We start from the raw sequence: 57,671 nt of genomic DNA, 5'->3' as shown, positions 1-57,671 counted from the left end.
ATAGCAGCTGTATTTTGAAGGTGTGTACCACCACAAAGCTCTACTGAGTAATCACCCATATTAACAACGCGTACTGTTTGGCCGTACTTTTCACCAAAGAGAGCCATTGCGCCTAACTTTCTAGCTTCATCAATAGGCATTTCTTTAATAGTAATGATTAAACCTTCAAGAATTTTTTCATTTACCAAAGCTTCTACTTTTTCAAGTTGTTCATGAGTTAAAGCTTCAAAGTGAGTGAAGTCAAAACGTAGACGATCTTTATTCACATTTGAACCTGCTTGCTCGATATGCCCACCTACCACTTCACGTAATGCTTTTTGTAAAAGGTGAGTTGCACTATGGTTACGAGAAGTATCCATACGTGATGCATTTTCTACTATAAAAGTAGCAGATTGACCTTTTTCAATAGAACCTTCTACTACTTGAGCATGATGAGCAAACTTACCACCGATAACTTTAGTTGTATCGCTAACAACAGCTTTACCTGTAGCTGTTGTAATAAGACCAGTATCACCTGCCTGACCACCACTTTCAGCATAAAATGGTGTTTCAGAAATAACAACATAAATAGAGTCACCACAGCCTGCTGCTTCTAAAAGTTCTTCATCATTTGCAAGTACCTCTAATGTACCTGTTGTTTCAAGCTTATCATAACCCACAAAAGTTGTCTTCATAGTTGAATCCATTTGATTAAATATGGTTTCATCTGCACCCATATATTTAGAACCACCACGCGCATCCCTTGCTTTTTGACGTTGAGCATCCATTTCTACTTTGAAACCTTCTTCATCAGCTTTTAATCCCTGTTCCTCAAGAATTTCATGTGTTAAATCAATAGGGAAACCATAAGTATCAGAAAGTGTAAAGCAAGCTTTACCGTCTAATACCGTTTTACCTTCTGCTTTCATTTCATCGATGTGTGCTTTTAAAATATTAAGTCCACGGTCAATCGTTTCATTAAAGTTCTTTTCTTCTACAGTAAGAAGTTTCGTAATATATTCATATTTATCTTCAAGCTCTGTATACTCATGTTTGGAATTATCAACTACTGTTTTAACAAGATCTTTTAAGAATAAACCTTCAATACCTAATAATTTAGCATGTCTAACGGCACGTCTAAGAAGTCTTCGCATAACATAGCCGCGCCCTTCATTAGAAGGAAGAACACCATCCGCAGCCATAAAAGTTACTGAACGAATATGGTCTGTGATAACACGAATTGATACATCGTTTTTGTAATTTTCACCATAAGTAACACCTGCAAGCTGGCAGACGTGATCACGGATAGCTTTGATTGTATCGACATCAAAGATAGAACTTACACCTTGCATCATAGCTGCAAGTCTTTCAAGTCCCATACCTGTGTCAATATTCTTTTGAGCAAGTGGTGTGTAAGTCCCGTCTTCATGGCGCTCAAATTGGGTAAATACTAAGTTCCAGAATTCCATATAACGGTCACAGTCACAACCCACACCACAATCAGGGCTATCACAGCCAAATTCAGGACCTCTATCAAAATAGATCTCTGAACAAGGGCCACAAGGTCCATCAATACCAGCTTCCCAGAAGTTATCTTCTTTACCCATATAAATAACTTTTTCATTAGGTAAGCCAATTTTATTTCTCCAGATTTCAGCTGCTTCTTCATCATCTTGGTAAACAGTTACAAATAAACGTTCTACTGGAATCTCAAGGTGTTTTGTAACAAACTCCCAAGCCCATTCAATCGCTTCTTCTTTAAAATAGTCACCAAATGAGAAGTTCCCCAGCATTTCAAAGAAAGTACCGTGACGTGCTGTTTTACCAACATTTTCAATATCACCTGTACGAATACATTTTTGACAAGTTGTCATTCTTCTTCTAGGTGGTTCTTCTTGACCAGTAAAGTATGGTTTAAGTGGTGCCATACCTGCATTAATGAGTAATAAACTATTATCATTGTGTGGTACTAATGGAAAGCTTTTTGCACGAAGATGCATTTTACTTTCAAAAAATTTAAGATACATTTCTCTTAGTTCATTTAAACTATAGTTTTTCATTTGCTCCTCCTAATAAATATCATTTATATTAACCTTGATTTAGCGCTATATACTCTTCTAAACAAAGCCCCTTTTGTTTCATCACGGTAGCTACTTCTATACCTACATAACGGTAATGCCAAGGTTCATACGTAATGTGTGTGATGTGTGTTTTATCTTTAGGATAACGTAGTACAAATCCTTCTAAATAACTATTTTTCAAGAGCCATTTACCAGTGGGCGTTTCACCAAAACTTATAATAAGAGGATCTTCCAGAACTCTCATACTCCAAGTTGTCACATCAATGGCTAAGCCTAACTGATGTTCACTATGTCCAGGAACTGCTACTATTTTAGCAGCTTCTATTTTGGCTGTTGTTTCATCCATCCCTTGTTTTTGATAGAAAGCTATTTTTTTATCAAAAAGCTTTTGCTGATAAATAAAAGAACGATAGCCACTTACTAAGCTTAAAGGCTCTAACCATTCATTAAACAACCTATTATTAAGCCTTATAAAAGCATGAAGTACAACTTCACATACCCAGATTCCTGAAGTAGGATCCTGAATTAAATCTTCTGGAATAAAAGTCTCACTTAAGCCATGAGAAGGATTAACTAAACAGACGTCATTCATATATAGCCTCCTTTAAAAAGTTACTGGAAATACAAAAAAACCTCAATCCCAATAGGGACGAGGTTTCTCGCGGTACCACCCTAGTTATAGGCATAAAAAACCTATCACCTTAAGGATTGTTAACGAAATCACCCGAATACCTCTACTTTTGTATGTTCAAGATATTTACTCCAAGACTGCTTCTATAAACAGGTATTAAAAAGCTTTCACCAATTGCTTCTCTCTCTGCAAACCCTTATTTATATACTCCTTCTTTTCACAGTAGTTCATATATATTATACGTTTAGTTTAGTTTGTCATATGCTATTCTTATACGATTATATGTAATCTTTTAGTTTTTGTCAATATATGACTTTTAAGGCTTTAGTACGTCTCAATCATTAATTTCATGAATAAAAATACCACTACGTAGTTTAGGCTCAAACCAAGTTGATTTTGGTGGCATTAATTGATGTGCATCTGCTACTCGAATAAGTTCATCCATAGAAGTTGGGAACATGCTAAAGGCTATATCCATATCTGTATCTGTTCTTCTATTGAGTTCTTCTATACCACGAATACCTCCTACAAAATCAATGCGTTTATCACCTTTTGGATCATGAATTTTAAAGATAGGCTCAAGAACATAGGTTTGTAGTAAAGAAGCATCTAACGAAGCGACAGGATCTGTTTCATCAATCCATTCTGGTTTCATAGTTAACTTATACCATTTCTTTTCGTAACGTATTCCGAAAGTATGTCTCTCCTTAGGTTTATAAATTGTTTCATTGATAGCTTCTATTTCAAATTTCTCTTGTAATTGGTTAAATAATTGCTCAGCATTTAAATTGCTTTCATCTTTAAGAACACGATTGTAATCCATAATACAAAGTTGTTCTTTAGGAAAGATAGTTGCTAAAAAATACTGTGCATCTTCTGAGGTTTTTCCTTCTTCACGGTACTTTCTTGCTACAGCCGCAGCAGCTGCTGCACGATGATGCCCATCTGCAATATAAAGTGCATCAGCTTCTTCAAAAGCAGAGGTAATGTTATGAATCGTATGAGGGTCAGATACTTTGAACACCTCATGTTTAACACCATCTTCTCCTATAAAGTAATAAACAGGTTCATGTTTAGCGGTGTATTCTAATAACCAAGCTGTTATAAGTTCTAATCCTTTATAAGCCAGAAAAATAGGGCCTGTATGGGCCTTGCAGTAAGAAACATGCTTGATACGATCTAACTCTTTGTCAGTTCTTGTATTTTCATGCTTTTTGATAATTCCTTCATCATATTCTTCAGCGGATACTAAACAAACAAGTCCATATTGTGTGGTCATACTATTACTTAAACCATAGATATATAAACTAGGCTCATCTTTAATAAAAACACCTTCCTTAATCATACGTCTTAGCGTATCACCTGCGAAAGCATATAATTCATCCCCTTTTGGATTTGTAATATGCATTTCAGGTTTGTCTACATGAAGAAAAGAATAAGGGTTTCCTTCTACCATCTTTTTTGCTTCTTCTGTATTCATTACATCATAAGGTAAAGCAGCTACTTTAGTCACTAATGAATTGGTTGGTCTGAGTGCACCAAATGCACGTATGGTTGCCATTTTATCACTCCTTTCAATTAATGTTTATATCATAACATATTTTCTGACAAGAATGAATATTTTATGTTGAATCTTTAGTAATGATGTTTTCATTTTACCTTCATTGGTTTTGTATTATAATAAAAAGAGTATCAGATAATTTGGAGGCGAAAAAATGAGGACAATAATGTGGTTTGTAAGCTTTGTTTTTACTTTGATTGGAACTCTTCCTAAATTAAGAAAAGCCCATAGTTTACAAAAAAGTGGTGATGTAGAAGCATTAGAAGCTTATGTTCACGAAGCATCTACAAAATGGATGTTAGGTAATATTAAGCGTAGTGGTGCAACAGTAGAAGTTAATGGATTAGATAATCTTCCAACTGACCAAACTGTTGTTTATGTTAGTAATCATCAAGGAAACTTTGATATTCCTCTTTTGATGAGTTATATCAATAGACCTAAAGGCTTTATTTCTAAAATAGAAGCTAAGAAAATTCCTATCATTGTGAAATGGATGGAATTATTACACTGTGTCTTTATGGACCGTTCTACTTTAAAAGGTTCCGCAGGAGCTATTATTGAGGGAATTAAGGTTTTAAAGCAAGGACACTCATTAGTTATTTTTCCTGAAGGTACAAGAAGTAAAGGTGATCAAATGGGTGAATTTAAAAGTGCAAGTTTTAAGCTTGCTACAAAAGCAGGTGTACCTATTGTTCCTGTTACTATTGATGGGTCTTATAAGCTCATGGAACTTAATCATAATAAAATTAAACCTGCACATGTTAAATTAACGATTCATCCAGCTGTTCCTACTAAGGGCTTAAGTAAGGAAGCTTTAGAGCTCTTACCAGATCAGGTCCATGCAATAATCGAAAGTAGTTTACCTTATAGAAAAGCAGACTAATATTCTTATAAATTATGCAAAACAAAAAATAGAAAATATTTCCAAGGAAATATTTTCTATTTTTTGTTTTGCATAATACTATCTGCACATAAAGCTGCCGTAGAAAACGCCGCTTGAATATTATAGCCACCAGTATCTCCATCTATATCTAAAACTTCACCTACAAAATACAGTCCTTTTTGCTTACGACTTTCCATCGTTGTTGGATTCACTTCTTTAAGATGAACTCCACCTGCTGTTACCATTGCTATATGAAAACCGCCTAAACTCGCAATAGTAAAAGGACATCTTGTAAGTTGATCAACTAATGCTTCTCTCTGTTTCTTTGAAAGTTCTGCGCAGGTTGTATGTTCATCTAGAGAAATACGTTGGCATAAAGCTTGATAAAGTGTTCGTGGTAATTCAAATTGCTTTAAAAAAGTAATGATTTCTTCTTTTCCTCTTTTAGCAACCTCTGAAGCAAAATAGGCTTTAATGTTTTCATAGCTTTTAGGATATAGAAAATTTACTTGCAGCGCATCACCACTTTTCATCCACCTTGAACTATTAATAATGGCCGGTCCTGACAAACCTTTATGTGTAAATAATAAATCACCTACATAATTTTGAATTTTCTTCTGTTCTCTCCAAATCGTTACTTCTGTTTGTTTAACTGAAACACCTGAAAGCACTTTAAAAGTATTTTCATCAAGTCTTACATCTGTCAAAGCTGGTCTAGGTTCAATAATGCGATGTCCCAAATGCTTGGCTAATAAATAACCTGTTCCATCTGAACCCATATGTGCATAGGATTTTCCACCTGTAGCAATGACAACTTGATTACTAAAATAGCGTTTACCAGTGGCAGTTTCTACTGTAAAAACTTTATCATATACAGAAATCTGATTTACAAGCTCACTATAAATCATTTCTACATTAGACTTTTGACACTGAACAAGTAAAGCATTTAAGATATCCATACTTTTCATGCTCTTAGGGAAAACTTTATTATTAGGAAATATCGTATAAGCTACACCTGCTTCTTCAAAAAAACGCATGGTTTTTTTATTGTCAAAAGCTAATAAAGCTTTTTTTAAAAATTTTGCTTTATCATCATAGCAGCTAAAAAAATCCTCTATATCACCGGCATGTGTAAAATTACATTGGCCAGCACCTGATATAAGAAGTTTTTTACCTGCTCCCTTGTTACGTTCTAATAATAACACTCTCTTTTGCTTTTTAGCTAAAGCTTGAGCAGTAAAAAGACCAGCCGGCCCACCACCCACAATAATGGTATTATAATGCATACCTTATATCCTCCACTTATTTGACCTTCTTTCCTATTATACAACAATTTCTCACTTTATTTAAAGCTTTAGGTATATTATTTCCATATTCTACACAAATTAAAATGAAGTTAGATAGGTGAGGCGAAAAATGAAACGTTTTATTATTTTACTTATCATTATATTAATTACATTTTTTTGTTTTTGCTACCAAGGTTATACCCTATCACACAAGGTCATTGTACTAGGAAGTGAACCTGAATATATATCTTATTAGCACCTTCTGAGCTACTTTATATTCAGTATGATGCTACAGATACTATTTCAGATTAAAAATACGGTATCTCATGAACCAATCATGAAATACCGTATTTTTAATGCGCTTCTGTTTTAAAGACATCTTTATTTTTCCATAAGTATTCAAAACCAGATACTAAAGTAAGAACTAAAGCTAAATAAGCTAAACAAGTAGCTAAAACAGGAAGTATAGGCCAATTAACTGGTAATAAATACACAATAATCATAGCCATTTGTATAACTGTTTTCAGTTTACCTAGGTAACTTGCTGCAATAACATGATTTTGATTAGCTGCAATAAGTCTTACGCCTGATACCATGAATTCTCTCAGAAGAATAAAAACAACAATCCACGTAGGCAATATGCCAGCAGGTAACATGCCTTTAATTCCAAATTCAACAACAGCTAACATCGCAGCTGTAACAAGCATTTTATCTGCTAAAGGATCCATAAATTTACCTAAATTAGTCACTAAATTCAGCTTACGTGCTAAATAACCATCTAAAAAGTCAGTTAAACTAGCAATAATAAAAATAGCTAGTGCAATCCATAATACTGTACCTATGGATAAAGACAAAGGTAACCATATGATCCCCATAAAAGCAAATACTAAAACGACACGTAGTAACGTGAGTTTATTCGCTATATTCATCTACTATCTCCCCAATCAAATCATAGTCGTTTGATGCTGTAATACGTACATCTACAAAATCACCTGAAATGAGTTCTCCTTCATATTCTACAAATACTTCACCATCTATATCAGGTGCATCTTGATAGGTACGACCAATATAAACATCCTCATCAGTAATCTTACCTTCAATAAGGACCTTCATGGTTTTACCCACTTTTTCAGCTGTTAAGGCGCTAGAAATACCATGTTGAAGTGCCATAATAGCATCACGACGTTTAATTTTTGTTTTTTCATCAATTTGATCTTCAAATAAAGCTGCTGGTGTTCCTTCTTCTTTTGAATAAGTAAAGACGCCTAGACGATCAAATCGCATTTCTTTTACAAAATCATATAAAATTTGAAAATCTTCTTCTGTTTCACCTGGAAAACCTACAATAAGCGTTGTACGAAGTGCAATACCAGGTATTTCTTGTCTCAACTTACCAAGGCGTTCTTTAAGCTGTTCCAGAGAACTTTTTCTTGCCATACGCTTAAGAATGGCTGTTGAAGCATGCTGAATAGGTATGTCTAAATACTTACATACTTTAGGATTCGTTTTAATTTCTTCAATTAATTCATCAGTAATACTTTCTGGATAACAATATAAAACGCGAATCCATTCAATTCCCTCTATTTTCCCAAGCTCATGTAGTAATTTTGCAAGAGAAGCATTTTCTAGGTCACGCCCATATTCTGTTGTATCTTGTGCTACTAAAATAATTTCCGAAACACCATCTGCTGCTAATTTTTCAACTTCAGCTTTAATTTTATCCATCTGACGACTTCTATATTTTCCTCTTAATTTAGGAATAATACAGTAAGTACAATGCTTATCGCAGCCTTCGGAAATCTTTACATAAGCAAAGTAACCCGCAGTTGTTAAAATACGAGGCATTTCATCTAACATTTCACGATCAATCAAGTCAAAATGCTGAGTACGAAGTCCTTTTTGTTCTAAAATACCATTGGCAATGTCCACAATCTTATCATATGAAGTGGTTCCTACAACAGCATCTACTTCAGGAATTTCATCTAAAATTTCTTGCTTATAACGCTGAGCCATACAACCTGTTACGATAAGGGCTTTACAATTCCCTGTTTCTTTGTAGCCAGCCACTTCTAATATATTTTCAATACTTTCTTTTTTGGCATCTTCAATAAAACAACAGGTGTTAACAACAATGACATCTGCTTTTTCTTCATCACCTGTTAAAGAAAAGCCTCCTTGATTGAGTAGCCCTAGCATATGTTCGCTATCGACTAAGTTTTTATCACATCCAAGTGATACAAAAGATACTAAATAATTCAAAATGCTGCTCCTTTCATGTTAAGCTAACCTTATGTTAGCAGTGATTACTTTTAGCAGCAAGCACACAGTTCTTCATAAGCATAGCAATTGTCATAGGGCCTACACCGCCTGGAACAGGTGTAATAGCTGCTACATGGTCCTTGGCTGAATCAAAGTCTACATCACCACAGAGCTTACCGTTTTCATCACGATTCATGCCTACATCAATTACAACTGCATCTGCTTTTAATTGTTCACCTTTAATAAACTTTGGAATGCCTACAGCGGCAACCACAATATCTGCTTGCTGAAGTATATCAGTTAAATTGTTAGTTCTAGAATGACAGATAGTAACTGTACCATGTTCTCTTAATAAAAGCAAGCTTACAGGTTTACCTACAATATTACTTCTGCCAACAACCACGCAGTTTTTACCTACTATATCTACATGACTACGTTTAAGTAGTTCAATAATACCTGCTGGTGTACAAGATACAAAGCCAGGAAGTCCTATACTTAAGGCACCTACACTTTGCGGATGAAAGCCATCTACATCTTTTGCTGGAGAAATACGCATAATGACTTTTTGTTCATCCATATGTTTTGGTAATGGTAATTGAACTAAAACACCATGTACCTGGTCATCTCGATTAAGCGTATCAATAAGCTCAAGTAAATCTGCTTCAGGTGTTTCTATAGGCAATTCATAGCTAAAAGATTTAATACCTACATATTCACAAGCTTTCTTTTTATTCCCAACATACACCTGTGAAGCACTATTATCCCCAACTAAAATAACAGCAAGACCAGGATGAATACCTTGTGTTTTAAGTAATGCCACTTCTTCTTTTAATTCATCTTTAATCATAGTAGAAATAAGTTTACCATCTATAATCTTTGACATCTTCTCTCCCCCTTATTATCTTTAGAATAAGCCTGTAACAACGCCTTTACTATTAATATCAATTTGTTCAGCTGCAGGCTTTTTAGGAAGTCCTGGCATTGTCATTACATTACCTGTAAGAGCAACAATAAATCCAGCACCTGCTGATATTCTAATCTCTCTAATAGTTGTTGTAAAGGCTTTAGGTCTACCAAGTAATGCCGCATCATCAGATAAAGAATATTGATTTTTTGCCATACATACTGGTAAATACTCAAGACCTAAACTGTTAATTTTAGCAAGTTCTTTTTTTGCTTTAGGTTCAAACACAACTTGATCTGCTCCATAAATAGAAGTAGCAATACATTTTATTTTATCTTCTATACTCATATTGTCATCATAAAGTGTTTTAAACTTACTAGGTTCTGTATCAAGAACTTTTAGAAGTTCTTCTGCTAAGGCAATACCACCTTCTCCACCTTTTTCCCAAACATTAGCTAAGGCAAAGTGACATCCTTTAGCTTTGCAAGCAGCTTCAACAGCAGCAATTTCGGCTTCTGTATCTGTTACAAATGCATTTAAGGTCACTACAACTGGTACACCATAAAGTTGAAGATTTTCAATATGCTTTTCCAGATTACTCATACCTTCTTTAAGAGCTTCCACATTTTCATTTTGTAAATCAGCTTTTTGAATGCCACCATTATATTTAAGCGCGCGAATAGTGGTTACTAATACTACTGCGTCTGGTTTTAGATCGGCTTTACGACATTTAATATCGAAGAACTTCTCAGCACCTAAATCTGCACCAAAGCCTGCTTCAGTAACGACAATATCACCCAATTTTAAAGCAAGTTTTGTAGCAATAATACTATTACAACCATGAGCAATATTGGCAAAAGGGCCACCATGCATAATAACAGGGGTATTTTCTAAAGTTTGAACTAAGTTAGGTTTAATGGCATCTTTAAGTAAAGTAGTCATTGCGCCTTCTGCTTTTAAATCACCTGCTGTTACAGGTTCACCTTTCATATTATATCCAATAATAATTTGGCTGATTTTTTGCTTTAGATCATCTAGGTCTGTTGCAAGACATAAGATAGCCATAATTTCAGAAGCTACTGTAATCATAAAACCATCTTGGCGAGGTACACCATTCATTGGCCCACCAAGACCTACTACGATTTCTCTTAAAGCACGGTCATTCATATCAACGCATCTTTTCCAAGTAATGGTACGCACATCGATATTTAAGCTATTACCTTGGTGAATGTGGTTATCAATCATAGCAGCAAGTAAATTATTAGCAGCACTCATGGCATGAATGTCACCTGTAAAATGAAGATTAATATCCTCCATTGGAACAACTTGTGAATGACCACCACCTGCTGCACCTCCTTTGATTCCCATACAGGGGCCTAAAGATGGTTCACGTAAAGCAATGATCGCATTTTGTCCAAGCTTGCATAAGGCTTGTCCAAGACCTACGGTTACTGTTGTTTTTCCTTCACCAGCTGGTGTTGGGTTCGTAGCAGTTACTAATACCAACTTACCATTCGAATGGCTTTTTACGCGGTTCATTAATTCATAGGAGAGTTTAGCTTTATAATTCCCGTATAATTCTAGCTCTTCTGGCTCAATACCAGCTTTTTTAGCAACTTCTTTAATAGGTTTCATAATGGCTTCTTGTGCAATTTGAATATCTGTTTTCATCTTTTGCTCCTTTAACTTTGTAAATTGGTATGATTTTATAAAACTTTTCTAGGTTTACTTCCTTCATCAGGGCCAACAATACCTCTGACTTCTAAAGCTTCCATTAGTCTAGCTGCTCGATTAAAACCTATTCTAAAATAGCGTTGTAACATAGAAATAGAGAGTTTTTCCTTCTCTGCAGCAAATGCAATGGCTTTTTCTAAGAGTTCATCTTCCTCTTCATCATCTGCAGCTATAGGCATAGCTGCATTTTCCAAAGTTTGAATGACTTCTTCCTCGTAAACTACATGATCTGTTTTAATAGCGTTTACAATGCTTTCAACTTCTTGGTCAGAAATAAATGCACCTTGAATACGAATAGGTTTAGATTGCCCTACAGGATAAAAAAGCATATCTCCTTTACCTAAAAGCTTTTCAGCCCCTACCATATCTAATATCGTTCGTGAGTCTGTACCAGAGGAAACAGCAAATGCAAGTCTTGATGGAATATTAGCTTTAATAACTCCCGTAATAACATCAACTGACGGTCTTTGAGTTGCTATAACAAGATGAATTCCAGCTGCACGAGCCATTTGAGCAAGGCGACAAATAGCATCTTCTACTTCCTTTGCACCTGTCATCATAAGGTCGGCTAACTCATCAATTATGATAACAATCTGTGGTAATTTAGCACTTTCTTCTATTTGTTTCTCATTATAACCCTTCATATCCCTGACATTATTCTCTGCAAATAAGTTATAGCGTTTCGTCATTTCGTTAACAGCCCAGAATAATGCCCCAGCTGCTTTTTTAGGATCGGTTACAACCGGAATTAATAAGTGCGGAATGCCATTATATACACTTAATTCAACTACCTTAGGGTCAATCATAATGAGTTTGACCTCATGAGGTTTAGCTTTATAAATAATGCTTGTAATTAAGGTGTTGATACATACACTTTTTCCAGAACCAGTTGCACCAGCTATTAAAATGTGAGGCATTTTTCCTATATCGGCAATAATAGGTTTACCTGCAATATCTTTGCCTAAAGCAAAAGCAAGCTTAGAGGGAAAAGCTAAGAAGCGATCAGAATCAATAACTTCTCTTAAGTATACCATTTCACTTGTTGTATTGGCTACCTCTATTCCCACTGCAGCTTTACCAGGTATCGGTGCTTCTATACGAATATTAGGGGCTGCTAAGTTTAAAGCAATATCATCTGCAAGATTAACAATTTTACTTACTTTAACGCCTTGTTTAGGTTGTAATTCATAACGTGTGACAGAAGGTCCTTTATGTATTTGTGTAACCTTAGCTTCTACTCCAAAACTACCTAGTGTTTCTTCAAGTTTACGTGCATTACTTAAAGATTTTTTTGAAGCTTCTTTATTTTGAATAGCTTGTCCTTTTTGAAGCAAAGTGATTGGAGGAAATTGATACGGCGGAATAGGTACAGTATTTTCTTTAGTAAGTTCAGCCATAGTTTCTTCTATAACAGTTCCTTCATTAATTGCAACTTTTGATGCTGCCTTTATCGGTTCATCTTCTTTAGTTTCTTTAGTTTCTTTAGTTTCTTCAGTGTCTTCTATTCTTGTAGTGTTTTCACTATAAACTGATGAATCGTATATAGGAATTTCATCAAGTCTATGCGGTTCAGAAGCTATCAATGTTACCTCTTCATCTTGCATTGATGGTGTTTCAGACATAGGTTTTGATAACTTTTTAGAGGCTTTTGATTTCTTTTTGTTGGTTTCTTTGGTTGCTTTCATTTTTTCTTTGTGTGCATTGATATAGGCTACAAAACGTTCATTAATCCATGAAAAAACAGGAAATTGTGTTAAAACTAAAATCCACACTCCTAATAAAACGGTTAAAATAACATAGGTACCATATAAACCTATTAGACTTAAAAACAAGTAACTTAACACGGCACCTATATAGCCCCCATTTTGCCAACTTGCTTTTTCCAAGTAACTGATACTTAATAAGGATAAACTCTTATCTTCTCCATAATAAAGCAAATGAAAAAATATAATGAGCATAAATAATAAGGACCCTAAATAAACTGCTAGTTTAACCACTCTATCAAATCGACCTTGAATATAAAAAATTCCTATAATCATAGTAGCTACGGGAATAATATAGCCACCGACTCCAAATAAGCCTATAAAGACTTGTTTTAGAAAACTACCAAATAATCCGGATTTATCTGAAAAAATACCGATTAAAATCAAAACACCTATACCCATTAAAGAAATACCTAAGATTTCTTTAGAAATAGCTGGGGTAGTATCCTTAAGGACTGTACGTTTTCTTTCACCTGTTGTTCTTTTCTTAGTAGAATATCTCCCTTTTCCTTCTTTTTTACTCATTTGTAATACCCCTTTATTCTTATCTACCCTATCTCCTTTATTAAATGAAAATAGATGTATACATTATTGCATACATCTATTATTATAGCATTCAAAATTCTATTTGATAAGAGCATTTTCAAGTATTTTGCCAGGACGTAAGTCCTCTCTTAAAAAATCTTGAGGATTAGTAGAATAAACACGTTCTAAGATATAACCTTCTGGCGTCTTACACGCTAAAACATGATAACCATTATACTCTATTTCTTGGTATTCTATTATTTCATCTAATCCATAGATAGGTGCTACTGAATACATCATAACTCATTAGCCTCACTTTCTGCTATAAGCTGATGAAGTTTGCTCATAGCTTCTGTTAAACCGCCTAATTCGTCTATGATTTTTTCATCTACAGCTTCTTGGCCTACTAAAATAGTTCCTACATCTCTCGCTAATTTACCCACACTTAACATGAGTTCCTTAAAACGTGCTTCTTCAATGTGAGAGTTTCTCGCTACAAAAGCAACAATACGCTCTTGCATTTGATCGAAGAATTCAAAAGTTTGTTGTACACCTATAACTGTTCCATTCATACGTACAGGATGAATCGTCATAGTAGCTGTAGGTGTAATAAACGAATAGTCACTTGCCACTGCAATAGGAACACCTATAGAGTGAGCACCTCCTAGTACTAAAGAAACAGTTGGTTTATTAACAGAGGCTATGAGTTCCGCTAAAGCTAGTCCTGCTTCTACATCTCCACCTACTGTATTTAAAATAATTAAGATACCTTTAATTTTGGGATCATCACAAAGTCCTACCATTTGTGGAATGATATGCTCATATTTGGTAGTCTTATTTTGTGGTGGTAAACTCATATGTCCTTCTACTTGGCCAATAATAGTAATGCAGTGAATAGGACTTTCACCTTCTTTACCAGGAGGAAGTTGTCCAAATTCCTTAATATTATCAGCTACTTCACCAGCAGGTGGCATATCATTTTCTTCTTGATTTTTAGCGTTATCGGAAGATTGCCCCCCATTCTTACTATTCACGGGTACATCATTTTTTATGAGTACATTCATAGGAACATCATTTTTCATGGGGACATCGTTTTTCATAGGTACATCATCTACAAGATTTCTTTCATTTTTCATGGGCTTGTTCCTTTCCATACATATTATGTTTAGTATGCAAAGAACAAGCCCACTTCATACATTAAAGATTAAATTCATCATGTAAAACATCAATTGCTTTAGAAACCATGCTTTCTCTGATAAGGCAAGAAATAGTCGTTAATGAATCAGCTGTTTGTAAGACTTCAATTTGTGCTTTCGTTAAAGCCTTAATAATACGAGACATAACACCTGGTACCCCGGTCATACGTTCTCCAATAGCTGTTACTTTGGCACAGTCCTCTAAAAGGTCATACTTATACCCCTGTTGCATTAAAAGATTTTCTAATTTATTTTGCTCAGAACAATCAATTGTAAACACTTTATAATTCGGGAAAATATTAATTAAGTCAATACTAATATCCGCAGTTGCCATTCTAGACAAAATATCTTCCTCTGCCAATATATTTTCATGAATTGTAAACTGAACACGTCCATTACGATGAGCAACACTTGTAATTACTTTATGATTAGCTTCTGATTGATAAGGTATGATATTCTGTACAATATAGGTTCCTACTTCATCAGAGAAAGTGTTTTTAATAAGTAATGGAATATTGGCACGCTTAGCATATTCTACTGCACGTGGATGAATCACCTTTGCACCACTATCAGCCATCTGAAAAACTTCATTGTAACTAATGGCTGGAATAATCTTAGCTTTGTCACAAACATTAGGATCTGCAGTCATAATTCCATCGACATCTGTATAAATTTCAATGCGTTCAGCTTTTAAAGCCATTCCTAGAATAGAGGCGCTGGTATCACTCCCCCCTCTTCCTATCGTTGTCATCTCACCATCCATAGTAACGCCTTGAAATCCCGCTACTACAGGTGTAACACCGGCTTCTAAAGCTGCCAAAAGCTGATCTGGTTTTGTACATAATAAATCTGCTTTTTTATGATAACTATCGGTTATAATTCCTGCCTGGCCGCCTGTAAAAGCCCGTGCTTTTATACCAGCTTCGTTTAATAGCGTGGCCATGGTTACAGCTGAGATAATCTCTCCGCAGGATAAAAGTAAGTCATATGCATGATCGCTCATTTCTCCTGCCGTTTCTGTAACAAAATCAATAAGTGTATCAGTTGCATAGGGAGAACCTTTTCTACCAATAGCAGATACAACAACTACTGGCTCTTCTCCTTCCAATTTAGCTGCTTTAATTTTCTCTACAACCTTATTTCTGCTTTCAGGTGTGGCTACAGAAGTACCACCAAATTTTTGAACAATGATGTGCATATTATTAGGTCCTTTCCCTTGTTATCATTCTAGATTTATATATATTATTGAGGTGGTTAAATTAGAAGTGTCCTATGCTTTGATATATGCTTCTAAGGCTCTTGCTAATTGGTCTGGACAAGAAGTCCCTCGATTGCGGCAATCAATTCCTTTTAACTTGTTAATAACCTCTTCTATTGGCAAACCTTTTACTAAAGCGACTACCCCTAAAGCATTTCCTGGACAACCTCGTATAAATTCAACATTTTCAATATAGCCGTCCTTCACTTCAAAATGAATTTCTGATGAACAAACGCCTGATGTTTTATAAATTTCCATTTTTGTTCACTCCTTATTTTATGTCAATATAATCTTTTGTATTATAGCATAGAGTGCTTTACAAAAAAACCTTACTTGATAACTAAACCAATTTCATCTATACTATTCATGTTTTAATAAGTACTTTGAACACTATTTTATTCAATATATACTGTATAGATTGGGAGATTATCAAAATGAGTATTACCTTCAAACATACAATCATTCATGTATTAGACTTAACCATGAATATGCCACTATTTTCAACTGATTTGTTACTATTAAATGATGAAACGGAAAGCTTTATTACAAGGCATCTTATGAAAATTTTTGAAAGTAGTTCCAGTAGTGATGCTATTTTTAAAGAAGAGGCCTCTTTACCTAAAGTTTTAGAAATGCCTTTAGACACAGAAGCTTTTACAAGACTTTCTCATGAAATGGCGGAAGTTTTTTATCGCTATATGATGGAATATGGCACCATTCCTAGTGGTGATTTAATTTTGACAAGTTTTATGATGGATGGCGGCAACTATCTCGGTATTTTTAAATTAAATTACAAAGAAGAGTTCACACATTTTGTAGAGCATAATGAAGCAGGGGTTGTAGCGCGCATCATAAAACACAAAGGAATTTTTCCTTCTGCTAGTAAGCAAGTAGACGAAGGTGTGATTATTAATACGGATAATTTAAAAGTGATTTTATTAGATGGAACAAAAAGTAAATATCTTTCACTTCTCTTTGATTTAGAGCCTGCACTTTCTGTTAAAGACACGATTAAAGCCATTGAAAAAGTAGCAACTAAAGTCATCGAAGAACATTATGATAACCCAGTAAGTGCACTTACAGAACTCAAGAATAATATTAGCGAAAGCATTGCTCGAACACAAACCATACCTGTTCAAGAAATTATGGAACAAACTTTTGGTAGTGATGAAGAAGTATTTGAAAGCTGCACGATGCAAATGGAGGAATACGGGATTAAAGAAGCTAAGATAGAAATTGCTGATCCCAAGATTTCTAATAAATTTGCTTCTCAAAAACTTAAAACAGACACCGGCATTGAACTTAAATTTCCTACCCATTTATTTAAAGATCCAGACTTTATAGAAGTTGTGAATAATCCTAATGGCACACTTTCTATTGTTTTGAAAAATATTTCTCAAATTACTAATAAATAATGACAATAATTAAAGGACGCTTTTGCTATTTATCAGCAAAAGCGTCCTTTAATTATACAAAATAGCTATTGACTAGAGTCACGATAAAATCTACTAGGCACGCCAATGTTTTATTGAATGTCATTATTATCCAAGCACCAACCTCCTTTTTTCTACATATGTTATAGTGCAGACATTTTATATAGGCTGGAGGATTGAAAGATGGCTGGAATTTCTGTTGCAATTGTAGGTGGTGACCTAAGATTTGTTAGGCTAGCCCAAATTTTGTATGAAAAAGGTTTTATTGTATCTGTATATGGCTTATGCCATCCAGATTTACCTGAAGCTATTCATCATTGTGCTTCAATAGGTGAAATAAAAGACTGTCCTTATATTATAGGTCCTATCCCCTTTTCAAAAGATAATAAATGCGTTTTTACGCCTATGTGTAACACCTATATTTCACTTGAACAATTTTTCTTAGCTGCTACTAACAGCTTCGTTTTAGGTAGTGTACTCAATCCTACCCTTAGAAACCTTTTTAATACACATCATATTAAATGGTGCGATATTATGGAGTTAGATGAAATTGCTATTTTAAATGCTATTCCTACTGCAGAAGGCGCTATTCAATATGCAATGCAAAACAGTGAAATCACATTGCATAATAGCAAATGTCTTGTACTAGGATTTGGACGTTGTGGCAAAATATTAGCGCATAAATTACAAGCTTTAGGAGCTAAAGTTTCCGTAGAAGCTCGTTCAACTAAAGATTTGGCTTATATTAGCACCTATGGCTATAGACCTATTCCATTAGATGATCTTGCGCATTATTTGAATGAGTTTGATTTCATTTTTAATACAATTCCTGTTCGTTTATTAACATCATCTCTTATTGATTTATTTTCTCCAGAAGTTGTTTATATTGAACTAGCTTCTACTCCTGGAGGTATAGATGTTGATTATGCTGAACAAAAGGGCATTAGCTATGTTCCAGCACCAAGTTTGCCAGGTATTGTCGCTCCCAAAAGCGCCGCTGATATTCTCTACCAATGTCTCTTACTCATTTTACGTAATCAGGGGGCTCATATATGAAAAACTTAAATGAATTAAATTTAGGCGTAGCACTTTGTGGCTCGTTTTGTACTTTTGCTAAAACCATTGCCCTTATAGAAGAGCTTGTTAATAAAGGAATAAATGTTTTTCCTATCATGTCTTTTAATGCTTATAACACTTCCACTCGCTTTGGTGATCAAGCTGATGTTGTCTATAAAATTGAAGCATTAACCAATAAATCTATTATTCACACCATTGTTGATGCAGAACCAATGGGACCAAAGGGAATTCTAGATGCACTTCTTATTGCACCTTGTACTGGTAACACCTTGGCAAAGATGACTTATGGTATTACAGATACACCCGTTTTATTAGCTGCAAAGTCACTTATGAGAAATGGGAAACCCATTATCATTGCCCTAGCAACAAATGATGGTGTAGGAGCAAACCTTAAAAATATTGGTCATATGATTAATAAAAAAGATGTTTATTTTGTTCCATTAGGTCAAGATGACACCATTAAAAAGCCGTATTCTCTTGTAGCTGATTTTTCTAAGACGCTTTTTACAATCGAATTAGCGCTTGACCATACGCAAATACAACCTTTCTTTATTCAGTATTAATGAAAAGCAGCACATAAAAGCACAGAGCTCTATGTGCTGTTTTTATATCCTATCCTTATTTGTTGTGTTATACTATTATTAATGCATAGATCACTTGAAAATCAATTAAGGGGTTGATTAAAGTGAACTTTAAAGGTACTGTTATTACACATTGCAATAGGCATTTTGGCATTGCTCTAGTAAGCTATAGTGATTTTCGTCACATAAAGGCTTTAAAGGAAATAAGGAGATACTGCATAAGCTATTTTAAAGACGTACCATTTTTAATTGCTTGTGAAGATGCAGTTGGTAACCCTCTATACCATGGCGATCAAGATTTAATTCAATTATTAGATGAGATTAAACCTTCTAGCATAACATGGGAAGCCTATACAGCTTAAAATCAGCAAGTTATCTATGCATAACCGCCAAAAGAGACTCTAGCTTCGGCTAGAGTCTTGAATTGTATAGTAAAAATAGTTATAATTTTTTAAAAGACGTATTCTAAGGAGACTATTATGGCAAAAAAACGTGGGATTTCACGGATTTTAATAAGTACAGTTTTAAGCTTTACCATTTTAATAATTGGCATTGTCTTTTGTTATAAAGCAATTGTTTCTTCTTACAACTATACTTTTAATATTATAGAAAGTGAAGCTATTAGAGAATCAAGCAAAGATGTTTCTAAGATGACACTAACTATTACTGAATCTACAAATCTTGATGAAATTGCAAAAATGCTTTATGATCAGGGCTTTATTTCTGATATGAAGTATTTTAAATTAGAAGCGAAACTTTATCATGCAACTTCTGGTTACATCCCTGGCAAATATGATATTAGTAGCAATATGTCTAGTACAGAAATTCTCAAGCGTCTTACAACTAGTATTAAAAATGAAGAGGAAACAATTAAGTTTACAATTCCAGAAGGTTATACCATTAATCAGATTGCACAGACATTAGAAGACAAGAATATTGTAACCAAGGAAGCCTTTTTAGATGCTGTTACTAACAAAAGTTACGATGCAGAATATAGCTTTTTAAGAGATATTCCTACTAATGGCAACTATCAGTACAAATTAGAAGGTTATTTATTCCCTGATACATATATTGTTCGTAAAAGTGTTACAGCAGAAGAAATTATTATCATGATGCTTAATCGTTTTGAAGATATTACATCTAAATATGCTGCATATCTTAATAATTCTTCTTATAGTCTTCATGAAATTATAACCATTGCATCTATTATTGAACAAGAAGCTAAATTAAGTGAAGAACGCCCTATCATTTCAGGTGTTATTTATAACCGATTACGTGACCATATGCGTCTTCAAATGTGTTCTTCTGTTCAATATAGTTTAAATAAACGTAAAGCTAATCTTACAACAGATGATTTAGCTAAAGATACACCTTACAATACTTATTTATATGAAGGGTTACCTGTTGGACCTATTTGTATGCCAGGAGAAGATTGTATACGTGCTGCCTTTTCACCGGAAGAACATGATTACTATTATTTTGTTGTAGATGATGAAGAAAAAGGAACACACTTCTTTAGCAGTACCCTTGACGAACATGCTGCAGCTAAAAGTCGTTATAAACAAAATAATGATATTAATTTTACAGAATAATAGATTATTTTTATTTATAAAAGGAAGGGACTAGTGTCCCTTCCTTTTATAAATTTCAAAGATTTATAGAATTACTTTTCCAAGAGAGTTTGTATTTACCTCTTGAATTCATAGCGTTTTTCCTTTATAGTGGCATAAGAGAATAAATTAGAAAGGGTCTTATTATGAGTGAAATTAATTATAGCTACATTGTTGAATATATCAGGGCGCTTCATGAAGTACCCCGCTCTTCTCTTTTAGCCAATATTGAGCATCAAATTGCTATAGAGGCTGAAACCTGGCCCATAATTAAACCTGAGGTTGCAGATTTTATCAAAGTACAACTTTCATTAGTACAGCCAAGTACAATACTGGAAATTGGAACCGCTGTTGGGTATTCTTCTATTTTTATGAGCAGTTATTTAAAAGAAGGTGGCAAAATCACCACGCTTGAACGCTTTGATTATATGCTACGTCAAGCACGTAAAAATATTAAAGCCGCTGGTCTTGAAGATACCATTGAAATTATTGAGGGTGATGCAGCTATCACTTTAACACAATTACCTAGTGAAAGCTTTGATGTTATTTTCATGGACTGCGCTAAAGGACAGTACATTAACTTTTTACCTGAATGTATCCGTTTATTAAAACCAAATGGACTACTTATTACAGATAATGTACTACACAAAGGAACGGTAGCACGTTCACGCTACTTAATCGATCGTAGACAACGTACGACACACTCAAGATTAAGAGAATTTTTATGGACTATTACTCATAGTGATACACTCAGATCAAGTGTTATTCCTATTGGTGATGGTGTTGCGCTTAGTTACAAAATAGGAGGAACAGAAAAATGAGTCATCAGAAAAAAGTTGAATTATTAGCACCTGCAGGTAGTTTAGAAAATTTAAAGATTGCTGTTTTATATGGTGCAGATGCTATTTATATTGGAGGAAATAAATATGGTCTTCGTGCTAAAGCGAAGAATTTTACTCCTGAGGAAATGAAAGAAGGTATTGAGTTCGCCCATGCTCATGGTGTACAAGTTTACGTTACTTGCAATATCTTTGCTCACCATCAAGACTTTGAGGGGATGAAAGAATACTTCCTTTACCTAGAGTCTATTGGTGTAGATGCACTAATTGTAGCAGATCCTGGTGTATTTAGCATTGTACGTGAAACAGTAGCTCATATGGAGGTTCATATTTCAACACAGGCGAATAATACTAATTACCACACTGCTCTCTTCTGGGCTAATCAAGGCGCTAAACGTATTGTTACAGCTCGTGAACTTTCTTTCCCTGAGATTAAAGAAATGCATGATCATTTACCAGAAGATATTGATTTAGAGTCTTTCGTTCATGGTGCTATGTGTATGGCATACTCTGGACGTTGCTTACTTAGCAATTATATGACCCATCGTGATGCTAATCATGGAGAATGTGCCCAACCTTGTCGCTGGAAATATAGTGTGGTTGAAGAAACAAGACCAGGTGAATATATGCCAATTGAAGAAGATGAAAGAGGCACTTATATTTATAACTCTCGCGACCTTTGTATGATTGAATATATTCCAGAACTTATAGAAGCAGGTATTTATAGCTTTAAAATTGAAGGACGTATGAAAACACCTTTGTATGTAGCAACAGTTGTTAAAGCTTATCGTGAAGCTATTGATACTTTCCTCAATAGTCCTGAAGAGTTTAAGGCTAAGAAAGATTACTTCTTAACAGAGGTAGGTAAGGCAAGCCACCGTGAATTTACAACAGGTTTCTATCAACATAAACCAACTGAAAAAGATCAAACTTATAGTCATAATTCTTATGTTCGTAATTATGACTTCTCTGGTATGATTAGGGACTATGATCCAACTACTCAAATGGTAACAGTTGAACAACGTAGGAAGTTCTCTGTAGGCGATGAAGTTGAAATTCTTGTTCCAGAAGGACCTTTTATTCCTGTCAAAATTGAGGCGCTTTACGATGAAGAAGGTAATGCTATTGAAGCCGCACCACATCCAAAACAAATCATTCGTTTTAAATGTGAGCAACCTGTTCCTGTACCATCTATCCTACGTAAATTTGAACAAACAAGATTTGAAGAATAAGAATTATTAATAATGGTTCTATAAAAAGCAGTATACGGATTATATACTGGTTTGGAACAATCATAAATAGACGTAAGTGTATACTTACGTCTATTTATGATGTATTTAAAATTTTTTAAGTACGGGCACCATTTCTACTTTTAGTTCATACACTAATTATGAACCCTTTCTCCTGGAGGTGTGCCTTATTATGCTACCACTCTTCTGTTTTTCCTATTTCAGTAGCATTTCCTCTTTTCCTCAGCCTCTATCAGCTGAAGAAGAAAAGCACTATTTAGAATGTTATCAAGCTGGCGACGAAGCTGCAAAGAACATATTAATTGAAAGAAATTTAAGACTCGTGGCACACATTGTCAAGAAATATAATAATATCAATAATGATGTAGATGATTTAATTTCAATAGGCACCATTGGACTCATTAAAGGTATTAGCTCCTTTGATCCAAATAAATGTACGAGATTAGCTACTTATGCTGCACGTTGCATTGAAAATGAAATTCTTATGAGTATTCGTGCAGGACGTAAACAACGTTATGAAACCTCTCTTCATGCACCTATTGGCATGGATCAAGAAGGTAATGAAATTAGCTTACTTGATATTTTATGTACAGAAAATGATACTATTTTTGATCAAGTAGATTTAGACATTGAGGTACGAAAGCTTTATCAACATATTCGTATTTTACTTAAGCCTAGAGAAAAAGAAATACTATTACTTCGTTATGGACTTAATAATCAAGAAGAGAAAACACAACGAGAAATCGCTGAGCAAATGGGGATTTCTAGATCTTATGTGTCACGTATTGAAAAAAAAGCTTTAAAAAAACTTTGTAAGGAACTACAAAAGAAATAATAACTATATAAAATAAAAAAACTCACTATTCTATCATTAAATAGTGAGTTTTTTATTTAAACTTCCATAATAATTGGAAGTATCATCGGACTACGTTTAGTTCTTTGCCATACAAATTCACGTAAGTCATCTTTAACAATTGTCTTAATCTGTGACCATTCTACGATATGCTTATCTTCACAGCGATCTAAAGCTTTTCTTACTACTGCTTTAGCTTCATCCATAAGATTTTCAGCTTCTCTTACATAAACAAACCCTCGTGAAATAATATCTGGACCTGCTACAACCATACCTGATTCCTTTTCTAAAGTCATGACTACAATGAGCAGACCATCTTGTGAAAGATGTTTACGATCACGTAAAACGATATTTCCTACATCTCCTACACCTAAACCATCAACTAAAACTTGACCAGATGGTACATTACCAACAACTTTAATATTATCAGGTCCTAGTTCAATGACTTCTCCAATAGATGGAATAATAATATTATTACGTTTCATACCTAATTCCATAGCAAGTTCAGTATGCTTTTGTAAATGTCTGTATTCACCATGTACTGGGATAAAATATTTAGGTTTAATTAAAGTATGAATCAGTTTTAATTCTTCTTGAGCCGCATGACCAGATACATGAGTATCTTCACGAATAACTTTGGCACCTTTTTTGCAAAGTTCATTAACGACTTTAGAAACTGTTTTTTCATTACCTGGAATTGGTGTTGAACTTAGGATAATAACATCTCCTGGTTTAATATCAATTTGCTTATGATCAGAAGTAGCCATTCTGGAAAGAGCAGCCATAGGTTCTCCTTGACTTCCGGTCATAATAAGTACCACTTGATCATCTTTATAACGTTTTACATCATTAATTTCAATCAGTGTGTTTTCAGGAATAGTGATATATCCTAATTCACTAGCTGTTTTTACTACATTGACCATACTTCTACCAATAACTGCTACTTTACGCTTATATTTATAAGCAGCATTTACAATTTGTTGGACACGGTCGATATTAGAAGCAAAAGTTGCTACCATAATACGTTTGTCTATATTATTAGCAAAAATATCTTCAAATTTAGCCCCTACCATTTTTTCTGATTGTGTATAACCTGGTCTTTCAACATTTGTACTATCTGCCATAAGTGCTAATACTTTTTTTCTACCTATTTCTGCTAGACGGTGTAAATCTAATGTTGCTCCACTAATAGGTGTAAAGTCAACTTTAAAGTCTCCAGTATGCACTACGATACCAGCAGGTGTCCAAATAGAAAGCATAACTGCATCTGCAATACTATGATTTGAACGAATAAATTCTATTTTAAAGTTAGAACCTAATTTAATCGTTTCTCCTTGCATAACGCTAATACGCTCAGTTGTACGCAATAAATTATGTTCTTTTAGTTTATTTTCTACTAGCCCTATTGTTAATTTTGTGCCATAAATAGGTACATTTAATTCTTGAAGCACATAAGGTAGTGCCCCAATATGGTCTTCATGACCATGAGTCAGTACGATTCCTCGTACTTTTTGAATATTTTTCATGACATAAGTAATATCAGGAATAACTAAATCTATTCCAAGCATTTCATCTTCAGGAAATGCTAATCCGCAATCTACTATGAACATGTCATCTTCATATTCAAATAGTGTCATATTCTTTCCAATTTCGCCTAATCCTCCAAGAGGAATAATGCGCAATTTACTTTTAGCTTTTTTGGGTATCAAAGCTACACCTCCATTATATATCGATTATTCTTTTTGTTCACAATCCTTACATACGCCATAAAACATAACGTTGTGATCATGAATTTTAAATTTGTATTTCCGTTCAATTTCTTTTTCTATCTCTTCTAATAAATCATTTTCTACTTCAAACACCTTATTGCAAGATTCGCAAATAAGATGATGATGGTGATGCACTGTATCTTCTGAAGAAAGTTCAAAACGACTACATCCATCATCAAAATTTAAGCGATCTACAATACCCATCTCCTCAAAAAGCTGAACTGTACGGTAAACTGTAGCTAGTCCAATTTCAGGATAATTTTCTTTAACAAAATCATAGATTTCTTCTGTAGATAAATGCTCATTACAATGTTTAATTAAGACGTCTAATACACTTCTACGTTGCAAGGTCAGTTTACAACCTTTTTGTTTTAATTTTTCTTTAAATTGTGCAGCGTTCATTGCTATCAGCCCCTCATTCTCTCAATTTTATACCATCATAAAAAGGCTATAACTCAATATCATACTCTTCATTTGTCATAAATTCTACAGCTGCCTTTTTGAATTCATCTTCGTCTTCTACAAGGGCATATTCTAATTCTTCATTTTTTTCATTTATTTGTTTTAAAATGGTGGAGATGTCCTCTTCATCAACGACTAATATATATTTAATGTTGTCAATAATCACTTCATCTATCACTTCAAATAAAATCTCCTCGCCTGTTTCTTCATCTACAAAAGAGATTTTTTCAACTACTTCTTCCATATTATTTTCATTCATCGGTGTATTTTCACCTATTTTTTGATCCATAATAGTTCCCTTCTTGTTTTCTTAAGCAATAGTCATTATTGCTTAGCATCTAAATAATTTTGTAAAATAATAGTTGCTGCTAGTTTATCAATAACGTTTTTTCTTTTTTTGCGACTCATATCCGCTTCAAGTAACACTTGTTCCGCAGCTACTGTACTTAAACGTTCATCCCATGTTTCTACAGGAATCTTAAGCTTATTTTCTAATTTTTCCTTGAATAAAAGTGTCTTTTCACCTCTTTCCCCTAAAGTATTATTCATATTTTTAGGAAGTCCGAGAACAATCTTTTCTACCTTATAAGCCGTACAGATTTCTTCAATTCGCTTCATTGTTGCTTTAAGGTGCTCATCCTCTTGTCTTCTTATAATCTCTAAGCCTTGTGCAGTCCATCCCATTGGATCACTAATGGCTACACCAGTTGTTTTTGTTCCGAAATCTAAACCTAATATACGCACATTGTGCCTCCTATAAAAAAGCTGTAGAGTTCCCCCTACAGCCACTTTTAGCGTTTAAGATAATAAGTTACTAGTTCTTCTAATATCTCATCTCTTTCTAACTTACGAATCTTGTTTCTTGCCCCATTATGGCTCGTAATATAAGTTGGGTCTCCGGACATAATATATCCTACTATTTGATTAATGGGATGATAACCTTTTTCTTCTAAAGCAACATAAACATCCATTAATATTTCTCTAGTTGAGGCTTTTTCTAAACCCTCTAAATGAAATTGCATTGTTTCATTCATATTTTCCATCTTGCTCACCTTCCAATAGCTAAACCTTGTATAACTAAAGTATACCATAATTTGTAACAAAACTATAGATAAAAATAAAAAATATTATTTTTATCTAGTTATGACATGTCCTACCAATAAATGTTCATCCTTAATAGCATCAATTCTTACCTTTTGGATAGTGTTTTCAATGGTTTCATTTCCTAATACTTGAACTTTTAAATAATTACTTGTATAACCCGTTACTTCATTTTCATGATGTTTTTCAAATAACACCTCTAGTTCTTTGTCAATAAACTGTTCCATATATGCTAGGCGTAATGATTTTTCTACTTCTGATAAAACCTTAGCTCTATGCTCTTTTATTTCGGGTGCCACTTGTGCTCTCATTTTAGCAGCTGGCGTTCCTTCTCTAGGTGAAAATGGGAAAATATGAATTTGTGCAAGATGAACATCTTTTACAAATTCAACTGTTTCTAAAAATTCCTCTTCAGTTTCTCCCGGAAAGCCAACAATAACATCTGTTGTAATAGCTACATCTGGCCAAAGAGTACGTAATCTCTCTACACTAGCTTTATATTCTACTGCTGTGTATTTGCGATTCATACGTTTTAAAATCGTTTCGCTACCGCTTTGAAGAGATAAATGGAAATGATGGCAAACCTTTGGCATTTCCTTTAATGCATAGATAAACTCATCTGTAATAGCTACAGGTTCAATAGAACTCATTCGGATACGTTCAACACCTTCTATTTCATGTACACGCTTTAGTAGTTGAATTAAATCAGTATTACCTAAATCTTTCCCATAAGCAAGTACATGTATTCCTGTTAAAATAATTTCTTTAAAGCCAAGTCCGACTAACTTGGTTACTTCTTCAACAACCTGCTCTTCTTTTCTACTTCTTATTTTACCACGTGTATAAGGAATAATACAATAACTACAATAATTATTACAGCCTTCTTGAACTTTAACATAAACACGCGTACGTTCTCCCATATCTGAAATGTGAAGTTCTTCAAATTCACCTACATCCATAATATTTGAAACCGTATTAATGGTTTGTCTTTTTTCCTTTTCAAAGTTGTCTACCAAATCTACGATTTCATTTCGTTTATTGGTTCCAACAATAATATCTATTTCTTCTACCTGGTCTTTTATTTTATCCGCAGCAATCTGAGCATAGCATCCCATAGCTACTAAAATACTGTCTGAGTTAATTTTCTTTGTCTTCCTTAACATTTGTCTACATTTTCTATCACTTAAATGAGTAACTGTACAAGTGTTGACCACATAGACATCTGCATATTCGTTAAAATCTACAACTTCATAGCCTTGCTCTTTGAATTTTTCTAGCACGGCTTCTGTGTCATATTGATTTACTTTACAACCTAATGTATAGAACGCTACTTTTCTCAAATTCTCACCTCTTTTTATTGACATTCTTTGTTCCAAAATATATGATACAAGTAGCTTAAGAAATAGAAATCAAGCTACTTATTCTACAACTTATGGGGGTAATTATGAAATCTGTGTATATTTCTCTTAATTCAATTGAAAAAGTTAAACAATTTGTCAATCTCATTAATGCTTATGATAGCGATTTCGATCTCTCTTCTGGTCGTTATATTATTGATGCTAAATCTATTATGGGTATTTTTAGTTTAGATCTCAGTAAAGCATTAAGACTTGACATATATAATGATAGTTGTGCAGATGATTTAATCACAGCACTTAAACCTTTTATAACTGAACCAAACTAAATATGATAAAAAGTCCATTTTAATAAAATGGACTTTTTATTTTATCTAACAATGAATAATTTCCATTTCCTCTATGGCTTTAGCCATCATTTCTTCAATAATATCATCTAATAAAGCTTCTGAACGCTCAATATACTCTAATTTTGGCTTTGTTTCAGGATGCTTTGCCACAAAAATTGTACAACAATCTTCATAAGGTAAAATAGACGTTTCAAATGTATCTATTTTTTTTGCAATTTGAACGATTTCTTCCTTATCAAAACCTATAAGTGGACGAAAAACAGGCATAGTTGCTGCATCATCTGTTACAACTAAACTCTGCATCGTTTGGCTTGCTACTTGTCCAATACTTTCACCTGTAATAAGTCCCATACTTCCATTTTTCTTAGCAATAGCTTCTGTAATATACATCATGATACGTCTCATAATAAGTGTTAATTGTTCATGTGGACATCTTTCATATATTTTAAGTTGAATATCTGTAAAATTAATAATATGAAGTTTCATATTTCCTGTATAAATAGCCACCTTTTTAGCTAGGTCCACTACTTTTTCTTTAGCACGATCACTTGTATAAGGTGGTGCATGGAAGTAAACAGCATCTACTTCTACCCCACGTTTAGCAATCATCCAACCAGCTACTGGGCTATCAATACCACCCGAAAGTAATAAGGTTGCTTTACCATTGGTACCATATGGCATTCCACCGGCACCTTTGTGTGTCTTAGCATAAACATAAGTGTGATTTCTAAGCTCAACCATTAAAGTTACGTCTGGATGACGTACATCTACTTTCGCTTTGTCACCTAGCTTATCTAATAAATAACCACCTATCTCAGCGCTTATTTCCATAGAATTCATAGGAAAACGCTTATCAGCACGTTTTGTTTCTACTTTAAAAGTAATTGGACCGTCTGCACATTCTTGTTGCATTTGCATTAAAGCAAGACGTTTAATAGCTTCAAAAGAAACCTCCTCTTCCTTTAGACCATACGCAATACCGATAATACCAAATATACGGCTTAAACGATCAAGTACTTGTTCTACTTCTATTTGTGCATCATCAACAGGTTCTACCATGATACGTCCTTGCTCTTTAGAAACAACAAATTCTCCGATTGTTTTGAGATTTTTTTTGATGTTAGCAACAAGCTTGTTTTCAAATAAGTGTCTATTTTTACCTTTTATAGCGAGTTCGCCGTATTTAATTAAAAATACATTTTTCACTTTTTTCTTCCTCCTGGTGTATATCTTCTTAATAGCGTAACTTGTGATTGAATAATCTCTATTACTTCATTTATATCTTCTAGAGATGTATCATGTGCAAAAGAAAAACGAATAGCATTATCTAAGCAGTCATTAGGAAGACCAATAGCTACTAAGACACCATCTTTAACTTTTTTATGACTACTACATGCAGAACCTGATGAAACAAAAATCCCTTCTTGTTCTAATGCATGTAAAAGCACTTCAGCACGCACATCCTTAAAACCAATATTTAAAATATAAGGTGCTCCTTCAGCTAACCCTGGACCATTAACCCATATGTCTGGTAAATGATCTAGTAAACCATTTGCCAATGTTGCTTTACAATTAGCCATATGGCTTAAAATAGCTTCTTGTTCTTTAAATACATACTTAGCTGCACTTAAGGTACCAGCTACACCTGGAACATTTTCTGTCCCTGATCTGAAATTCTTCTGTTGGCCACCACCCCAAAAGAGCTGCTTCATTTTTGCTTGCTTGCTTTTATACAATAAACCAATACCACGTGGCCCATAAAATTTGTGAGCACTCATAGATAAAAAATCTATTTTTGATTTCTTGACATGTATTGGTAGTTTACCAAAAGATTGCACCGCATCTACATGAAAAAGTGTGTCAGGATTTTTGGATTTAACTACTTTTCCTATTTCAGTAATGGGTTGAATCGTTCCTATTTCATTATTCACATGCATGATACTCACTAAAATAGTTTCCTCATCAACGGCATTTTCTAAAGCTTTTAAATCCACATAACCTTCTGCATTAACACCAATAATTACTATTTCAAAACCTTGGGTTTCTAGATATTTAAATACTTCACCTACAGATGGATGTTCTATAGTAGTTGTAATAATTTTTTTGCCTTGTCTTCTGTAAGCTAGACTAGCACCTATAATGGCCATATTATTACTTTCTGTTCCACCTGAAGTATATAGAATTTCCTCTGGTACACAGCCCAGTACCTTTGCAAAAAATTGACTTGCTTCTTTAAGTATATTTTCTGCTTCCATCCCCTTTTTATGCAAAGAAGATGGATTACCATAATACGCTAACATGGTTTCTTTAACAACTTCTGCTACACATTCTAGAGGTTTTGTAGTAGCAGCATTATCTAGATAAATCTCTCGTTTCATTTTTAATCTCCCGTTTCGCCACATAAAAAATGAGGGTATCCCCCCATTTTATCTGTTCATTACATTATAAATTGCTTGTAATACACGTGTTTTTTCAAAGGGTTTGACAATAAAGTCTTTTGCACCTTTTTTTATTGCTTCCACTACTTTTGAATGCTGTCCCATAGCTGAACACATAATAATCTTGGTGTTTGGACTTACTTCTAAAATTCTATCTATTGCTTGTATACCATCCATCTCAGGCATAGTGATATCTAAGGTTACAATGTCTGGTTGAAGCTGCTGTGCCATTTCAATAGCTTGAAGTCCATTCCCTGCCTCTCCAACAACAGTAAAGTTAGCATCTGTTAACATTTTTTTAAGGACAGTTCTCATAAATATTGCATCATCAACAACTAAAAACCTTACATCTTCCATTGCTAAATCTCTCCCATCTCATACATGATGTTGGCTAAAGTTACAAGTCCAGCTGTCTCACTTCTTAAAATACGCTTACCTAATGTGATCGGACTTATTTGAAAAGTACTTGCTAAAAGTACTTCTTCATCTGTAAAGCCTCCTTCTGGTCCAATGAATATACCTATTGATTTGGCTTTACAGTTTTTTAAATAAGTCTTAATATGAAAGGCATGTTCATTCTCAAAAGGAATACAAGACACCTCTAATTGTTGTTTAGCATAGGTAAGTGCTTCTTTAAATGTCATCGGCCACAAAACTTCTGGCACAATACCTCTTTTACTTTGTTTTGCTGCACTTTCTGCTATTTTTTGCCAACGTTCACACTTACTTTTTGTTTTTTTATCCGATTCAAGTTTTACAATACAACGTTCTGTTATGATAGGAATAATGACTGTCACACCAATTTCAATTGCTTTTTGAATCACAAACTCCATCTTTTCCCCTTTTATGAGAGATTGAAATAAAACGGTTTGTACAGCAGGTTCTGTTGTCTCTTCTAATTCACCTATAATATCAGCCGTTACTAAATCTGTATCAATTAACTTTATTATACACTTATAGTCCTTGCCTTGTCTATTGTTAATTAAAATTTCTTTGCCTACAGGTAGACGTAAGACGTTTTTAATATGATTAACATCCGTTCCTTTTATGTGGATTTCATTTTCAAACACATCTTCTGCATTTACAAAAAATTTCGTCATAGTTCACCCTTCTCGTTTAAAAATCAGCCATAATGGCTACCCAATCATTTTTCTCTGTCATATGTTTTACCGTAAATCCGACACTCTCCAAATGTTCTTTCACTTCCTCACTGCGATCACTAATAATACCTGAAGCAATGAGTGTTCCTCCTGGTTTGAGGAAGTCCTTTAAAAGTTCCTTCATGCCAATAATGACGTCTGCCACAATATTGGCTACTACTACGTCATAACAACCTTGTCCAATGGTCTTAACTAATGCTTCATCTGCTATAACATTGCCACAATGAAGTGCAAATTGGCCTTGTTTCATACCATTTTGTATAAAATTATCTTTTGCAATATCGACTGAATTTTGATCAATATCTACTGCTGTTACATGTTGTGCACCTAATAAAAGTGTTGCAATCGATAAAATACCACTGCCGCATCCCATATCAAGTACTTCGGCATCTGGCTTAATGATTTGTTCTAATTGTTCAATACAAAGTTGAGTCGTATAATGTTGACCGGTTCCAAAAGATGAATTAGGATCTATTTCTAAAATCATTCGGTTTGTATTTTCATTATAACTTTCCCAAGTAGGTTTAATAACAAATTTCTCACCTACTTCAAAAGGTTTAAAATACTTTTTCCAGTTATTTGCCCAGTCTTCTTCGTTAACGTTACCTAGACTCATTTCTAATGAGCCGTAATCTGCTCCTTCAGGTGAATCTTTCATACGTTCTAACGTCTTTTTAATTTCCTTAAAAGTTTCTTGTCCTTGCATATTCTCTGCTAAATAGAATTTGATATTAGTCGGACAATCTTTAAGTTTTTCTACATCTTCATCCATGTAATCCCAAGTTTTACCTTGATAAGTTAAAAATTCATCAAAATCATCAGGATCTTGAATCACAAATCCCGTAACGCCCAGTTGTAATAATATACCTGTTATTGTTTCTAATCCTTGTTTGGATGTATCTATAGTTACTTCTAACCAATTCATTATTTCATCTCCATCTATCTGTAATAGTTCATATTATAAGTGAAAGTATTTTATAATTCAAGCTATGTCCATTTTCACCCTCCTTCATACCATTTTCCACATAAATTGGATGTATGATTCGCCTTGTTATTTGTAACATTAACATAAAGGAGGTGTTTTTATGACTAATGGTAACTTCATTAATTATGTTTTTATTTATGGACAAGTTATTTTGCAACTTATCATGTATATTGCTATTATTTATTTGATTTGCTGGCCATTACGAGATGTCCTTTATGCTATAAGAGACTATCTCAAATCACATGAATCTTTTTCAAAACAGGAAATAGAACACACTTCTAAAGAAGCTTAGCCGTCCTTTCCTTATGCATAAGAATAAAAGGCTATACCTTTGAAGATTATCCAAGTGTATAGCCTTTTGCTTTTACTTCTTATCTTTACATTATTTATTTTTTTTAAAAATGTGTTGCCAACCTTTTTTAGATTCTTCTGCCTGCTCGCCTGCTTCCGGTTCAAATTCTCTTAGGATGCTTTTTTGCTTTTCAGTCAGATTCTTTGGTACTACAATATAAACTTCTACATATTGGTCACCACGCTGTTTGCTATTACGTAAGCTTGGTATACCTTTGCCTTGTAGTCTAAATTTAGAAGAAGTTTGTGTACCTGGTTGAATGGTAAATTTCACATTACCATCTAAAGTTGGAATAGAAAGCTCTGCTCCTAAAGCTGCTTGAGTAAAGCTAATTGGCATACGCATATAAACATCTTGGCCATGACGTTCAAATACTTGATGTGATTTGACTGAAACTGTTACAAGTAAGTCACCTGCTGGTGCTCCTGGATCTCCCACTTCACCCTTGCCAGATACACGTAACGTCTGACCATGGTCAATACCTGCTGGAATAGATACAGTTACTTTTTTAACGGTTCTTACTTTACCATGCCCATGACAAGTCGTACATTTTTCTTTAATGACTTTACCTTCGCCTTGGCAAACATCACAAACCTGTTCTGTTTGCATCATACCCATAATCGTACGTTGTGTCACTACAACACGTCCCGTACCACCACATTTTGTACATGTAGATGTAGATGTTCCAGGTTTAGCTTTGGTACCATTACATGTGCCGCAGATTTCAGAAGTATTAATAGAAAGTTCTTTTTCGCAGCCAAAAGCGGCTTCTTCAAAGCTAATTTGAATGGTCTGTCTAATATCAGCCCCTGGTCTTGGGCCTCTTGAACGTCTACGATTACTACTTCCACCAAAGCCACCACCAAACATACCATTTAAAATATCTCCAAGGTCGATGTCCCCATCGAAGCCACCAAAACCGCCAAAACCACCAAAGCCGCCAGCACCAGCACCGCCAGCACCTTGTTCAAAAGCGGCATGGCCATAGCGATCATAAGCTGCTTTTTTATCAGGATCACTTAAAATCTCATAAGCTTCTGTTACTTCTTTAAACTTAGCTTCTGCTTCTTTATTATCCGGATTAGCATCTGGATGATATTTTTTTGCTAATTTACGATAAGCTTTTTTTATTTCTGCGTCCTGAGCCGATTTATTTATGCCGAGGACTTCATAATAATCTCTTTTATCCACGCTTTTCACCACCACTACTCAAATTTATTATCTCATTTATTTGTCCTTATAAGTGAACACAGAAACAGTCAAAGAGACGTACTCTTTGACCGTTTCATACTCTATCTTATTCTTCTTTGAAATCAGCGTCAATGACATCGTCATCTTTTGCACTGCCACCAGCTGCTGCATTTGGATCTTGAGCGCCCATATCTGGTGCTGCTTGACTATATAATTTTTCAGAGATTCCATAGAATACTGTTGTTAACTCTTCTTTAGCTGCTTTAAGTTCAGCAACTTGTTCATCAGTCATAGCACCGATAACAGCTTTTTCATTAAGTTCTTTTAATTTTGTAAGTGCTGCATCCACTTTAGCTTTATCATCAGCTTCTAATTTATCTTCCATGTCTTTAAGCATTTTTTCTGTTTGGAATACCATACTGTCTGCTTCATTTTTAACATCGATAGCTTCTTTACGTTTTTTATCTTCAGCTGCAAATTGTTCTGCTTCTTTAACAGCTTTTTCAATTTCATCATCACTAAGATTTGTGCTAGCTGTGATTGTAATGTGTTGTTCTTTACCTGTTCCAAGGTCTTTGGCAGATACTTTAACAATACCATTAGCATCAATATCAAATGTTACTTCAATTTGTGGTACCCCACGTGGAGCTGGCATAATACCATCTAATTTAAAGTTACCAAGCGTTTTATTGTCATTAGCCATTGGTCTTTCACCTTGAACTACATGAATATCAACGGCTGGTTGATTATCTGCTGCTGTTGAGAATACTTGTGATTTCTTAGTTGGGATAGTTGTATTTCTAGGAATAACTGTTGTAGCTACACCACCCATTGTTTCAATACCAAGTGAAAGAGGTGTTACGTCAAGAAGAAGAATATCTCCTGAACCAGCTTCACCAGAAAGTTTACCACCTTGAATAGCTGCTCCTACAGCAACACATTCATCTGGGTTAATACCTTTGAATGGGTCTTTTCCTGTAATACGTTTTACAGCATCTTGAACAGCTGGAATACGTGTAGAACCACCAACTAATAATACTTTATCAAGTTCTGAAGCGTTAAGACCTGCATCGCTAAGTGCTGTTCTAACTGGTCCCATTGTTCTTTCTACTAAATCTTGTGTTAATTCGTCGAATTTAGCACGTGTAATGGTTACATCTAGACTCTTTCCTTCACTGCAGATAAATGGAATAAGTACATTGGCACTTGTTTTTTGTGAAAGTTCTTTTTTAGCTGTTTCAGCAGCTTCTTTTAAACGTTGCATTGCTACTTTATCAGCTGAAAGGTCAATGCCTTCTTGTTTTTTGAATTCTGATACTAAATAATCAATTACTTTTTGGTCAAAATCATCTCCACCAAGGTGATTATCACCGCTTGTTGCAAGTACTTCAATGACACCATCACCGATATCAATAACAGATACGTCGAATGTACCACCACCAAGGTCATATACCATAATTTTTTGTTCATGTTCATTATCAAGACCATAAGCTAAAGCAGCAGCTGTTGGTTCATTAATAATACGTTTTACATCAAGACCTGCGATACGTCCAGCATCTTTAGTTGCTTGTCTTTGGCTATCTGTGAAGTACGCTGGTACAGTAATGACTGCTTCTGTTACACTTTCACCAAGGTGAGCTTCTGCATCAGCTTTTAATTTTTGAAGAATGATTGCTGAGATTTCTTGTGGAGAGAATTTCTTATCATCAATATTTACTTTGTAGTCTGTTCCCATGTGACGTTTAATGGAGATTACTGTTCTTTCATGATTTGTAACAGCTTGACGTTTTGCCACATCCCCTACAAGTCTTTCACCAGTTTTACTAAAACCAACAACAGATGGTGTTGTTCTATTACCATCAGCATTAACGATAACAACTGGTTTTCCACCTTCCATAACAGATACACAAGAGTTTGTTGTTCCTAAGTCAATTCCTATAATTTTACCCATGATTATTTTCCTCCTACTAAACTAATATTAATTTGCTACTTGGACTAAACTATGTCTAATCACTTTTTCTTTATATAAATAACCTTTTTGAAGTTCTTTAGCAATGATATTTTCTCCATAAGCTTCATCATCTATGTGCATAATCGCATTGTGAAGATTTGGGTCAAATTCTTTGCCTTCTGCTTCAATTGATGTTACATGCAACTTTTCAAGCATACTCATTAACTGTTTATAAATCATTTCCACCCCTGTATAGAAGTTTTTATCTTCACTTTCCACTTGAAGGGCACGTTCAAAGTTGTCAATAACAGGTAATAACTCAGCTACTGTATTACTTACTGCAAAATCATAGCTATCAGATTTTTCTTTTTCACTACGTTTTCTGTAGTTATCAAACTCCGCCATTAAACGTTGTAAGCGTTCAAGATATTCTGCTGATTTATCTGATTCTTCCTTTGTTTCTTCAGGTATTTCTTCTACAACTTCAGCTTCTACAGCTTCAGTCTCTTTAGGATCTTCTACTTCAGCAGATGCACTTTCTTCTACTTCTGACACTTGATCAGCCTCTAGTACTTCATCAACTTTTTTATTTTCCTCCATGATTTCACCCTTTCACGTTAAGAGTCATTCATTTCTCTTAACATATTCGTTATATGATGAGAGACGTATTCAAGTACTGAAACGACTTGACCATAATCCATACGTGTTGGACCAATAATACCTATGTTACCAATGGTATGTTCCCCTATGCTGTAACTTGTTGTTACTACACTACAATCTTTCATTGGAGTTAGTATATTTTCTTCTCCAATACGGATTGTAATGGTGTTAGGTGGTGTATGATCTAACACTTGTAATAAATATGGCTTTTCTTCCAATACTTTAAATAATTCTCTTGCTTTTTCTTTGTTATTGAATTCCTCAAAGTCAAGAATATTATTGGCACCACGTATATAAATATCTGGCATATCTTCTTGATGCAAGGTTTTATCAATAGCCTCTAATACACTTCCTGCAATGGTACTGTATTCTTTCATTTTTTCTTCAATAGATACTCGTATTTTATCCAAGCTAATTTGACTTAGTGTGCTTCCTTTTATGCTTTCATTTAAAATGTGTGTTAAAGCGTTACACATATTAAAATCAATAGCTTTAGGTGTAGGGATAATGTGATTTTTCACGCTATTCGTATCTGTCACAATCACACATGCTACAGAATGCTCATCTATTGGAACAAGTTGAAGGTGCTTAATACGTACTTGAGTAATAGAAGGTGTACTAGCAATGGTTGCACAATTAGTGAGCATTGCAATAAGTTTAGCAGTTTCTTCCACTAGTGTATCAATACGATTCACTCTTTCTTTGATCATCTTTAAAATGATCTCTTCTATTTCTGGTTCAATGTGTGTACGTTGCATCATACCATCTACATAAAGGCGATATCCTTTATCAGAAGGAATTCTTCCTGCAGAAGTGTGTGGCTGCACAATGAGACCGAGTTCTTCTAGGTCTGCCATTTCATTACGAATGGTAGCAGAACTAACGCCTAAATCGTACTTCTTAGAAATAGTTCTAGAACCAACAGGATCTCCTGTTTCTATATAATCACGAATGATTGCTTCAAGTATTTTCAGCTTACGTCCGTCTATATCCATCCTATCACTTCCTTCTTGTTGTTAGCACTCACCATTAACGAGTGCTAACTATAAAATAAAGATATCACTAAAATTTTCAGTTGTCAATATCCTATCTAAAGAATTTTGTATTTATAAAAAAGAAGCAAAAACCTCATTACAAACATCTAAACCATAAGGTGATAAATAGATTCTTTCTTTATCTTTTACAAGTACATTATATTTTATCCATTTGGTTAATTGTTCGTTATAAACTTGCCACACACTTTCTCCGAAACGTCTCTCAAATGCTAATGTATCAATACCTTGAAGTAAACGAAGCCCCAAAAACATGTATTCTTGCATTGCCATTTCTTTAGTAAGTTGCTCTTCTTCTTTCCTTAGTAAGGAAAGATTACCTGCTGCTGATAAATACGCTTCCATATTTGTTTCATTATAATATCTAGCATGATTCATCAACGAATGTGCTCCTAGGCCTATTCCTATATACGGTTCTAATTGCCAATAAATTGCATTATGCTTACAACTCTTACCTGGCTTTGACCAATTTGAAATTTCATATTGAATATAGCCCTTATCATTTAAATAACGTTGCGCTGTATGATACATTCGGCGATCCAACTCATCCGATGCTACTTCTAATTTGCCTTCTTCATAAAGCTTATAAAAAGTTGTACCTTCTTCTATAATCAGCGCGTAAACAGATAAGTGATCTATATCATAAGCCGTAACTGTATTTAAAGTCTCAAGAAAGGCCTCTTCTGTTTGTCCTGGAAGTGCAAACATTAAGTCTGTATTAATTTCCCATGAAGTATGTTGCTTAATAAGCCGTATACTTTCTTCCCAATCCTCAAAGGTATGAATTCTTCCGATTTTTCTTAGTAAGTCATCATGAGTAGACTGTAAACCTAAGCTTATTCTAGTAATAGGATACTTTCTTAGAACCTGAAGCTTCTCTATATCTATTGTCCCTGGATTAGCTTCAATGGTCCATTCAGCATCAGGCTCTATATTAAAACATGACACAACAGCTTTTAATAATTTGTCCAATAAAAGGGGTGGTAGTACTGTTGGAGTACCACCACCTATGAAAATAGACTTTATAGTTGTGCCACTTACTAGATCTTTTTTAGTTTGTTCCATTTCCTGAATCAGTGCATCCACGTAGGCTTCTTGTTTTTCATGTCTTTTAAAAGATAGGAAATCACAATAATAGCACTTAGATGCACAAAAAGGAATATGGATATAAAGTCCAATTGGCATAATCTATTCCTCTATTCATCTAATTTAAGTACGCTCATGAAGGCCTCTTGTGGTACTTCTACGTTACCTACTTGACGCATACGTTTTTTACCTTCTTTTTGTTTTTCTAATAATTTACGCTTACGTGAAATATCACCACCATAGCATTTTGCAAGAACGTCCTTACGCATAGCACTGATTGTTTCTCTAGCAATGACTTTATTACCAATAGCTGCTTGAATTGGAATTTCAAATAAATGTTTTGGAATTTCTTTCTTGAGCTTCTCAACGATTTTTCTTCCTTTATGAACTGCATTTGTTTCGTGAACAATTAAAGAAAGAGCATCTACAATTTCTTTGTTAACTAAGATATCTAATTTAACTAATTTAGATTCTTGGTAACCTTTCATTTCATAGTCAAAAGAAGCATAACCTCTTGTTCTTGATTTAAGCGCATCAAAGAAATCATAAATAATCTCATTAAGAGGCAAATCGTAATTGAGCACGGCACGTGTGGCCTCTAAATATTCCATTCCGAAGTAGATTCCCCTTCGCTCTTGGCAAAGTTCCATAACAGCTCCCACATATTCTGTTGGTACAATAATTTTAGCATTAACCATTGGTTCTTCCATATATTTAATGTAAGATGGATCTGGTAGATTAGCTGGATTAGAGAGTTCAATGACCTCTCCATTAGTCTGATGTACTTTATAAATAACATTTGGTGCTGTTGTTACAAGGTCTAAATTGTATTCACGTTCTAAACGTTCTTGGATAATTTCCATATGAAGTAGTCCCAAGAAACCACATCTAAATCCAAAGCCTAAAGCAATAGAGGTCTCAGGTTCAAATACAAGGGCTGCGTCATTAAGCTGAAGCTTTTCTAAGCTATCACGAAGGTCGCCATATTTTGCACCATCTGCTGGGTAAAGACCACAGTACACCATTGGATTAGCTTTTTTATAACCAGGTAAAGGAGCATCAGCTGGATTAGTGGCATCTGTTACTGTATCTCCTACATGCGTATCTTTTACATTTTTAATACTTGCTGTAAAGTAACCTACTTCTCCTGGAATTAAGCCTTCTTCACTTGGCCTAAATTGTCCGGCACCAAAAGTTCCTACTTCTACCACATCAAATTCAGTCTTGGAAGCCATCATACGTACACGCATACCTTGCTTAAGTGTTCCTTCTTTAATTCTGCAAAATACAATAACTCCTTTATAAGGATCATATAATGAGTCAAAAATTAACGCTTTAAGTGGTGCATCCATATCACCTGTTGGTGCTGGGATATGAGTCACTATTTGTTCTAATACATCTTCCACATTAAGTCCTGTCTTAGCTGAAATGAGTGGTGCATGACTAGCATCTAACCCAATAATGTCTTCTATTTCTTCTTTGACACGTTCTGGGTCAGCACTTGGTAAATCGATTTTATTAATAACCGGCATAATTTCTAAATCATGCTCTAAGGCTAAATAAACATTAGCAAGTGTTTGTGCTTCAATACCCTGTGCTGCATCTACAACTAACACAGCACCTTCACAAGCTGCCAGGCTTCTAGATACCTCATAGTTAAAATCAACGTGGCCTGGAGTATCAATTAAATTAAATACATACTCTTCCCCATCTTTTGCTTTATATACCAACCTTACCGCTTGTGATTTAATGGTAATCCCTCGTTCTCTTTCTAAATCCATATTGTCTAGAACTTGTTCTTGCATTTCGCGTGCTGTAAGTGTACCCGTCATTTGAATAATACGGTCCGCAAGTGTACTCTTACCATGATCAATATGGGCAATGATAGAGAAATTTCTTATTTTCGATTGTTTTGAAAGAGACATTTTGCCCCTCCTTATTTCTTTTGTCTATTCTTTTCGTTTCATTATAGCATAGCCCTTCTTTTTGTATCAATCTTTTTGTTTCATTAGCTTTTTCCTAGAACTTTAGCTAAAATTTGTGCCATAGGTTCCACAGCATTAAGAGCTTCTTCTCCTGTATTAGTTTGTGCCCCCCATTCCATTAAAAGAGACTGAGGTTTCATATGAGTACTATAACGCCATTCATCACAGAAAATTTTTCTCGAAAAACCTGGATAATATTCATTGGCAGTTAAAAGTGTTTGAAGGGCAAAAGCTAAATTATCACCTAGATATGGATTGGGTAAATCCACTTTATTTACAACTTGGCCTGCCACATTACGATTGCGACATAAAGGGGCTACCAACATCACCTTAGCTGTTTGTTTACCATTAATATCTGTCACTAAATGGACTTTGTCATCTACCCCATCACGGTGTAAATCAATGGCTACAGATATAGAAGGGTTTTCTTCGATTACTTGCTTAATCTTTGCCTCCATTCGTTCATATTCTCCACCTGTAGGAAACTTTCCTTTATTACTTTCCTCATAAAAAGAGTCCTCTATATGTAATACAGCAATATCATATTCATCTTCTAATTCTTTTTTTAATGCCTCTGCCACCTCTATAACAGTTAGTCCACCCATATAATCTTCTCTAGAATGTGTATGGAAAATAAGAACTTGAGGTCCTTTTATAGATTCATTTAAACGTATAGGTTGCTGAGCAAGCTTAGAAAAATCCCATTCCTTTATCATATCTACTCCAAATTCCATTTCTGCTGAAGCAGTCATATAACGATTAAATACATATTGTGGATCTTTAAGAGCTTCAATTGAAACCTTCTCCTGTACTTGAGAAGTTCTATCATTTTGTGTTTCTTTTACTTGCTCATTAGTTTGTGATATTTTTTGATTTTTTAAATCATTAGGTGTAAAATAACCCACTATTTCATTGTAAGAGGCTTTAAATCCTTCATTTTCTTCTATATAAGGAATAGCATTAGCAAGCAAACTTAAAGGTTCTCCAATTATAACACCAGAAAATAAATAGCCATATTGTTTAAAGAATATGGTTTTATATGTTGAAGAAGATTTAGGTAATGCCTCAGAAAAAAAAAGCTCTCCGACTGGGTATCCTTTAAGCTGCAAGCTATATATATTAATCATCAATGAACTAATAATACCTATATAAAGAATCATTTTTTTATAGCCGTTTAGTCGAAAATTAATCTCATAGTGCTTTATAATCTTTTCAAGTTTTAACACATATATCCCCCCCTACACCATTCTTTATTATTGTATAGGCTTGTATATTATTTTATGACTAATAAGTATATTTATTAATATCTTTTAATGTCATGCCAGGATGAACTGCTAGATTAATACCATTAGCTACAATGCTTGATAAATATTCCATCACCTCATCTATTTCTTTTGGTGTTACAAATAAATCACTTATTTCAGGATAAATACTTTCTTTTATTAATTGATAATGTTCCTCTTCTGTTAAGTCTTTTAATACATCATAAAAAGGTGAATGTTCAGCTTGCTTTAGCATATGCGAAATAAGATCATTTAAAGCATCGGAAACTAAAGTCACTGTATCTACTACAGTAGGTACACCTACAGCAATTACTTTGCATCCAATAGTAGCTTCATTAAGTTCCTTACGCTTATTACCTACTCCTGCACCAGGAGAAATACCTGTGTTTGTAATCTGAATCGTCGTATTAATGCGTGTTGCACTTCTAGCAGCTAAAGCATCAATGGCAATAATACAATCCGGTTTAACATTGTCTGCTACACCACGTATAACTTCTGCTGTTTCTATACCAGTTAGTCCCATAACACTAGGTGCAAAACTACTTAAATAACATACACCTTCATCTAGAAGCTCTGGTGCTTTAAGTGCCATGTGTCTGGTTACAAATACTTGATTAGCTACTTTGGGACCTAATGTATCAGGCGTAGCAAAACGATTACCTAATCCAATAACTAATATATTTAATGGGTCTTGCTTTTTTTCTGGCAAAAGGGATTTAATAGCTTCTGCCAGCACACTAATTATTTTTTCATGAAGCTCTGGATTATTTTGCTTTAAGCCATTTGATTCAATAGTAATATAATCCCCTATAGGTTTCCCCATATTTTTTTCGCCTTCTGTATTTAATATACATACCTTTGTTACAGCTAAGGCTCCTTCTTCCAAGGCTTTTTGTTTAACTTCTACCCCAGGTATTTCATAAGAATCATCCCTATCTAACTTAAGGGCATTACTAATTTCAATTGCCAAATCTGTTCTTGGCGAGAAATTTCCTACTTTTTCATATCCATCCATAAATTCACTTCCTTTTTTTCGGCTTTGCCTTTACTCTGTTTAAAAGATTGATTATAATGTTTAATGGCAAATATCTTACGTACATTAGGTAGTTTGACCATTATTTTTATGGGTATACATTGACTTTGTCCGGTATTTATACTATAATGAGTCCTGTTAAAACCGTTCATAGTTCCCCAAACCGTGTCCAAGAATATGAATGGAGGTGCCATCAAATGGCAAATATTAAATCAGCAAAAAAACGTATCTTAGTTATCGCAACAAAAACTGCACGTAACCGTGCAATTAAATCAGCAGTTAAAACTCAAATCAAAAAAGTTAGATTTGCAGTAGAAGCTAATGATCAAGCTGCAGCAAAAGTAGCTTTAGTAAATGCAGTTAAAGCAATTGATAAAGCAACAGCAAAAGGAATCTTCCACAAAAACGCTGCTGCTCGTAAAAAATCTTCTTTAACACGTTTAGTAAATACACTTGCTTAATAAGATGCAAAAATAAAAAGACCTCTTTCGAGGTCTTTTTATTTTATCCGTTTAAACAATTCATAATAAGCATCTCTACACATTTACTACTTTCCATCTTACCTGTTTTAATGGCTTCATCAGTATTTAAACATGCTTCTAAAATATCTTCTAGCTGTTTAAACTGGTAGTGTTGTACCTGCTCACTCATTTCTTTCACCACAAAAAAGGGAAGTTTTGTTTCAGCAGAGATTTCTTTGAGTGGACTTCTATTAGCCAATAAATATTTAACTTGGTACATCATGCGAAACTGCCTTGCAATAAGCACTAAGATACCAATAGGGGATTCCTTACTTTGTATCATGCGGCTATAAATCTCGAGTGCCTCATTGCCCTCATGGTTTACTATTTTTTTTACCATTTCAAATACACGTGTTTCTAATGAGAAAATACATATTTCATTAATAGCTTCTTTCGTTATAACCCCATCTTGAACATAACTGATAAGTTTTTCCCATTCTCCCAATAGATAAGCCATATCTTCTGGCATTTTTTGTATAAAATAACGAAGAGTCATTTCATCGCTACTAAGTCGTTTTTCTTTACAAGCATTTTTTAAAAATTGATAAACAGCCTCCTCACCAGAAAAATGAAATTCTACAATTTGTGCTTTTGCTTTCATGGTTTTATAAAGCTTATTTCTTTTATCTACTTCTTTTTCATCTATTAATAAAACCACATAATCTGGTATATGAGCCACTAAAGTCTCAAACTTTTCCGTTTCTTCTTTTTTTCCCGTTTTAAATAGTCCAGTTTCTTTAAGCAAAATAAGCTTTTGCTCAGCAAAAAAAGGTAGGGTATCTACAGCATCTTGAACTTGACTTACTATGACTTCTTTATCTTGTGCTTCATAAAAATTCATCATTTCATTGCCACTTGCAAGAACTTCCTTTTTGACCTTTTCAATATATTGTCCTTTTGACCAACTATCTTCCCCTAGCAGTAAATAACATCCCTGCATCATGCTCTAAATCCTCTCTTTGTTTGTTTATTTTCATCTTATAGCCATTTGTCTCAATCCAAACAGCTCCTGTTTCATTTGTTTGGCTATACGTAATATGATTCTCAGTTAGTAAATCAGTAACCTCTTTATGAGGATGTCCATAACGATTCTGCCTGCCACAACTTATCATAGCATATACAGGATTAACTTTCAAAAGAAGTTCTTTTGAGGTACCTGTTCTTGAACCGTGATGACTTATTTTCAAGATACTAATAGGATTTAACTGACTATAAATCCATGACTCAGAATCTTTAGATTTGTCGCCTGTAAATAAAGCTGAAAAAGCCTTATATTGTAGCATGCACACAAGAGAATTATCATTAGCTATTTCTTTCGGAGTTGTAAAGTTAGGTGCTAATGCTGTTAGTTTTAAATCTCCTAAAACAAGTTGATCTCCTCTCCCTATAGCTAGTATAGGAATCTCTTTTCTCCTACATTGTTCTTTAAATCGCACTAAGTTTTCAGATTCATCTGCTTTAGATATACAAACCTGCTTAACACGAATAGTTCCTGATATAAGTTCTATTAACCCACCTATATGATCCTCATCTGAATGAGATAAAATCATCATATCAATTTGGGTCTTACCTTTATATTTTAAATAACGTTCTATAACACCTCCTTTTCCAGTCTTACCGCCATCAATAACAATCACTTGTCCTTTTGGTGTAATAATAACAGCGCCATCTCCTTGCCCTACATACAAAAAAGCAACATTCAATTCTTTTGGAATTACTTTAATACCTACTATTAGAGAAAGGGTTAATAAACAACTACAGGCATATAATTTTATTTTATTGCCAATCCCCCATACTCCATAAAGAAATAAACCTATAACTATTATATAAAGCAAGAGTTCTATACCACTAGGTCTACCTACACAAATGGTACTTAAAGGAACTGATAACACCAAACGAACCACAAAACTTATAACTTGTAATAATAAACTGATTACAGATGCTAACAAATATCCTAAGGGCCAACCCAACAATCCCATCAATAAACATCCCCAACCACCAATCATTATCAATGAAAATAGAGGAATAACTATAAAATTAAGCAAGCTACTTAAAAAGGGAACTTGATAAAAGTGATAGGCTAATGGAAGTGACAAGATAAGCTGAATAGGTAACCATGGCAATAACCATTTGTGCCATGGTTTCATTTTTTTCTCCTCTTCCAAATGCTCAATGATTATTTGACTTATTATGATGGCTACCATTGCAAGAAAGGATAATTGAAATCCCACAGCAAACAACTGATAAGGTTGTACAATTAAAATACATAAACTAGCCAGGGCTAGATTGATCCATCCATCCTCTTCTTCCCAAATAAGACGACCCATTACTAGAAAGCTCATCATCCAAGTTGCTCTTAACGTAGATACTCCCCAGCCTGTCAAATAAGCATATAACCATATGCCTAAAAGAACTATTAAATAACGTAGGGTATAGCTCATCCCTAATTGCCCCATAACAAGCAATAAAAAGCCTGCAATCACGCCTACATGAAATCCTGATATACATAAGACATGGCTAATTCCTGAATCTGTGTAGATTTCATCAGTACTTGCTTCTAGCGCCGTATCATCTCCTAAAAGTAAAGCTTTCATAATCCCCTGGTCTTTCCCTTGGAATAATTCATCCAACTTACTTTTCAATTTGTTTTGAAGCTTCTCTATCCACGGCGTTTTTACATCTTGGGTTAGTATTTCTTCTACCTTAATTCTGCCTACTATGTTTTTCGTTTTAAGATAGGTAATGTCATTAAAATCACTCGGATTCATCGCTCCTTCTATAGCTTCTACCGTTCCTCTAACGTCTACCCAATCATAAGGAGTGATAGTGTTTACAGTATTAACACTGAGTTGTAATGAAGACCGAAGCTGTACTTTATGCTTTTCTTTATATAAGGTTACATGTTTTATAGAAATATACTGTCCGTAAGCTGTATTTTGCACTTCATATACTTCGCCTTCTAATTGTACCCTATTACCTGGTTCAAAGTAATGGGGTTCTAATCGAAGAGGATGTATGGTCAATAAAAGAATTCCTGCTATACTACTTATCAAAATTATCATTAAGCCCTTATAGCGATATTTTAAATAGTAAAATGCCCCAACACTAAGTAACCCTAGTATAAAAAAAGAGGAAACATATTTCTCATTTAGAAACATGTTTCCCCCTATAATACCTATGATGAAACCTAATGTCATATGGGCAATTGGACGAGTTAAATACTTACTTTTATTCTCCAATATAAGCCTCATTTCTTTCAAAGGTATCTCTTAAATCTATCTCTTTTGTAAACTCAATATCACTTTTTCCATCTACTAAAAAAGCTACCTTTTTAATTTTAGGAATATCGGTACGGAGCTTAGGAATCTCCGTAAGTGAATTAACAATTGCATAAATCATTCTTTCTTTCACCTCTGGCGAAGTAAAAAACTTTGATTTTAAATCAAAGGATAAGTCTACTTGACAAACACCATTAGTTGTTGTTGCATCATTCACTTTCATATCACTTGGTAAAGAAGCTGATAATCCTTCAGAATTAGGTCCTTTAATCAGTTCTTCAATAAGCAATTTCTCTACAGATGTAGGATCACTTACACGAACACCCCTTTCCTCTTTTACTAACTTACCTTCTGCATTTACGAAATACAATGGTAAAGTATATGGTGTTGTTGCAGGATTAGGTTCTAACACATTAAGTTTAATATTAGCTTGTGAGATAGGTCCTATAACCTTTCCAGTACTAGTTGTTAAAGGGCTATCTTCAATATAAAAGTCAACACTATCAATGAAATCTAATTGTGTCAAAGAATATACAATAGCAGCTCGTATGCCGATACGTTCCTGAGTGGCTAAATTATTATAGTCATTACTAAATTTAATTTGTACCATACGGTCATTGATATTTGTAGTAACGCCTATGATGGGCATAGGATTAGTTGCTACAAGTGTATTTCCCTGTATATTCTTATTCATAGCTAGTTCATCAATAATATACTCTACTTTTTCTTGGTCTGTCCCTAAACTTAGAAAGGCTGCTCCTAGTGGTTGACTAAATAACTCACCTTTTGTAGTATCAAAATAATAAATTTGTGGGGAACCATCTGATTGAATTGTCGTCTTGGTGCAGCCTGATAAACTGATTAGTACCACTAACAATAGGAATAATCCGATTTTACCTTGTTGCTTTTTCATTTAGTACCTCCTTCCCATACATGGCGCAGCGGGAATTGAACACTAAATACTGAGCCTTTTCCTTCTTCACTTTCAACTTGAATGGAACCATTATGCATAATAACCGTTTTATAAGTAATAGCTAATCCTAAACCTGTTCCACCTGTTTCTCGATTACGTGTTTTATCCGTTCGATAAAACCGTTCAAAAATTCTAGATTGCTCCTCTTTAGCAATACCTATACCAGTATCTTGAACTGATATGAATGCATCCTGCAAATCACTTTGAATCACAACCCCGACTTCTCCACCACTTGGTGTATATTTAATGGCATTTTCAATTAAATTAGTAAGTGCTAAAGTGAATTTCACTTCATCAATTTCTGCAATAATATCTTTATGACTTTCATAAATTAATTTAATCTCTTTCTTTTTTGCCAGTGGCGTTAATCTCTTTAAAATATTTTGTGTCATTTCATTAATGTCTACATTGGCAATATTAAGTGGAATTTCTCTTTGATCTAGTCTTACCAAAGTTAACAAATCAGAAATAATATTATTCAGTCTGTCAACTTCTGAGTTAATGTCCTCAAAAAACTCTTTATACATCTCTACTGGTACATCTTCTTGAAACATTAAAGATTCGGTTAATACTTTGATCGATGAAAGAGGTGTTTTGAGCTCATGTGAAACATTCGATACAAATTCCTGTCTAGACTGCTCTACTCTTTGTAGTTGATCTGTCATATGATTAAAAGCATTACCTAATTCTGCAATCTCGTCTTTACCAATAACATTTACCTTCTGATCCAATTGTCCATTCGTAATTTTTTGAACGAATTTCATAAGCGTTTTTAAAGGCTTAGTGATAACAGATGAAGTAGCAAAGCTAAGCAGGCCCGCAATAAGTGCAATCACTAAAGAGAGTAGGTAAATTTGATTTTTCATATCTTGAATAGGTAAAAAAACATCTTTAATTGATGTCACTAATACTACAGCTCCCACCACAGTTTTTTTATCCTTATCAAGTACAGGAACTGCTGCTGTCATAATCGGCAATCCTTCAATCTTCTGAGCCTTTTCCTGATTATTGAGTGCTGAAAGAACTGTGTCATTCATAAGTGTATTATTGGTATCAGCCCCACTAGAATCCATAATAACAAATCCAGATGCATCTACTACTAAAATCCTAGCCCCATTTTCACTACTTTTACTAGAAATTAAAGTTTTAAATAAGTTATAGTTACTATTATCTATTAAATAGTTACCTTCCTTAACTTGAGTAGCTACCATATTAGCTTTTCCTAACCATCCCTTTTCACTTTCTGTAAGATAGTAAGTCTCCATACGGTCTAAAATAACAGAAGAGAAAAACATAAGAGGTATATAGCTAATAATGAAAAATAAAAATAAAAGTTTCCATCTTAAGCTATGAAACCATTTCATCTTAATCTTTAAAATAGTAACCTACCCCCCATTTTGTATAGATGTATTCAGGTTGTCCTGGATTAGGTTCTATTTTTTCACGTAAACGTCGTACATGAACATCTACCGTTCTTACATCTCCCGGATATTCTCGTCCCCAAATAGTATCTAAAAGCTGGTCTCTACTATACACCTTACCTGGATGTGTAGCAAATAATTCTAGCATGTCAAATTCTTTAGCAGTTAAATTCATTTCTTGATTTTTAATAAAGACGCGACGACTATTTACTTCTAAGCGTAATTCTCCCACTTCTATTGTTTTTTTATTCGGCACTTTTTCAGCATGTTGTGATCGTCTTAATATAGCTTTAATTCTCGCTTTAAGCTCTAAAATATTAAAAGGTTTTGTTACATAATCATCAGCACCATACTCAAGTCCCATAATTTTATCCATGTCTTCACCTTTAGCTGTAAGCATAATAATAGGAATATTAGAAAATTCTCTTACCAACTGACATACTTGCAAGCCATCATATTTAGGTAACATCACATCTAAAAGCATCACGTCATATTTATTATTTTTTACATAATTAAGGGCTTCTTCACCATCATAAGCTGCATCTACTTCCCAGCCTTCTTGTTCTAAACTAAACTTAATGCCTTTAACAATTAACTTCTCATCATCTACAACTAAAATTTTGCTGTTCATTCCCTCTCCTCCTCTTTTGTTAAATAGTAACTTCATACTGTAATAAGTGCTTTTAATTTATCAAAGGTCTTATCTCCAATACCAGAAACTTCTTTTAGATCATCAATACTTCCAAAAGCTCTTACGGTTTTTCTGTAATCAATAATGGCATTAGCTTTAACTTCTCCAATACCTGGAAGACTCATTAACTCAGTACTGTTTGCTGTATTAATATTAACAAGAGTTGACTCTCTTATATGACTCTCTTCTTTATTGTCATATGAAGTAACTGTTTTGTCAATTTCTTCTCCTATTTTAGGCACAATAATTTTCTCATTAGGTACGATAGAAGCGGCTAAGTTAATTGCTGTCATATCCGCTTCCTCACTGAATCCACCACTTAAACGGATTACTTCATCCACAATAGCCGTAGCTGTTACATAATATACTCCAGGTACCTTGACAGCACCACAAACATAAATCGGTACCTTAGTTGGTATAGTAGGTGAAGGCATCACTGCTATAGATTCACTTACTCCTATCTCACTCTTCGTAGGAGTTACGGCACTTTTTAAATCTTGTTCCATCAAGTTTTCGGTACCCTCATGGGTCGTTTGTGTACTAGCTATATTTTCACTTGGAACAGTAGTAAGCTGAATAGGATTCTCTTTATTGGTTTGGTATAATAAAACACATAAATTAATAATAAATAAGACACCAAATAAAATCACTATTTTATAGCGTTTAACTAATTCTACCATATTATCACTCCTTATACAAAAGTGTTAACATATTTTTGATAAATTAGACGGTTTTACTTACTAAAATGTTAAAAATCTGTTATACTATTAGCTATTGAAAGGAGTTATTTTACGAATGAAACGAAAAGTCTATTTATGTTTAAGCTTAATCTTGACATTATTTTTTTCATGTCCAATTATTCAAGCAGAAGAAACAGCGCCACAAATAGAAGCAGAGTCTGCTATTTTAATTGATGCTACAACTAAAACTGTTTTATATGAAAAAAATGCCTATAGTAAACAATATCCAGCAAGTATTACCAAGCTTATGACAGCTTTATTAGCTATAGAAAACCTACAACCTACAGATACCATTACTTTTTCAAAAGAAGCTATATTTGGTATTGAAAGAGGAAGTAGTCATATTGGTATGGATGTAGGTGAACAAATTACTGTGGATCAAGCTTTACATGGTTTATTACTTATGTCGGCTAATGAAGTAGCAAATGGTCTTGCAGAAGCTGTTAGTGGTTCAATTGATGCCTTTGCAATACGTATGAGTGATCGTGCTAAGGAGTTAGGTGCACTTAATACGCACTTTGTAAACCCTCATGGTTTACATGATGAAAATCACTATACCACTGCTTACGATATGTCTTTAATTGCTAGCTACTTAGCAGATAATGAATACTTTCTAAATATTATGAAGGATTATATTTACCAAATTAATGGTACTAACAAAACAGATGAAATCCGCTACCTCTCTCAGGACCACAAAATGTTCAATCCTTTAAAAGATGCCTCTATTTTTAGAGAAGATGTTATTGGTGGTAAAACAGGCTATACAGATCAAGCTAGACATACTCTCGTAACTATTGCCAAAGAAGGAAAAACAACTTTAGTTGCAGTGGTAATGAAATCTGAAAAAGGTACCTTGTATTCGGATACTAATACACTTTTAGATTACGGCTTTAATTCTTACCATTCATTAGCATTGCATAGCCCAAATGAAACCATTAAAACATTACCTCTTTATACGATTAAAAGTGGTCAACCTTACCAAGCAGGGAGTTGTTCTATTGGTGTAGAAAAAGACTTATCTGTTCTTGTTCGCAATGATACAACTCTACAAGAGATTACTACCAGCCTAGAATTACCTGAATATATTGATATGACAGCTAAAGAAGGTGACGTTATTGGCGAGATCACTTATATGGATCACTCCAAAATTCTAGGAACAAATAAACTGGTTATTCAAAAAATAGATTATCAATCATCTCCATATACAGCAGTCGTTCCACCTATAGAAAAAGCCCCGGCTCTTACATTTGTCTATGTCATTGGTCTTATTGCTGTTCTTGTACTCATTCTTATGTTAATCTTATTGATTAGAAAAAAACGTAGACAACGCTCTAATCAATTAAAGTTCAAAAAGCTATTTAAATAAAAAGATAGTTCTACTTAAAAATAAGTAGAACTATCTTTTTATTTAAATGAATCATTAATTTAAAATTCTATTCTTATGGCATCTTGCCAAAGCCTCGATAAACCGTAAAATTGAGCATGCTCTTCATCTAAAATATGAACGATAACTTCTCCATAATCTAATAAAATCCAATTTGATGTTTGATAGCCCTCTTTATGAATAGGTATTCTCCCATATGACGCTAAACATTCTTCAACTTCATCTGCCATTGCCTTAGTTTGTTTAACGTTGGCTGCAATAGCAATAATGAAAAGTTCTGCTAGCGGTGTAAGTTGTGCTACATCTAATACATCTAGTTTTACTACCTTTTTATTATTGATAGCTGTCGCAATTTGTTTACCAAGTGTGTAAGTTTCAGTATTCAAAAGTATAAATTCCCCTTTCTTAAATAGCTGCCAGATTTAACTGAGAAATAATCAAGTAGCCATAGTAAATAATAAATAGCATTAAAAAGCTCATACCTTCTTTTTTTGAAATTTTTTTGTCTGTTATACTAAAGAAGAAAAGAATAATGGTGGTAACAATCATAACAATTAAGTCTAATCCTATAGGATCCTTAGGTATAATACTGCCAAATAGAGCAGCCGGAAAACCTGCAACAAAGCAAATATTGAATATATTACTACCTATTATATTCCCAATAGCTAAATCTTGTTTACCTTTTTTTGCAGCTATAATAGAAGTTACTAATTCAGGTAAGGAAGTTCCAAATGCTACAATGGTTAATGCAATAAAACGTTGACTAACACCTAGAACTTCAGCAATGGCAGTAGCTGAACTTACTACAAAATTACCACCAATAATAATGGCAGCTAATCCTAAAATAGAATAAACTATAGCTTGTTTAAGAGAATACTTACTTTCAATTTGTTCTGCCTCTCCGCCTTTAGCCAATGTAACTAAATAATAAATAAATATAGAGAAGAAAATTAAAATTGCTATGCCATCCGCTCTTGAAATCATATTGACGCTCCCATTTCCTAAAGGAATGTCCATAATAAGTACACTCATTAATAAAGAAACTAAAAATAAAAATGGTATTTCTTTTTTAATCGTATTATTTTTCACATGAATAGGGGCAATCATAGCTGAAATACCTAATATTAATAATATATTTAAGATATTACTTCCTAAGATATTTCCCATCACCATATCACTGTTTTGGCTTAGTACAGCTTTAATACTTACCGAAGCTTCAGGTGCACTGGTTCCAAAAGCTACAATAGTTAATCCAATTAAAATATCTGGCACATTGAGATGTTTTGCAATCGAGGAAGCACCATCTACAAAAGTATCTGCACCTTTAATCAGTACCACAAAACTAACAACTAAAATAATCATCTGCCACAACATATGCTAGTCTCCTTTAATTAGTTGATTATTTCTCTACATCAAATTGTTTATAATAAGCTAACAGTTCATGCGTAACAGGATGAACGTCTTGCTTCAAAATATTAGTTACATAATTATAAGAAGAATAAAGTGCTTTGTACATAGCACGGTCTAAGTTATACTGGGCCAAATGCTTAATCTGCTCTTTTCCTTTATAGGAACTTCTACCTTCTTCTGTCATATCTGCTAAATAAATAACCTTTTCTAAGTCTGTCATATTTAGTCTGCCTACTGTGTGATATTTTATACTATTAATAATAGATGGCTTATGAATCCCCCACTCATGTTCTAGAATAGCAGCTCCTATTTTTCCATGTGCCAAATGCAAATGTGATTTTTCAAAATCATCTAAATCAATTTGATAGCGTTCACATAGTCTCAAACTTTCTTCTTTAGGCAATTCCTTCGCAATATCGTGGAACAGTGCGGCAATAAAGGTTTCATCATAATCTAATCCATTTAATTTAGCATATTCTAGTGCCATCTCTACAACACCTCTTGTATGCGCATAACGTTTAGGCGAAAGCCTAGAGGCTACATAACTATACATCTGGGCTTTTTCATCTTCAGTTAAATGCAAATCATAATCATATAAACTATGCTTCTTAATGTAGTTTTCAACCTCTTCTGGTACTAAATATTTAATAGGCTTTAACTCGCCGATTCTTTTTCTAATATTAGACGAAGAAATGGCTAAAGCAGGTACCTCTAAGAAATGGATATTCGTTTCATATGTTCGATTGAGTTCTTCAACTTGTTTAAGAAGTTCATCTTTATTATAACCTGGTCTTGTCACAGCAACAAAGTCACAAATCTGCAATAACTCACTGCAATCCTTCCAACCTAAAATTTTGTGAATAGCATCTGCTCCTGTAATAAAGTATAATCTTACATTCTCGCCATAAATACGTTTTAGCTCTTTAATGGTATCAATCGTATAAGTAACACCTTCACGCTCTATTTCAATGCGTGATACCTTGAAACTAGGATTAGCAGCTGTTGCTAATACCGTCATCAAATAACGATGTTCACTAGTAGTCATATTGATATTAGATTTATGTGGTGGATGTCCTGTTGGTACAAATAATACCTCATCTACACCAAATTCATGTCTTACCTCTTCCGCCGTTACAAGATGTCCTATATGTATGGGGTCGAAGGTACCACCCATAATCGCTAATTTTCTAATTGCTTTTTGCTTGTACATAACAAAGTCTCCTTAACTTAAGTTCAACATCTCTTCTATTATACCCGATTTTTAGCAAAATTAAATAATAAAATAAAGGTATCTAGAAGCGGCTAACTTCTAAATACCTTTTTATCGTGTTGATATTAAACTAATGTAATTTTTGGATTCTTTTTAGCTGGCTTGTAAAGCACAATCTTTTTTCCAATGACTTGTACAACTACTGATTTTGTACGCTCTGCTAACATGATACTCATTTCTTTTGGGTCTTCAAGGCAGTTTTGGAGTACACTTATTTTAACTAATTCCCTTGCATCTAGTGCAAGCGCTACTGCTTCCGTTACTTCAGGTGTTAAACCATTTTTACCAATTTGAAAAATAGATTCTGTTTTTTGTGCTAAAGATTTTAAATAAGCTCTTTGTTTACTTGTAAGTGTCATTAGACACCTCCCTCTTTATTTAACGTAATCAAACTCTAAATCATAAATATTAACGGTATCGCCTTCCTTGATACCTGCATTTTCTAATGCTTCTATAATGCCTTTTTCACGTAAATATTTTTGGAAGAACGCAAAGCCTTGTTCTGTATCAATAGCTGTATAACCCATCATACGCTCGATACCATGACCTTCTACAACGAAGTAGCCTTCATTTACTTCTTCTACAGTGAATGGTTCATTAGACATTGTACTAATTTCTTCGAATTCAGGCTCAAAGACAATGTTTTCGCTAGGCACAGTTGCTAGTAAGTCTGCGACATCTTTTAAAAGCTCTTGCAAGTTTTCATTACCTGCAGCTGAAATAGGAAGTACTTTAATTCCTTTTGGTTCAAATTCAGCTTTAAGACGTGCTATATTTTCTTCACAGTTACCCATATCTATTTTATTGGCTGCGATAATCTGTGGCTTTTCTTCTAAAATTTTAGGATTGAATAATTCAATTTCCTTTTGAATAGCATAAATATCCTCTACTGGATCTCTGCCTTCACTACCTGCAGCATCTACTACGTGTAAAAGTACCTTTGTTCTTTCTACATGGCGTAAGAAATCATGCCCTAAGCCAATGCCTTCTGCAGCACCTTCAATAAGTCCTGGAATATCAGCCATAACAAATTGCTTACCATACTGGTTTGTTACAACACCTAAATTAGGTGCAAGTGTTGTAAAGTGGTAGTTAGCGATCTTAGGCTGTGCATTACTTACCATAGAAAGTAATGTAGATTTTCCTACATTAGGGTAACCCACTAAACCAACATCTGCTATCATTTTTAATTCTAGGATAAGCCAGTATTCTTTAGCTGGTTTACCTTTTTCACTATAACGTGGTGCTTGTCTTGTTGCTGTGGCAAAATGTTGATTACCACGACCACCTTTACCACCTTTAAAGAGTATTTCTCTCTGACCTGCTGCATGTAAGTCTGCTACAACGTGTCCTGTTTCGGCTTCACGAATAACAGTCCCTTGAGGTACTTTAATAATGAGATCTTCTGCATCTTTACCATGACAACGCTTTTTACCACCGTTTTCACCATCAGCAGCTTTGAAATGTCTTTGATGTCTAAACTTCATAAGTGTATTGCACCCTGAATCTACTTCAAAGATGATATGGCCTCCACGACCACCATCTCCACCATCTGGTCCTCCATTAGGAACGTATTTTTCTCTTCTAAAAGAAACGTGTCCGTCTCCACCTTTTCCCGATCTTACAAATATCTTGACTTTATCTACAAACATGTTGTCACTCCCTTCTTTCTTTAGTTTGTACAACATTTAATTATTTTAAAATAAATCAATCTCACATTTATTTGCCTACCCTCTTTTTATGATATAGAGCCTAGTCAAAATAAATATCCCTATACCATAAAAAGAAGGTTTCAACAAATGCTGAAACCTTCTCAAAGTTAACTATGCTTCTTGTGCAACTGGATATACAGAAACTTGTTTTTTGTCTCTGCCTTTGCGTTCGAATTTAACTCTACCATCCACTAAAGCAAATAATGTATCATCGCCACCGCGACCTACATTGTTACCTGGATGAATTTTAGTTCCTCTTTGACGGTATAAAATATTCCCAGCTTTAACGATTTGTCCATCGGCTCTTTTAGCACCAAGACGTTTTGATTCTGAGTCACGACCGTTGCTTGTTGAA

At 34.2% G+C, this 57,671-nt stretch carries 57 protein-coding genes and 1 other annotated feature (2 of these 58 cut by a window edge); of the genes, 13 read left to right on the top strand and 44 right to left on the bottom strand.

Features of this window, described 5'->3' with window-relative positions:
• The 3 genes from alaS to EKH84_RS13000 all read right to left on the bottom strand — a co-directional run.
• Positions 1-2,039: the 5' portion of an alanine--tRNA ligase gene (alaS, locus tag EKH84_RS13010; RefSeq protein ID WP_127066624.1), read on the bottom strand. Its footprint begins 607 nt before the window's first position; 2,039 of the gene's 2,646 nt are visible here — the first part of the coding sequence; it begins with the start codon at positions 2,037-2,039; its stop codon lies off the left edge, out of view.
• Between the two features lie 28 nt (positions 2,040-2,067).
• The gene (locus tag EKH84_RS13005) at positions 2,068-2,652 is read right to left on the bottom strand and encodes a M15 family metallopeptidase (protein WP_013657173.1); all 585 of its coding nucleotides are present in this window, start codon (positions 2,650-2,652) and stop codon (positions 2,068-2,070) included.
• A gap of 50 nt (positions 2,653-2,702) precedes the next feature.
• Positions 2,703-2,921: a binding site (T-box leader), on the bottom strand.
• A gap of 104 nt (positions 2,922-3,025) precedes the next feature.
• Positions 3,026-4,252 (bottom strand): DUF1015 domain-containing protein, encoded by a 1,227-nt coding sequence (locus EKH84_RS13000; protein ID WP_127066623.1) that lies wholly within the window; start codon positions 4,250-4,252, stop codon positions 3,026-3,028.
• A 154-nt stretch (positions 4,253-4,406) separates the two neighbouring features.
• Between EKH84_RS13000 and EKH84_RS12995 the strand changes: the two genes are divergently transcribed.
• Positions 4,407-5,135, top strand: coding sequence for a lysophospholipid acyltransferase family protein (locus EKH84_RS12995; protein ID WP_127066622.1), 729 nt, complete (start codon positions 4,407-4,409; stop codon positions 5,133-5,135).
• Between the two features lie 56 nt (positions 5,136-5,191).
• On the opposite strand, the gene EKH84_RS12990 is transcribed toward EKH84_RS12995, so the two are convergent.
• The 10 genes from EKH84_RS12990 to EKH84_RS12945 all read right to left on the bottom strand — a co-directional run bounded on the left by EKH84_RS12990 (position 5,192) and on the right by EKH84_RS12945 (position 16,318).
• Positions 5,192-6,421, bottom strand: coding sequence for an NAD(P)/FAD-dependent oxidoreductase (locus EKH84_RS12990; protein WP_127066621.1), 1,230 nt, complete (start codon positions 6,419-6,421; stop codon positions 5,192-5,194).
• Positions 6,422-6,774: 353 nt separating this feature from the next.
• Complete coding sequence (pgsA, locus tag EKH84_RS12985) at positions 6,775-7,350, bottom strand: CDP-diacylglycerol--glycerol-3-phosphate 3-phosphatidyltransferase (protein WP_127066620.1); 576 nt, start codon at positions 7,348-7,350, stop codon at positions 6,775-6,777.
• Complete coding sequence (gene rimO / locus EKH84_RS12980) at positions 7,334-8,680, bottom strand: 30S ribosomal protein S12 methylthiotransferase RimO (protein WP_127066619.1); 1,347 nt, start codon at positions 8,678-8,680, stop codon at positions 7,334-7,336. The genes pgsA and rimO overlap by 17 nt, the downstream gene beginning before the upstream one ends.
• Before the next feature lie 34 nt (positions 8,681-8,714).
• The gene (gene folD / locus EKH84_RS12975) at positions 8,715-9,563 is read right to left on the bottom strand and encodes a bifunctional methylenetetrahydrofolate dehydrogenase/methenyltetrahydrofolate cyclohydrolase FolD (protein WP_013657166.1); all 849 of its coding nucleotides are present in this window, start codon (positions 9,561-9,563) and stop codon (positions 8,715-8,717) included.
• A 21-nt stretch (positions 9,564-9,584) separates the two neighbouring features.
• The gene (locus EKH84_RS12970; RefSeq protein WP_127066618.1) at positions 9,585-11,255 is read right to left on the bottom strand and encodes a formate--tetrahydrofolate ligase; all 1,671 of its coding nucleotides are present in this window, start codon (positions 11,253-11,255) and stop codon (positions 9,585-9,587) included.
• 35 nt (positions 11,256-11,290) lie between these two features.
• Positions 11,291-13,606, bottom strand: coding sequence for an FtsK/SpoIIIE family DNA translocase (locus EKH84_RS12965; RefSeq protein WP_127066617.1), 2,316 nt, complete (start codon positions 13,604-13,606; stop codon positions 11,291-11,293).
• A gap of 99 nt (positions 13,607-13,705) precedes the next feature.
• Positions 13,706-13,906: a YlzJ-like family protein gene (locus EKH84_RS12960; protein ID WP_013657163.1), complete on the bottom strand. Its 201-nt coding sequence runs from the start codon at positions 13,904-13,906 to the stop codon at positions 13,706-13,708.
• Positions 13,903-14,742, bottom strand: coding sequence for a ClpP family protease (locus tag EKH84_RS12955; RefSeq protein WP_207669738.1), 840 nt, complete (start codon positions 14,740-14,742; stop codon positions 13,903-13,905). Before EKH84_RS12955 ends, EKH84_RS12960 begins: the two co-directional genes overlap by 4 nt.
• A 61-nt stretch (positions 14,743-14,803) precedes the next feature.
• Entirely contained in the window at positions 14,804-16,000 is a 1,197-nt protein-coding gene (gene dapG, locus EKH84_RS12950; RefSeq protein ID WP_013657161.1) for an aspartate kinase, read from the bottom strand.
• A 72-nt stretch (positions 16,001-16,072) separates the two neighbouring features.
• Positions 16,073-16,318, bottom strand: coding sequence for a TIGR03905 family TSCPD domain-containing protein (locus EKH84_RS12945; protein ID WP_013657160.1), 246 nt, complete (start codon positions 16,316-16,318; stop codon positions 16,073-16,075).
• 176 nt (positions 16,319-16,494) lie between these two features.
• On the opposite strand from EKH84_RS12945, the gene EKH84_RS12940 reads away from it, so the two are divergent.
• From EKH84_RS12940 to sigK, 8 genes are all read left to right on the top strand, one after another.
• Complete coding sequence (locus EKH84_RS12940) at positions 16,495-17,475, top strand: nucleoid-associated protein (protein ID WP_013657159.1); 981 nt, start codon at positions 16,495-16,497, stop codon at positions 17,473-17,475.
• 201 nt (positions 17,476-17,676) lie between these two features.
• Positions 17,677-18,549 (top strand): dipicolinate synthase subunit DpsA, encoded by an 873-nt coding sequence (gene dpsA, locus EKH84_RS12935; RefSeq protein ID WP_127066616.1) that lies wholly within the window; start codon positions 17,677-17,679, stop codon positions 18,547-18,549.
• A complete protein-coding gene (locus EKH84_RS12930) occupies positions 18,546-19,133 on the top strand; it encodes a dipicolinate synthase subunit B (RefSeq protein WP_127066615.1) in 588 nt (195 codons plus the stop codon). The genes dpsA and EKH84_RS12930 overlap by 4 nt, the downstream gene beginning before the upstream one ends.
• A 122-nt stretch (positions 19,134-19,255) precedes the next feature.
• On the top strand, positions 19,256-19,513 hold the full coding sequence (locus tag EKH84_RS12925; RefSeq protein ID WP_127066614.1) for a hypothetical protein: 258 nt from the start codon (positions 19,256-19,258) through the stop codon (positions 19,511-19,513).
• Between the two features lie 117 nt (positions 19,514-19,630).
• On the top strand, positions 19,631-20,743 hold the full coding sequence (gene mltG / locus EKH84_RS12920; protein ID WP_127066613.1) for an endolytic transglycosylase MltG: 1,113 nt from the start codon (positions 19,631-19,633) through the stop codon (positions 20,741-20,743).
• 164 nt (positions 20,744-20,907) lie between these two features.
• On the top strand, positions 20,908-21,582 hold the full coding sequence (locus tag EKH84_RS12915; protein ID WP_013657154.1) for an O-methyltransferase: 675 nt from the start codon (positions 20,908-20,910) through the stop codon (positions 21,580-21,582).
• Positions 21,579-22,832, top strand: a complete 1,254-nt coding sequence (locus EKH84_RS12910) for a peptidase U32 family protein (RefSeq protein WP_127066612.1) — start codon at positions 21,579-21,581, stop codon at positions 22,830-22,832. Before EKH84_RS12915 ends, EKH84_RS12910 begins: the two co-directional genes overlap by 4 nt.
• A gap of 190 nt (positions 22,833-23,022) precedes the next feature.
• The gene (sigK, locus tag EKH84_RS12905) at positions 23,023-23,685 is read left to right on the top strand and encodes an RNA polymerase sporulation sigma factor SigK (protein WP_127066611.1); all 663 of its coding nucleotides are present in this window, start codon (positions 23,023-23,025) and stop codon (positions 23,683-23,685) included.
• A 56-nt stretch (positions 23,686-23,741) separates the two neighbouring features.
• Here the strand turns inward: sigK and EKH84_RS12900 are convergent, their stop codons facing one another.
• The 6 genes from EKH84_RS12900 to mtaB form a co-directional block, all read right to left on the bottom strand.
• On the bottom strand, positions 23,742-25,409 hold the full coding sequence (locus EKH84_RS12900) for a ribonuclease J (RefSeq protein ID WP_041713665.1): 1,668 nt from the start codon (positions 25,407-25,409) through the stop codon (positions 23,742-23,744).
• Positions 25,410-25,436: 27 nt separating this feature from the next.
• The gene (locus EKH84_RS12895) at positions 25,437-25,874 is read right to left on the bottom strand and encodes a Fur family transcriptional regulator (RefSeq protein ID WP_013657150.1); all 438 of its coding nucleotides are present in this window, start codon (positions 25,872-25,874) and stop codon (positions 25,437-25,439) included.
• Between the two features lie 46 nt (positions 25,875-25,920).
• The gene (locus EKH84_RS12890) at positions 25,921-26,223 is read right to left on the bottom strand and encodes a DUF1292 domain-containing protein (protein ID WP_013657149.1); all 303 of its coding nucleotides are present in this window, start codon (positions 26,221-26,223) and stop codon (positions 25,921-25,923) included.
• 35 nt (positions 26,224-26,258) lie between these two features.
• On the bottom strand, positions 26,259-26,678 hold the full coding sequence (gene ruvX, locus EKH84_RS12885; RefSeq protein ID WP_013657148.1) for a Holliday junction resolvase RuvX: 420 nt from the start codon (positions 26,676-26,678) through the stop codon (positions 26,259-26,261).
• 47 nt (positions 26,679-26,725) lie between these two features.
• On the bottom strand, positions 26,726-26,977 hold the full coding sequence (locus tag EKH84_RS12880) for an IreB family regulatory phosphoprotein (protein WP_013657147.1): 252 nt from the start codon (positions 26,975-26,977) through the stop codon (positions 26,726-26,728).
• 90 nt (positions 26,978-27,067) lie between these two features.
• Positions 27,068-28,375, bottom strand: a complete 1,308-nt coding sequence (gene mtaB / locus EKH84_RS12875) for a tRNA (N(6)-L-threonylcarbamoyladenosine(37)-C(2))-methylthiotransferase MtaB (protein ID WP_127066610.1) — start codon at positions 28,373-28,375, stop codon at positions 27,068-27,070.
• A gap of 104 nt (positions 28,376-28,479) precedes the next feature.
• Between mtaB and EKH84_RS12870 the strand changes: the two genes are divergently transcribed.
• Positions 28,480-28,719, top strand: a complete 240-nt coding sequence (locus tag EKH84_RS12870; protein ID WP_013657145.1) for an HPr family phosphocarrier protein — start codon at positions 28,480-28,482, stop codon at positions 28,717-28,719.
• Between the two features lie 45 nt (positions 28,720-28,764).
• On the opposite strand, the gene thiI is transcribed toward EKH84_RS12870, so the two are convergent.
• The 5 genes from thiI to prmA are packed head-to-tail and all read right to left on the bottom strand — an operon-like array spanning position 28,765 to position 33,263.
• On the bottom strand, positions 28,765-29,946 hold the full coding sequence (gene thiI, locus EKH84_RS12865) for a tRNA uracil 4-sulfurtransferase ThiI (protein ID WP_127066609.1): 1,182 nt from the start codon (positions 29,944-29,946) through the stop codon (positions 28,765-28,767).
• On the bottom strand, positions 29,943-31,118 hold the full coding sequence (locus EKH84_RS12860) for a cysteine desulfurase family protein (protein WP_127066608.1): 1,176 nt from the start codon (positions 31,116-31,118) through the stop codon (positions 29,943-29,945). The genes thiI and EKH84_RS12860 overlap by 4 nt, the downstream gene beginning before the upstream one ends.
• 48 nt (positions 31,119-31,166) lie before the next feature.
• A complete protein-coding gene (locus EKH84_RS12855; RefSeq protein WP_013657142.1) occupies positions 31,167-31,535 on the bottom strand; it encodes a response regulator in 369 nt (122 codons plus the stop codon).
• Between the two features lie 2 nt (positions 31,536-31,537).
• On the bottom strand, positions 31,538-32,278 hold the full coding sequence (locus EKH84_RS12850; RefSeq protein ID WP_127066607.1) for an RsmE family RNA methyltransferase: 741 nt from the start codon (positions 32,276-32,278) through the stop codon (positions 31,538-31,540).
• 16 nt (positions 32,279-32,294) lie between these two features.
• Positions 32,295-33,263, bottom strand: a complete 969-nt coding sequence (gene prmA, locus EKH84_RS12845) for a 50S ribosomal protein L11 methyltransferase (RefSeq protein ID WP_127066606.1) — start codon at positions 33,261-33,263, stop codon at positions 32,295-32,297.
• A gap of 160 nt (positions 33,264-33,423) precedes the next feature.
• Between prmA and EKH84_RS12840 the strand changes: the two genes are divergently transcribed.
• Positions 33,424-33,615, top strand: coding sequence for a hypothetical protein (locus EKH84_RS12840; RefSeq protein ID WP_013657139.1), 192 nt, complete (start codon positions 33,424-33,426; stop codon positions 33,613-33,615).
• 90 nt (positions 33,616-33,705) lie between these two features.
• On the opposite strand, the gene dnaJ is transcribed toward EKH84_RS12840, so the two are convergent.
• The 8 genes from dnaJ to gpr all read right to left on the bottom strand — a co-directional run bounded on the left by dnaJ (position 33,706) and on the right by gpr (position 43,898).
• Positions 33,706-34,866, bottom strand: coding sequence for a molecular chaperone DnaJ (dnaJ, locus tag EKH84_RS12835; RefSeq protein WP_127066605.1), 1,161 nt, complete (start codon positions 34,864-34,866; stop codon positions 33,706-33,708).
• Between the two features lie 106 nt (positions 34,867-34,972).
• The gene (gene dnaK / locus EKH84_RS12830; RefSeq protein WP_127066604.1) at positions 34,973-36,817 is read right to left on the bottom strand and encodes a molecular chaperone DnaK; all 1,845 of its coding nucleotides are present in this window, start codon (positions 36,815-36,817) and stop codon (positions 34,973-34,975) included.
• A 27-nt stretch (positions 36,818-36,844) separates the two neighbouring features.
• Positions 36,845-37,417, bottom strand: coding sequence for a nucleotide exchange factor GrpE (gene grpE / locus EKH84_RS12825; RefSeq protein WP_127066603.1), 573 nt, complete (start codon positions 37,415-37,417; stop codon positions 36,845-36,847).
• A gap of 17 nt (positions 37,418-37,434) precedes the next feature.
• Positions 37,435-38,472 carry a heat-inducible transcriptional repressor HrcA gene (gene hrcA / locus EKH84_RS12820; RefSeq protein WP_127066602.1) on the bottom strand — a complete coding sequence of 346 codons (1,038 nt, stop codon included), beginning with the start codon at positions 38,470-38,472 and terminating at the stop codon, positions 37,435-37,437.
• 111 nt (positions 38,473-38,583) lie between these two features.
• Positions 38,584-39,714 carry a radical SAM family heme chaperone HemW gene (gene hemW, locus EKH84_RS12815; RefSeq protein ID WP_127066601.1) on the bottom strand — a complete coding sequence of 377 codons (1,131 nt, stop codon included), beginning with the start codon at positions 39,712-39,714 and terminating at the stop codon, positions 38,584-38,586.
• Between the two features lie 11 nt (positions 39,715-39,725).
• Positions 39,726-41,540: a translation elongation factor 4 gene (gene lepA / locus EKH84_RS12810; protein ID WP_013657133.1), complete on the bottom strand. Its 1,815-nt coding sequence runs from the start codon at positions 41,538-41,540 to the stop codon at positions 39,726-39,728.
• Positions 41,541-41,623: 83 nt separating this feature from the next.
• Entirely contained in the window at positions 41,624-42,826 is a 1,203-nt protein-coding gene (locus tag EKH84_RS12805; RefSeq protein ID WP_127066600.1) for a stage II sporulation protein P, read from the bottom strand.
• Between the two features lie 58 nt (positions 42,827-42,884).
• Positions 42,885-43,898 (bottom strand): GPR endopeptidase, encoded by a 1,014-nt coding sequence (gene gpr, locus EKH84_RS12800; RefSeq protein ID WP_127066599.1) that lies wholly within the window; start codon positions 43,896-43,898, stop codon positions 42,885-42,887.
• Between the two features lie 215 nt (positions 43,899-44,113).
• Here gpr and rpsT point away from each other — a divergent pair, with 215 nt between their 5' ends.
• On the top strand, positions 44,114-44,377 hold the full coding sequence (rpsT, locus tag EKH84_RS12795; RefSeq protein WP_013657130.1) for a 30S ribosomal protein S20: 264 nt from the start codon (positions 44,114-44,116) through the stop codon (positions 44,375-44,377).
• A 43-nt stretch (positions 44,378-44,420) separates the two neighbouring features.
• Here the strand turns inward: rpsT and holA are convergent, their stop codons facing one another.
• Genes holA through EKH84_RS12765 form a run of 6 tightly spaced genes read right to left on the bottom strand, consistent with a single transcriptional unit; the run spans position 44,421 to position 51,480 of the window.
• The gene (holA, locus tag EKH84_RS12790) at positions 44,421-45,380 is read right to left on the bottom strand and encodes a DNA polymerase III subunit delta (RefSeq protein WP_127066598.1); all 960 of its coding nucleotides are present in this window, start codon (positions 45,378-45,380) and stop codon (positions 44,421-44,423) included.
• Complete coding sequence (locus EKH84_RS12785; protein ID WP_190283321.1) at positions 45,343-47,676, bottom strand: DNA internalization-related competence protein ComEC/Rec2; 2,334 nt, start codon at positions 47,674-47,676, stop codon at positions 45,343-45,345. The genes holA and EKH84_RS12785 overlap by 38 nt, the downstream gene beginning before the upstream one ends.
• Positions 47,666-48,628: a GerMN domain-containing protein gene (locus EKH84_RS12780; RefSeq protein ID WP_127066596.1), complete on the bottom strand. Its 963-nt coding sequence runs from the start codon at positions 48,626-48,628 to the stop codon at positions 47,666-47,668. The genes EKH84_RS12785 and EKH84_RS12780 overlap by 11 nt, the downstream gene beginning before the upstream one ends.
• Complete coding sequence (locus tag EKH84_RS12775) at positions 48,625-50,052, bottom strand: sensor histidine kinase (RefSeq protein WP_127066595.1); 1,428 nt, start codon at positions 50,050-50,052, stop codon at positions 48,625-48,627. The genes EKH84_RS12780 and EKH84_RS12775 overlap by 4 nt, the downstream gene beginning before the upstream one ends.
• A gap of 1 nt (position 50,053) precedes the next feature.
• Positions 50,054-50,740 carry a response regulator transcription factor gene (locus tag EKH84_RS12770; RefSeq protein ID WP_013657125.1) on the bottom strand — a complete coding sequence of 229 codons (687 nt, stop codon included), beginning with the start codon at positions 50,738-50,740 and terminating at the stop codon, positions 50,054-50,056.
• Positions 50,741-50,772: 32 nt separating this feature from the next.
• Positions 50,773-51,480 (bottom strand): helix-hairpin-helix domain-containing protein, encoded by a 708-nt coding sequence (locus tag EKH84_RS12765; protein ID WP_127066594.1) that lies wholly within the window; start codon positions 51,478-51,480, stop codon positions 50,773-50,775.
• A gap of 115 nt (positions 51,481-51,595) precedes the next feature.
• On the opposite strand from EKH84_RS12765, the gene EKH84_RS12760 reads away from it, so the two are divergent.
• On the top strand, positions 51,596-52,906 hold the full coding sequence (locus EKH84_RS12760) for a D-alanyl-D-alanine carboxypeptidase family protein (RefSeq protein WP_013657123.1): 1,311 nt from the start codon (positions 51,596-51,598) through the stop codon (positions 52,904-52,906).
• A gap of 59 nt (positions 52,907-52,965) precedes the next feature.
• On the opposite strand, the gene rsfS is transcribed toward EKH84_RS12760, so the two are convergent.
• The 6 genes from rsfS to rpmA form a co-directional block, all read right to left on the bottom strand.
• Complete coding sequence (rsfS, locus tag EKH84_RS12755) at positions 52,966-53,310, bottom strand: ribosome silencing factor (RefSeq protein WP_127066593.1); 345 nt, start codon at positions 53,308-53,310, stop codon at positions 52,966-52,968.
• A gap of 19 nt (positions 53,311-53,329) precedes the next feature.
• A complete protein-coding gene (locus EKH84_RS12750) occupies positions 53,330-54,298 on the bottom strand; it encodes a calcium/sodium antiporter (protein WP_013657121.1) in 969 nt (322 codons plus the stop codon).
• Between the two features lie 25 nt (positions 54,299-54,323).
• Positions 54,324-55,544, bottom strand: a complete 1,221-nt coding sequence (gene nadD, locus EKH84_RS22745) for a nicotinate-nucleotide adenylyltransferase (protein WP_013657120.1) — start codon at positions 55,542-55,544, stop codon at positions 54,324-54,326.
• 125 nt (positions 55,545-55,669) lie between these two features.
• The gene (gene yhbY, locus EKH84_RS12740; RefSeq protein WP_013657119.1) at positions 55,670-55,963 is read right to left on the bottom strand and encodes a ribosome assembly RNA-binding protein YhbY; all 294 of its coding nucleotides are present in this window, start codon (positions 55,961-55,963) and stop codon (positions 55,670-55,672) included.
• Positions 55,964-55,978: 15 nt separating this feature from the next.
• The gene (gene obgE, locus EKH84_RS12735; protein WP_013657118.1) at positions 55,979-57,256 is read right to left on the bottom strand and encodes a GTPase ObgE; all 1,278 of its coding nucleotides are present in this window, start codon (positions 57,254-57,256) and stop codon (positions 55,979-55,981) included.
• 171 nt (positions 57,257-57,427) lie between these two features.
• On the bottom strand, positions 57,428-57,671 hold the 3' portion of the coding sequence (gene rpmA, locus EKH84_RS12730; protein ID WP_013657117.1) for a 50S ribosomal protein L27. 47 nt of this gene lie beyond the right edge of the window; 244 of the gene's 291 nt are visible here — the last part of the coding sequence; its start codon lies off the right edge, out of view; it ends in the stop codon at positions 57,428-57,430.

Source organism: Cellulosilyticum sp. WCF-2 (assembly GCF_003990395.1).
GTDB classification, from domain to species: Bacteria; Bacillota; Clostridia; order Lachnospirales; family Cellulosilyticaceae; genus Cellulosilyticum; species Cellulosilyticum lentocellum.
The sequence above is the reverse complement of the archived record's forward strand: the minus strand, read 5'-3'. Positions and strand labels throughout refer to the sequence as shown.

Coding starts and splice junctions, on each gene's coding strand:
- EKH84_RS13005 (WP_013657173.1), bottom strand. CDS start 2,652: ATGAATGACGTCTGTTTAGTTAATCCTTCTCATGGCTTAAGTGAGACT.
- EKH84_RS13000 (WP_127066623.1), bottom strand. CDS start 4,252: ATGGCAACCATACGTGCATTTGGTGCACTCAGACCAACCAATTCATTA.
- EKH84_RS12995 (WP_127066622.1), top strand. CDS start 4,407: ATGAGGACAATAATGTGGTTTGTAAGCTTTGTTTTTACTTTGATTGGA.
- EKH84_RS12990 (WP_127066621.1), bottom strand. CDS start 6,421: ATGCATTATAATACCATTATTGTGGGTGGTGGGCCGGCTGGTCTTTTT.
- pgsA (WP_127066620.1), bottom strand. CDS start 7,350: ATGAATATAGCGAATAAACTCACGTTACTACGTGTCGTTTTAGTATTT.
- folD (WP_013657166.1), bottom strand. CDS start 9,563: ATGTCAAAGATTATAGATGGTAAACTTATTTCTACTATGATTAAAGAT.
- EKH84_RS12970 (WP_127066618.1), bottom strand. CDS start 11,255: ATGAAAACAGATATTCAAATTGCACAAGAAGCCATTATGAAACCTATT.
- EKH84_RS12965 (WP_127066617.1), bottom strand. CDS start 13,606: ATGAGTAAAAAAGAAGGAAAAGGGAGATATTCTACTAAGAAAAGAACA.
- EKH84_RS12960 (WP_013657163.1), bottom strand. CDS start 13,906: ATGATGTATTCAGTAGCACCTATCTATGGATTAGATGAAATAATAGAA.
- EKH84_RS12955 (WP_207669738.1), bottom strand. CDS start 14,742: ATGAAAAATGAAAGAAATCTTGTAGATGATGTACCTATGAAAAACGAT.
- dapG (WP_013657161.1), bottom strand. CDS start 16,000: ATGCACATCATTGTTCAAAAATTTGGTGGTACTTCTGTAGCCACACCT.
- EKH84_RS12945 (WP_013657160.1), bottom strand. CDS start 16,318: ATGGAAATTTATAAAACATCAGGCGTTTGTTCATCAGAAATTCATTTT.
- EKH84_RS12940 (WP_013657159.1), top strand. CDS start 16,495: ATGAGTATTACCTTCAAACATACAATCATTCATGTATTAGACTTAACC.
- dpsA (WP_127066616.1), top strand. CDS start 17,677: ATGGCTGGAATTTCTGTTGCAATTGTAGGTGGTGACCTAAGATTTGTT.
- EKH84_RS12930 (WP_127066615.1), top strand. CDS start 18,546: ATGAAAAACTTAAATGAATTAAATTTAGGCGTAGCACTTTGTGGCTCG.
- mltG (WP_127066613.1), top strand. CDS start 19,631: ATGGCAAAAAAACGTGGGATTTCACGGATTTTAATAAGTACAGTTTTA.
- EKH84_RS12915 (WP_013657154.1), top strand. CDS start 20,908: ATGAGTGAAATTAATTATAGCTACATTGTTGAATATATCAGGGCGCTT.
- EKH84_RS12910 (WP_127066612.1), top strand. CDS start 21,579: ATGAGTCATCAGAAAAAAGTTGAATTATTAGCACCTGCAGGTAGTTTA.
- sigK (WP_127066611.1), top strand. CDS start 23,023: ATGCTACCACTCTTCTGTTTTTCCTATTTCAGTAGCATTTCCTCTTTT.
- EKH84_RS12895 (WP_013657150.1), bottom strand. CDS start 25,874: ATGAACGCTGCACAATTTAAAGAAAAATTAAAACAAAAAGGTTGTAAA.
- EKH84_RS12890 (WP_013657149.1), bottom strand. CDS start 26,223: ATGGATCAAAAAATAGGTGAAAATACACCGATGAATGAAAATAATATG.
- EKH84_RS12880 (WP_013657147.1), bottom strand. CDS start 26,977: ATGGAAAATATGAATGAAACAATGCAATTTCATTTAGAGGGTTTAGAA.
- EKH84_RS12870 (WP_013657145.1), top strand. CDS start 28,480: ATGAAATCTGTGTATATTTCTCTTAATTCAATTGAAAAAGTTAAACAA.
- EKH84_RS12860 (WP_127066608.1), bottom strand. CDS start 31,118: ATGAAACGAGAGATTTATCTAGATAATGCTGCTACTACAAAACCTCTA.
- EKH84_RS12855 (WP_013657142.1), bottom strand. CDS start 31,535: ATGGAAGATGTAAGGTTTTTAGTTGTTGATGATGCAATATTTATGAGA.
- EKH84_RS12850 (WP_127066607.1), bottom strand. CDS start 32,278: ATGACGAAATTTTTTGTAAATGCAGAAGATGTGTTTGAAAATGAAATC.
- prmA (WP_127066606.1), bottom strand. CDS start 33,263: ATGAATTGGTTAGAAGTAACTATAGATACATCCAAACAAGGATTAGAA.
- EKH84_RS12840 (WP_013657139.1), top strand. CDS start 33,424: ATGACTAATGGTAACTTCATTAATTATGTTTTTATTTATGGACAAGTT.
- dnaK (WP_127066604.1), bottom strand. CDS start 36,817: ATGGGTAAAATTATAGGAATTGACTTAGGAACAACAAACTCTTGTGTA.
- grpE (WP_127066603.1), bottom strand. CDS start 37,417: ATGGAGGAAAATAAAAAAGTTGATGAAGTACTAGAGGCTGATCAAGTG.
- hrcA (WP_127066602.1), bottom strand. CDS start 38,472: ATGGATATAGACGGACGTAAGCTGAAAATACTTGAAGCAATCATTCGT.
- hemW (WP_127066601.1), bottom strand. CDS start 39,714: ATGCCAATTGGACTTTATATCCATATTCCTTTTTGTGCATCTAAGTGC.
- lepA (WP_013657133.1), bottom strand. CDS start 41,540: ATGTCTCTTTCAAAACAATCGAAAATAAGAAATTTCTCTATCATTGCC.
- gpr (WP_127066599.1), bottom strand. CDS start 43,898: ATGGATGGATATGAAAAAGTAGGAAATTTCTCGCCAAGAACAGATTTG.
- rpsT (WP_013657130.1), top strand. CDS start 44,114: ATGGCAAATATTAAATCAGCAAAAAAACGTATCTTAGTTATCGCAACA.
- holA (WP_127066598.1), bottom strand. CDS start 45,380: ATGATGCAGGGATGTTATTTACTGCTAGGGGAAGATAGTTGGTCAAAA.
- EKH84_RS12780 (WP_127066596.1), bottom strand. CDS start 48,628: ATGAAAAAGCAACAAGGTAAAATCGGATTATTCCTATTGTTAGTGGTA.
- EKH84_RS12775 (WP_127066595.1), bottom strand. CDS start 50,052: ATGAAATGGTTTCATAGCTTAAGATGGAAACTTTTATTTTTATTTTTC.
- EKH84_RS12770 (WP_013657125.1), bottom strand. CDS start 50,740: ATGAACAGCAAAATTTTAGTTGTAGATGATGAGAAGTTAATTGTTAAA.
- EKH84_RS12765 (WP_127066594.1), bottom strand. CDS start 51,480: ATGGTAGAATTAGTTAAACGCTATAAAATAGTGATTTTATTTGGTGTC.
- EKH84_RS12760 (WP_013657123.1), top strand. CDS start 51,596: ATGAAACGAAAAGTCTATTTATGTTTAAGCTTAATCTTGACATTATTT.
- EKH84_RS12750 (WP_013657121.1), bottom strand. CDS start 54,298: ATGTTGTGGCAGATGATTATTTTAGTTGTTAGTTTTGTGGTACTGATT.
- nadD (WP_013657120.1), bottom strand. CDS start 55,544: ATGTACAAGCAAAAAGCAATTAGAAAATTAGCGATTATGGGTGGTACC.
- yhbY (WP_013657119.1), bottom strand. CDS start 55,963: ATGACACTTACAAGTAAACAAAGAGCTTATTTAAAATCTTTAGCACAA.
- obgE (WP_013657118.1), bottom strand. CDS start 57,256: ATGTTTGTAGATAAAGTCAAGATATTTGTAAGATCGGGAAAAGGTGGA.